Source organism: Streptomyces sp. NPDC051909, from assembly GCF_040681095.1.
Lineage (GTDB): Bacteria > Actinomycetota > Actinomycetes > Streptomycetales > Streptomycetaceae > Streptomyces.
Map to the genome: position 1 here is coordinate 115070 of NZ_JBFAYA010000017.1, position 57671 is coordinate 172740.

46 protein-coding genes (2 of these 46 running past the window's edge) are annotated in these 57671 nt (G+C 74.0%); 4 read left to right on the top strand and 42 right to left on the bottom strand.

Annotated features, from left to right (window positions below; all coding sequences use genetic code 11):
- The 3 genes in view from AB0M18_RS25870 to AB0M18_RS25880 are tightly spaced (at most 44 nt apart) and all read right to left on the bottom strand, a layout consistent with a single transcriptional unit that may run on beyond the window.
- Positions 1-167: the 5' end (the start) of an alpha/beta hydrolase gene (locus tag AB0M18_RS25870; RefSeq protein ID WP_365761938.1), read on the bottom strand. The gene continues 679 nt to the left of window position 1, outside the view; 167 of the gene's 846 nt are visible here — the first part of the coding sequence; the start codon lies at positions 165-167; its stop codon lies beyond the left edge, outside the window.
- A 44-nt stretch (positions 168-211) separates the two neighbouring features.
- Complete coding sequence (locus tag AB0M18_RS25875; RefSeq protein WP_365761940.1) at positions 212-610, bottom strand: RidA family protein; 399 nt, start codon at positions 608-610, stop codon at positions 212-214.
- Positions 607-1818, bottom strand: coding sequence for an acyl-CoA dehydrogenase family protein (locus AB0M18_RS25880; RefSeq protein WP_365761942.1), 1212 nt, complete (start codon positions 1816-1818; stop codon positions 607-609). Before AB0M18_RS25880 ends, AB0M18_RS25875 begins: the two co-directional genes overlap by 4 nt.
- Before the next feature lie 150 nt (positions 1819-1968).
- Here AB0M18_RS25880 and AB0M18_RS25885 point away from each other — a divergent pair, with 150 nt between their 5' ends.
- Both AB0M18_RS25885 and AB0M18_RS25890 read left to right on the top strand, forming a co-directional pair.
- Positions 1969-3675, top strand: coding sequence for an AMP-binding protein (locus AB0M18_RS25885; RefSeq protein WP_365761944.1), 1707 nt, complete (start codon positions 1969-1971; stop codon positions 3673-3675).
- A gap of 4 nt (positions 3676-3679) precedes the next feature.
- Entirely contained in the window at positions 3680-4510 is an 831-nt protein-coding gene (locus AB0M18_RS25890) for a PaaX family transcriptional regulator C-terminal domain-containing protein (RefSeq protein WP_365761946.1), read from the top strand.
- Between the two features lie 13 nt (positions 4511-4523).
- Here the strand turns inward: AB0M18_RS25890 and AB0M18_RS25895 are convergent, their stop codons facing one another.
- From AB0M18_RS25895 to AB0M18_RS25915, 5 genes are all read right to left on the bottom strand, one after another.
- On the bottom strand, positions 4524-4922 hold the full coding sequence (locus tag AB0M18_RS25895; protein WP_365761948.1) for a hypothetical protein: 399 nt from the start codon (positions 4920-4922) through the stop codon (positions 4524-4526).
- A gap of 10 nt (positions 4923-4932) precedes the next feature.
- Positions 4933-5322: a VOC family protein gene (locus AB0M18_RS25900; protein WP_365761950.1), complete on the bottom strand. Its 390-nt coding sequence runs from the start codon at positions 5320-5322 to the stop codon at positions 4933-4935.
- Positions 5319-5621 carry a metalloregulator ArsR/SmtB family transcription factor gene (locus AB0M18_RS25905; protein WP_365761952.1) on the bottom strand — a complete coding sequence of 101 codons (303 nt, stop codon included), beginning with the start codon at positions 5619-5621 and terminating at the stop codon, positions 5319-5321. The genes AB0M18_RS25900 and AB0M18_RS25905 overlap by 4 nt, the downstream gene beginning before the upstream one ends.
- A 63-nt stretch (positions 5622-5684) precedes the next feature.
- Entirely contained in the window at positions 5685-7946 is a 2262-nt protein-coding gene (locus AB0M18_RS25910) for a bifunctional salicylyl-CoA 5-hydroxylase/oxidoreductase (protein ID WP_365761954.1), read from the bottom strand.
- The gene (locus AB0M18_RS25915) at positions 7943-8770 is read right to left on the bottom strand and encodes an enoyl-CoA hydratase family protein (protein ID WP_365761956.1); all 828 of its coding nucleotides are present in this window, start codon (positions 8768-8770) and stop codon (positions 7943-7945) included. Before AB0M18_RS25915 ends, AB0M18_RS25910 begins: the two co-directional genes overlap by 4 nt.
- A gap of 283 nt (positions 8771-9053) precedes the next feature.
- Between AB0M18_RS25915 and AB0M18_RS25920 the strand changes: the two genes are divergently transcribed.
- On the top strand, positions 9054-9509 hold the full coding sequence (locus AB0M18_RS25920) for an ATP-binding protein (RefSeq protein ID WP_365761958.1): 456 nt from the start codon (positions 9054-9056) through the stop codon (positions 9507-9509).
- Positions 9510-9595: 86 nt separating this feature from the next.
- On the opposite strand, the gene argF is transcribed toward AB0M18_RS25920, so the two are convergent.
- From argF to mmuM, 15 genes are all read right to left on the bottom strand, one after another.
- Positions 9596-10606: an ornithine carbamoyltransferase gene (gene argF, locus AB0M18_RS25925; protein ID WP_365761960.1), complete on the bottom strand. Its 1011-nt coding sequence runs from the start codon at positions 10604-10606 to the stop codon at positions 9596-9598.
- A 140-nt stretch (positions 10607-10746) separates the two neighbouring features.
- Positions 10747-11979 (bottom strand): arginine deiminase, encoded by a 1233-nt coding sequence (locus AB0M18_RS25930; protein ID WP_365761962.1) that lies wholly within the window; start codon positions 11977-11979, stop codon positions 10747-10749.
- A 48-nt stretch (positions 11980-12027) separates the two neighbouring features.
- Entirely contained in the window at positions 12028-13782 is a 1755-nt protein-coding gene (locus tag AB0M18_RS25935) for a hypothetical protein (RefSeq protein WP_365761964.1), read from the bottom strand.
- A gap of 3 nt (positions 13783-13785) precedes the next feature.
- Positions 13786-16011: a hypothetical protein gene (locus AB0M18_RS25940; protein WP_365761966.1), complete on the bottom strand. Its 2226-nt coding sequence runs from the start codon at positions 16009-16011 to the stop codon at positions 13786-13788.
- Positions 16008-18620, bottom strand: a complete 2613-nt coding sequence (locus AB0M18_RS25945) for a hypothetical protein (RefSeq protein WP_365761968.1) — start codon at positions 18618-18620, stop codon at positions 16008-16010. The genes AB0M18_RS25940 and AB0M18_RS25945 overlap by 4 nt, the downstream gene beginning before the upstream one ends.
- On the bottom strand, positions 18617-21916 hold the full coding sequence (locus tag AB0M18_RS25950) for a tubulin-like doman-containing protein (protein ID WP_365761970.1): 3300 nt from the start codon (positions 21914-21916) through the stop codon (positions 18617-18619). Before AB0M18_RS25950 ends, AB0M18_RS25945 begins: the two co-directional genes overlap by 4 nt.
- A gap of 102 nt (positions 21917-22018) precedes the next feature.
- Positions 22019-24592 (bottom strand): vWA domain-containing protein, encoded by a 2574-nt coding sequence (locus tag AB0M18_RS25955; RefSeq protein ID WP_365761972.1) that lies wholly within the window; start codon positions 24590-24592, stop codon positions 22019-22021.
- A gap of 7 nt (positions 24593-24599) precedes the next feature.
- Positions 24600-25175 carry a Pycsar system effector family protein gene (locus AB0M18_RS25960; RefSeq protein ID WP_365761974.1) on the bottom strand — a complete coding sequence of 192 codons (576 nt, stop codon included), beginning with the start codon at positions 25173-25175 and terminating at the stop codon, positions 24600-24602.
- Positions 25172-26584 (bottom strand): hypothetical protein, encoded by a 1413-nt coding sequence (locus AB0M18_RS25965; RefSeq protein WP_365761976.1) that lies wholly within the window; start codon positions 26582-26584, stop codon positions 25172-25174. Before AB0M18_RS25965 ends, AB0M18_RS25960 begins: the two co-directional genes overlap by 4 nt.
- Positions 26581-28902: a hypothetical protein gene (locus AB0M18_RS25970; protein ID WP_365761978.1), complete on the bottom strand. Its 2322-nt coding sequence runs from the start codon at positions 28900-28902 to the stop codon at positions 26581-26583. Before AB0M18_RS25970 ends, AB0M18_RS25965 begins: the two co-directional genes overlap by 4 nt.
- Positions 28899-29996: a hypothetical protein gene (locus tag AB0M18_RS25975; RefSeq protein WP_365761980.1), complete on the bottom strand. Its 1098-nt coding sequence runs from the start codon at positions 29994-29996 to the stop codon at positions 28899-28901. Before AB0M18_RS25975 ends, AB0M18_RS25970 begins: the two co-directional genes overlap by 4 nt.
- A gap of 131 nt (positions 29997-30127) precedes the next feature.
- Positions 30128-30853, bottom strand: coding sequence for a Crp/Fnr family transcriptional regulator (locus AB0M18_RS25980; RefSeq protein WP_365761982.1), 726 nt, complete (start codon positions 30851-30853; stop codon positions 30128-30130).
- A gap of 267 nt (positions 30854-31120) precedes the next feature.
- Entirely contained in the window at positions 31121-33685 is a 2565-nt protein-coding gene (locus tag AB0M18_RS25985) for a polynucleotide kinase-phosphatase (protein ID WP_365761984.1), read from the bottom strand.
- Positions 33682-35166, bottom strand: a complete 1485-nt coding sequence (locus AB0M18_RS25990; RefSeq protein ID WP_365761986.1) for a 3' terminal RNA ribose 2'-O-methyltransferase Hen1 — start codon at positions 35164-35166, stop codon at positions 33682-33684. The genes AB0M18_RS25985 and AB0M18_RS25990 overlap by 4 nt, the downstream gene beginning before the upstream one ends.
- Before the next feature lie 63 nt (positions 35167-35229).
- Positions 35230-36138 (bottom strand): homocysteine S-methyltransferase, encoded by a 909-nt coding sequence (gene mmuM, locus AB0M18_RS25995; protein ID WP_365761988.1) that lies wholly within the window; start codon positions 36136-36138, stop codon positions 35230-35232.
- Positions 36139-36497: 359 nt separating this feature from the next.
- Here mmuM and AB0M18_RS26000 point away from each other — a divergent pair, with 359 nt between their 5' ends.
- The gene (locus AB0M18_RS26000; protein ID WP_365761990.1) at positions 36498-36692 is read left to right on the top strand and encodes a hypothetical protein; all 195 of its coding nucleotides are present in this window, start codon (positions 36498-36500) and stop codon (positions 36690-36692) included.
- A 30-nt stretch (positions 36693-36722) separates the two neighbouring features.
- On the opposite strand, the gene AB0M18_RS26005 is transcribed toward AB0M18_RS26000, so the two are convergent.
- The 19 genes from AB0M18_RS26005 to AB0M18_RS26095 form a co-directional block, all read right to left on the bottom strand.
- Positions 36723-37232, bottom strand: coding sequence for a DUF6099 family protein (locus AB0M18_RS26005; protein ID WP_365761992.1), 510 nt, complete (start codon positions 37230-37232; stop codon positions 36723-36725).
- A 126-nt stretch (positions 37233-37358) separates the two neighbouring features.
- Positions 37359-37730 carry a nucleotide pyrophosphohydrolase gene (locus tag AB0M18_RS26010; RefSeq protein WP_365761994.1) on the bottom strand — a complete coding sequence of 124 codons (372 nt, stop codon included), beginning with the start codon at positions 37728-37730 and terminating at the stop codon, positions 37359-37361.
- Complete coding sequence (locus tag AB0M18_RS26015; RefSeq protein WP_365761996.1) at positions 37717-39048, bottom strand: ATP-binding protein; 1332 nt, start codon at positions 39046-39048, stop codon at positions 37717-37719. Before AB0M18_RS26015 ends, AB0M18_RS26010 begins: the two co-directional genes overlap by 14 nt.
- A gap of 55 nt (positions 39049-39103) precedes the next feature.
- Positions 39104-39526, bottom strand: a complete 423-nt coding sequence (locus AB0M18_RS26020) for a cell division protein SepF (protein ID WP_365761998.1) — start codon at positions 39524-39526, stop codon at positions 39104-39106.
- 156 nt (positions 39527-39682) lie between these two features.
- Positions 39683-41731 (bottom strand): calcium-binding protein, encoded by a 2049-nt coding sequence (locus AB0M18_RS26025; protein WP_365762000.1) that lies wholly within the window; start codon positions 41729-41731, stop codon positions 39683-39685.
- Between the two features lie 215 nt (positions 41732-41946).
- Complete coding sequence (locus AB0M18_RS26030) at positions 41947-42309, bottom strand: hypothetical protein (RefSeq protein ID WP_365762002.1); 363 nt, start codon at positions 42307-42309, stop codon at positions 41947-41949.
- 2 nt (positions 42310-42311) lie between these two features.
- Complete coding sequence (locus AB0M18_RS26035; RefSeq protein WP_365762004.1) at positions 42312-42989, bottom strand: DUF5825 family protein; 678 nt, start codon at positions 42987-42989, stop codon at positions 42312-42314.
- A 17-nt stretch (positions 42990-43006) separates the two neighbouring features.
- Positions 43007-44944, bottom strand: a complete 1938-nt coding sequence (locus tag AB0M18_RS26040) for a RiPP maturation radical SAM C-methyltransferase (protein WP_365762006.1) — start codon at positions 44942-44944, stop codon at positions 43007-43009.
- A gap of 20 nt (positions 44945-44964) precedes the next feature.
- Positions 44965-46041, bottom strand: coding sequence for a hypothetical protein (locus tag AB0M18_RS26045; protein WP_365762008.1), 1077 nt, complete (start codon positions 46039-46041; stop codon positions 44965-44967).
- A gap of 120 nt (positions 46042-46161) precedes the next feature.
- A complete protein-coding gene (locus AB0M18_RS26050; protein WP_073444393.1) occupies positions 46162-46317 on the bottom strand; it encodes a thiocillin/thiostrepton family thiazolyl peptide in 156 nt (51 codons plus the stop codon).
- A gap of 44 nt (positions 46318-46361) precedes the next feature.
- On the bottom strand, positions 46362-46517 hold the full coding sequence (locus tag AB0M18_RS26055) for a thiocillin/thiostrepton family thiazolyl peptide (protein WP_073444393.1): 156 nt from the start codon (positions 46515-46517) through the stop codon (positions 46362-46364).
- Between the two features lie 83 nt (positions 46518-46600).
- Positions 46601-47575: a thiopeptide-type bacteriocin biosynthesis protein gene (locus AB0M18_RS26060; protein ID WP_365762010.1), complete on the bottom strand. Its 975-nt coding sequence runs from the start codon at positions 47573-47575 to the stop codon at positions 46601-46603.
- Complete coding sequence (locus AB0M18_RS26065) at positions 47535-50243, bottom strand: lantibiotic dehydratase (RefSeq protein WP_365762012.1); 2709 nt, start codon at positions 50241-50243, stop codon at positions 47535-47537. Before AB0M18_RS26065 ends, AB0M18_RS26060 begins: the two co-directional genes overlap by 41 nt.
- A gap of 47 nt (positions 50244-50290) precedes the next feature.
- Positions 50291-52174: a YcaO-like family protein gene (locus AB0M18_RS26070; protein ID WP_365762014.1), complete on the bottom strand. Its 1884-nt coding sequence runs from the start codon at positions 52172-52174 to the stop codon at positions 50291-50293.
- Positions 52171-53901, bottom strand: a complete 1731-nt coding sequence (locus AB0M18_RS26075; protein ID WP_365762016.1) for a hypothetical protein — start codon at positions 53899-53901, stop codon at positions 52171-52173. The genes AB0M18_RS26070 and AB0M18_RS26075 overlap by 4 nt, the downstream gene beginning before the upstream one ends.
- Positions 53898-54656 carry a tpaF gene (locus tag AB0M18_RS26080; RefSeq protein ID WP_365762018.1) on the bottom strand — a complete coding sequence of 253 codons (759 nt, stop codon included), beginning with the start codon at positions 54654-54656 and terminating at the stop codon, positions 53898-53900. The genes AB0M18_RS26075 and AB0M18_RS26080 overlap by 4 nt, the downstream gene beginning before the upstream one ends.
- 3 nt (positions 54657-54659) lie before the next feature.
- Complete coding sequence (locus AB0M18_RS26085; protein ID WP_365762020.1) at positions 54660-56321, bottom strand: tpaE; 1662 nt, start codon at positions 56319-56321, stop codon at positions 54660-54662.
- 55 nt (positions 56322-56376) lie between these two features.
- Positions 56377-56976: a TOMM precursor leader peptide-binding protein gene (locus tag AB0M18_RS26090; RefSeq protein WP_365762022.1), complete on the bottom strand. Its 600-nt coding sequence runs from the start codon at positions 56974-56976 to the stop codon at positions 56377-56379.
- A gap of 86 nt (positions 56977-57062) precedes the next feature.
- Positions 57063-57671 carry the 3' end of a YcaO-like family protein gene (locus AB0M18_RS26095; protein WP_365762024.1) on the bottom strand. The gene runs 732 nt beyond the window's last position, so the window shows 609 of its 1341 coding nt (coding positions 733-1341); its start codon lies beyond the right edge, outside the window; its stop codon occupies positions 57063-57065.

The window sequence follows — 57671 nt, forward strand, 5'->3', positions numbered from 1 at the left end:
TACGGGAGCGTGGGCGCCACCACCCGGTGGTCCGGGGCGAGTTGCGCGATCACCGCGCGCCAGACGGTGGCGTCGTGGACCAGTCCGTGGAGCAGGACGACCACGGGCCCGGGGCCGCCGGTGTCCTCGTACTCCACGATTCCCGCGGCCAGTTCGATCTGCGGCATGACCGATCTCCCCCTGCTCGCCTGCTCGCCGTCGACACACGGTGTCAGTCCACGACCGCGAAGCCGTCCACTTCCACCAGGGCCTGATCGTCCCACAGGCGTACGACACCGATCACGGCCATCGCCGGATAGTCCCGGCCCGCCAACCGGTGCCAGATGCGGCCGAGTTCGGACGCGTGGTGGCGGTAGTCGGCGACGTCCGTGGCGTACACCGTGACCCGGGCCAGGTCGGCGGGCGAGCCGCCGGCGTGGCGCAGTGCCGTGAGGAGGTTGGTGAGCGCGATCTCGAACTGCTCGGGCAGCGTCTCCCCCGTCACCTTGCCGTCCCGGTCGAGGCTGGTCTGGCCGGCCAGGAAGACGAGGCGGGTGCCGGTGGCGGTGACCGCGTGGCTGAAGCCGGTGGGCGGGGAGAGATCGGCGGGGTTGTGGCGGTGCAGACTCATGAGGTGCCTCCTCCGGTCGGGACGGAGACCGGAACGAAGCCCGGAACGGAGCCCGGAACACGGGCCGCGGGGCTCTCCTCCGCGCTCGCCGCCCGGTACAGCTCCTTCGCGATGATGGTGCGCTGCACCTCCGTGGCGCCCTCGTAGATGCGGGGGGCGCGGACCTCGCGGTAGAGGTGTTCGAGCAGGTGGCCGCGTTGCAGGGCGCGGGCGCCGTGCAGTTGGACGGCGGCGTCGACGACGTACTGCGCGGTCTCGGTCGCGAGCAGCTTCGCCATGGCGGCGCGGCGCGGGACGTCCGGGTCGCCGTTGTCGTACGCCTCGGCCGCCGCGTACACCAGGAGCCGCGCGGCCTCGGTGCGGGTGGCCATCTCGGCGACCTGGTGGGCGACGCTCTGGAGGTCGGCGAGGACGCCGCCGAAGGCGCGGCGGGCGGCGGTGTGGGCGAGGGTCGCGTCGAGGGCGGCCTGGGCCATGCCGACGGCGAAGGCGCCGACGCTCGGCCGGAACAGGTTGAGGGTGTGCATCGCGACCCGGAAGCCCTGCCCCGGCTCCCCGAGGACGTCCTCGGGCCCGACCCGTACCCCGTCGAAGACCAGGCTGCCGAGCGCGTGCGGGGCGAGCATGTCGAGCGCCTCGCCGCCGAGGCCGGGCCGGTCGCCGGGGACGAGGAAGGCGGTGACGCCGCGGGCGCCGCGCGGTTCGTCGCCCGTTCGGGCGAACACCGTCACGACGTCCGCCTCCGGCGCGTTCGAGATCCAGCGCTTCTCGCCGTAGAGGCGCCAGCCGCCCGCCTCCGGGTCCGGTACGGCCTCCAGGGCGAGCGCGGCGGCGTCGGAGCCCGCGCCGGGCTCGGAGAGGGCGAAGGCCGCGACGGCGCGCCCGGCGACGACCTCGGGCAGCCGGCGGGCGCGCTGCGCGTCCGTGCCGAAGGCGGCGATCGGGTGGGCTCCGAGGCCCTGGAGGGCGAGCGCGGTCTCGGCCTCCGTGCACTCACGGGCAAGCGACTCGCGCATCAGGCACAGGTCGAGCGCGCCCGAGTCGAAGAGCCGGGCGATCAGTCCGTGGGCGCCGAGCGCGGCGACGAGGGGGCGGTTGACACGGCCCGGCTCGCCCTTCTCGGCGACCGGACGCAGCTGCTCGGCGGCGAGCGCGCGCAGCTCGGCACACCAGGTGGACTGTTCGGGATCGAGCGAGAATGCGGCCATGGGGGCCTCTCCATATCGCGAACCGTTGACTGTCGTCACCATCACGATACGCTCGTGGAGCGGCGGTCGACCCCGGTCGGCTGTCCGCCGCACCGCCCGGCACCACGAAACGGCACCCTCCGACGATCCCACCGACAGGGGGACGGACGCATGGAGCTGACGCCCTCGGCGCACCTGGACACCTTCGCCCGCGATCATCTGCCGCCCCCGGAGCAGTGGCCGCGCCTCCTCTTCGAGCTGCCCTCCCTCGCGTACCCCGACCGCCTCAACTGCGGGACCGAGCTCCTCGACCGCACGGTGGAACGGTTCGGCGCCGAGCGCGAGGTGTTCCGGGACGGCGAGGGCGGGGTGTGGACGTACGGGCAGCTGCGCGAGCGGGTGGACCGGATCGCCCATGTCCTCACCGACGACCTCGGGGTCCGCCCCGGCAACCGGGTGCTCCTGCGCGGCCCCACCACCCCCTGGCTCGCCGCCTGCTGGCTCGCGGTGATGAAGGCGGGCGCGATAGCCGTCACGGTGCTCGCCCAGCAGCGCGCCCGCGAGCTGGCCGTGATGTGCGAGATGGCCCGCTGCAGCCACGCGCTGTGCGACGTCCGGGCGATCGACGAGCTGGTGAAGGCCGAGGTGCCGGGGCTTCGGGTCACCCCGTTCGGCGGGGACGACCCCGACGACCTGCTGAGCCTCGCCATCGGCAAGCCCGACCGGTACGAGGCGGTGGACACCGCCGCCGACGACGTGGCGCTGATCGCCTTCACCTCCGGCACCACCGGGCGCCCCAAGGGCTGCATGCACTTCCACCGGGACGTGCTCGCCACCGCCGACACCTTCTCCGCGCACGTCCTGCGCCCGGAGCCGGACGACGTCTTCGCCGGCTCCCCGCCGCTCGGCTTCACCTTCGGCCTGGGCGGGCTCGTCGTCTTCCCCCTGCGGGCCGGGGCGTGCGCGGTCCTCCTCGAACAGGCCGGGCCGCAACAGCTCCTCGCCGCGATCGGCCGGCACCGGGTCTCGGTCCTCTTCACCGCGCCCACCGCCTACCGCGTGATGCTGGACGAGCTCGGCACACCCGGCCACGGGCCCGCCGACGCGACGGGCGCGGGAACGGGCGCGGGAACGGGCGCGGGAACGGGCGAGGGCCCCGACCTGAGCTCGCTGCGCCGCTGCGTGTCCGCCGGCGAGAACCTGCCGGCCGGGACCTGGGAGGCCTGGCGGGAGCGGACCGGTCTGAAGCTGATCAACGGCATCGGCGCGACCGAACTCCTCCACATCTTCATCTCCGCCGCCGACGGCGCGATCCGCCCCGGCACCACCGGCCGGCCCGTCCCCGGCTGGCAGGCCCGGGTCGTCGGCCAGGACGGGCGCGAGCTGCCGGACGGCGAGGAGGGGCTGCTCGCGGTGCGCGGCCCGGTCGGCTGCCGCTATCTGGCCGATCCGCGCCAGACCGAGTACGTGCGCGACGGCTGGAACGTCACGGGCGACACGTACGTCCGCGAACCCGACGGCTACTTCCGCTACGTCTCGCGCGCCGACGACATGATCATCTCGGCCGGCTACAACATCGCGGGACCCCAGGTCGAGGAGGCGCTGCTCGCCCATCCCGACGTGGTCGAGACGGCGGTGGTCGGCCGGCCCGACGAGGTGCGCGGGCAGGTGGTCGTGGCCTACACGGTGGTACGGGACGGGGTGCCGCGCGACAGCTCGACGGCGGCGGCGCTGCGCGCCTTCGTCCGGGCCCGGCTCGCCCCGTACAAGTCGCCCCGCGAGATCGTCTTCCTGGACGCCCTGCCGCGCACCGCGACGGGCAAACTGCAGCGCTTCCGGCTCCGGGACGACGAGGCCGGATCCGGACCCCTAAAGTGATCACGTGGCCGAGCAGCACACCCCCCGATCCCTGATCGTCTCGCTCTACGGCGCGTACGGCCGGGCGCCGGACGGCGCGCCGCTCGCGGTGGCGGAGCTGATCAGGCTGCTCGGCGCGCTCGGCGTCGACGCGCCGAGCGTGCGCTCCTCGGTGTCCCGGCTCAAGCGGCGCGGGCTGCTGCTGCCGCGCCGGACGGCGGAGGGCGCCGCCGGCTACGCCCTCTCGGACGACGCCCGGATGCTGCTGGACGACGGCGACCGCCGGATCTACGCCCGCGACGAGCCGCGTCTGTCCGACGGCTGGGTCCTGGCCGTGTTCTCGGTCCCCGAGGCCGAGCGGCACAAGCGGCATCTGCTGCGCTCGCGCCTGGCGCGCCTCGGCTTCGGGACGGCCGCGCCGGGCGTGTGGATCGCGCCGGCCCGGCTGCACGAGGAGACCCGGCACACCCTGGAGCGGCTCGACCTCGCCCCGTACGTGGAGCTGTTCCGCGGCGACCACCTGGGCTTCGCCGCGACGGCGGAGGCGGTGTCCCGCTGGTGGGACCTGCCGTCCATCGCCAAACTGCACGAGGAGTTCCTGGACGTCCACGAGCCGGTGCTCCGGGCCGGGCCGCCGGCCACGCCGGAGGACGCCTACCGGGCGTATCTGCTCGCCCTCGACTCCTGGCGCCGGCTGCCGTACGCCGACCCGGTCCTTCCGCTGGAACTCCTCCCCGAGAACTGGCCGGGCACCCGCTCGGCGCAGGTCTTCCTCGCCCTGCACGAACTGCTCCACGCGCGGGGCGCGGAGTTCGTGCGACCTTCCGGGCCGGGCGCCCGTCCCCAGGGGGCATGAGCGCCCACACGCCCTAGCCGGCCCCGGCAAGGCGGCTGAAGCCCGCCTCGTGTGTGTGGAGGGTGAGCGTGGCCTCGGGCCCGCCCAGCATCTCCGCCTTCGCGCGGAGCCCGGCCACGGCCGCCGGGCTCGGCCGGCCGTACAGGTCGATGGTGCGCAGCCGGAGGTGCGCGCCGAGCGCGCGGAACTTCGGCCCGCCGAGTTCCAGGTGGAGTTCCAGGGACGCCGAGTCGGGATGGACGGCCACCACGGTCATCGTGGCGGCCGGCTCGTCGAGGTAGAAGTGGTACGCGAGCAGCCTCGGCTCGCGCTCCTCGACGAAGGCCGCCAGGTCGCGCATCCCGGCGCGCAGCTCGTCGAGGCCGCCCGGGCGGACGTCCGAGCGGTCGACGTAGTAGAGCGGCTCGGTCATGCCGTCCGCCTCAGCCCTTGTACTCGGCGATCTGGAGCAGGTTGCCGCAGGTGTCGTCGAGGATCGCGGTCGTGACCGGGCCCATGTCGACCGGTTCCTGGGTGAAGCGGACGCCCAGCGCGCTCAGCCGCGCGAACTCGGCGTGCACGTCGTCGACGGCGAAGGAGTTCACCGGGATGCCGTCGGCGGCGAGCGCGTCCTGGTAGGCCTTGGCGGCGGGGTGCTGGTTGGGCTCCAGGACCAGTTCGACGCCGTCGGGGTCCTCGGGCGAGACGACGGTGAGCCAGCTGTGCTCGCCGAGCGGGACCTCGGTCTTCTTCACGAAGCCGAGCACCTCGGTGTAGAAGCGCAGGGCCTTGTCCTGCTCGTCGACGAAGACGCTGGTGAGGTTGATCCTCATGGGGTGCTCTCCGGGGTGTGGGGTGCGAGCCACCGCGTGACGATGCTCTTGAGCGGCTCGGTGTTCAGGTCGTGGAACTTGTAGCGGCCCTCGCGCCGGGTGGTGACCAGTCCGGCGGCCTCAAGCACGGCGAGGTGCTGGCTGATCCCCTGCCGGGAGATGCCCAGGCCGTGCCGGGTCGCGAGGCGCGCGCAGATCTCGAAGAGGGACTGTCCGTCCCGCTCCGCCAGCTCGTCGAGGACGATCCGGCGGGTGGGGTCGGCCAGCGCCTTGAAGAGTTCGTCGTCATCGTCCGCCACGACTCCACGATAGGCAAGCACCGACTTGCCTATCAAGTCGATCACCACCCCGCCGAGCGAACCTCAGAGGTCCTTCCGGCCCGTCGGCGGGCGGCGGCTGCCCGCCCGGTACGGCGCGGGCCACGGCGCCGCCGGGCCCTCGTAGCCCTGTTCGGCGGCGGCGTGCAGGGTCCAGTGCGGGTCGTAGAGGTGGGGGCGGGCGAGGGCGCAGAGGTCGGCGCGCCCGGCGAGGAGGAGGGAGTTCACGTCGTCCCAGGAGGAGATCGCGCCGACCGCGATGACCGGGACGCCGAGGGCGGTACGGATCCGGTCGGCGTACGGCGTCTGGTACGAGCGCCCGAACTCGGGGCGCTCCTCGGGGACCACCTGGCCGGTGGAGACGTCCAGGGCGGCGGCACCGTGCGCGGCGAAGGCGCGGGCGATCTCGACGGCGTCCTCGGCGGTGGTGCCGCCCTCGGCCCAGTCGGTGGCGGAGATCCGGACGGTGAGCGGGCGGTCGGCCGGCCAGGCGCCCCGTACCGCGTCGAAGACTTCGAGGGGGAAGCGCAGCCGGCCGGCCAGATCGCCGCCGTAGGCGTCGGTGCGGTGGTTGGTGAGCGGGGAGAGGAAGCCGGAGAGCAGGTAGCCGTGGGCGCAGTGCAGTTCGAGCAGGTCGAAGCCGGCCCGGGCGGCCCGGTGGGCGGCCGCGACGAACTGCTCCCGTACGGCGGCGAGTCCGGCCCGGTCGAGGGTCTGCGGGGTCTGGTTGACGCCGGGGCGGTACGGGAGCGGGGAGGCGGCGACCAGGGGCCAGTTGCCGTCCGGCAGCGGCTGGTCGATGCCCTCCCACATCCGGCGGGTGGAGCCCTTGCGGCCGGAGTGGCCGAGCTGGACGCCGATGGCGGTGCCGGGGGCCTGCGCGTGCACGAAGGAGGTGATCCGGGCCCAGGCCGCGGCCTGTTCGTCGGTCCACAGGCCGGTGCAGCCGGGGGTGATCCGGCCCCGCTCGCTCACGCAGACCATCTCGGTCATGACCAGGCCGGCGCCGCCGAGGGCGCGGGCGCCGAGGTGGACGAGGTGGAAGTCGCCGGGGACGCCGTCCTCGGCGACGTACAGGTCCATGGGCGAGACGACGACCCGGTTGCGCAGGGTCAGGCCGCCGAGCCGGAAGGGGGTGAACATGGGCGGGGTGCCGGGCGGGCAGCCGAACTCGGTCTCGACGGCGGCGGTGAAGGCGGGGTCGCGCAGCCGCAGGTTGTCGTGGGTGACCCGGCGGCTGCGGGTGAGCAGGTTGAACGCGAACTGGCGGGGCGGCCGGTCGAGTTGACCGGCGATCTCCTCGAACCAGCGCAGGCTCGCCGCGGCGGCCCGCTGGGTGGACTCGACGACCGGGCGGCGCTCGGCCTCGTACGCCTCCAGCGCGTCCGTGAGGACGGGCTGCCGGTCGACGGCGGCGGCGAGGGCGACGGCGTCCTCGACGGCGAGCTTGGTGCCGGAGCCGATGGAGAAGTGCGCGGTGTGGGCGGCGTCGCCGAGGAGGACCGTGTTGCCGTGCGACCAGCGGGCGTTGACGACGGTACGGAAGGCGGTCCAGGCGGACTTGTTGGAGCGCAGCGCGCGCCCGTGCAGGGCCTCGGCGAAGATCTTGGCGCAGATGGCGGCGGACTCGGTCTCGTCGACGGCGTCGAAGCCGGCGGCTCGCCAGACCTCCTCGCGCATCTCGACGATGACGGTGGAGGAGTCGGCGGAATAGGGGTAGGCGTGGAGCTGCATCACGCCGTGCTCGGTCTCGGCGATCTCGAAGCGGAAGGCGTCGAGGGCGAAGTCTGCGGCGAGCCAGATGTAGCGGCAGCGGTGGGTGGTGAGGGTGGGCCGGAAGACCTCCGCGTGCGCCTCGCGGGTGCGGCTGTGCACGCCGTCGGCGGCGACGACCAGGTCGTACGAGGCGGCGAGTTCGGCTGCGGGCGGGGCCTCGGTGCGGAAGCGGAGCCGTACGCCGAGCTCGGCGCAGCGGGCGTGCAGCAGCTCCAGGAGGCGGCGGCGGCCGAGGGCGGCGAAGCCGTGGCCGGTGGAGGTGAGCAGCCGGCCGCGGTGGACGACGTGGACGTCGTCCCAGTGGACGAGCTCGCGGCGCAGTTCGGCGTGCACGGCGGGGTCGGCGCCCTCGATGCCGCCGAGGGTCTCATCGGAGAGGACCACGCCGAAGCCGAAGGTGTCGTCGGGGGCGTTGCGCTCCCAGACGGTCACCTCGCGGGCGGGGTCGCCGCACTTGAGCAGCGCGGCGGCGTAGAGGCCGCCGGGGCCGCCGCCGATGACGGCGACCCGCAGGAACGGCCGCACGGTCACCGCCCCCGCCACTTCGCGGGGCGTTTCTCGGTGAAGGCGGCGTGGAACTCGGCGTAGTCCTCGCCGTGCATGAGCAGGGCCTGGGTGGCGGCGTCCATCTCGACGGAGGCGGCGAGCGGCATGTCGAGCTCGGCGGTGAGCAGGGCCTTGGTCTGGGCGTGGGCGAGGGCGGGCCCCTCGGCGAGGCGGCGCGCGAGCAGCGCTGCGCGCTGGTCGGCGGCGCTCTCCTCGGTGAGCTCGCTGACCAGGCCGATGCGCTCGGCCTCGGCGGCGCCGACGGGGTCGCCGAGCATGAGGAGGCGGGTGGCGTGGCCGAGGCCGACGACCCGGGGCAGGAGGTAGGCGGCGCCCATGTCGCCGCCGGAGAGCCCGACCCGGGTGAAGAGGAAGGCGAAGCGGGCGGTGGGGTCGGCCACCCGGAAGTCGGCGGCGAGGGCGAGCACGGCCCCGGCGCCGGCGGCGACGCCGTGGACGGCGGCGATCACCGGGAAGGGGCACTCGCGCAGCGCGCGGACGGTCTGCCCGGTCATCCGGTTGAAGTCGAGGAGCTGGGCGGTGTCCATGGAGAGGGTGGCGCCGATGATCTCGTCGACGTCGCCGCCGGAGCAGAAGCCGCGCCCCTCGCCGCCGAGGACGAGGGCGCGGACGGCGCGCTCCCGGGAGAGTTCGGCGAGCAGGTCGCGCAGGTCGGCGTAGGCGCCGAAGGTGAGCGCGTTCAGCTTCTCGGGGCGGGCGAGGGTGATCGTGGCGACCCCGTCGTCGACGGTCAGGCGCAGGTGCCGCCAGCGTTCGGTGCGGGTCGCGGAGCCGGTGAAGGGGCTCATTCGGGAGGACCTCCCTGTTGTGTGCACGTACCGGTACGGCATCACCTCCAGGAGGGTATCACTCAAGCGTGACTGTCGTCACGAGTACGCGATAAGGCGCCGAGTCGGCTTCGGCGAAGGCGACCCGGCTTCGGCGAAGGTCTCGGGACGTTGGTCCGCATCGAAGCGGGCAGACCGCCTCTGTCTCCAGATTTTCGACTCCGTAAGGTTGAAAGCAGGACGTCACCGCCCGCTTCCCCCACTCCCCACTCCCCCCACACAAGCCGTCCGAACGGAACCCCCCGTGCCCGAAGTGTCCGAGCTCTCCTGGCGGGTGCGGCTGCCGCACACCACGGCCGCCGTGCCCATCGCCCGCGCCCTTGTCCGCACCGCCCTCACCGCCATCGAGGGTCCCGAGCAGGCCGCCGCCGACAGCGACACGGCCGAGCTGCTGACCGCCGAGCTGGTCGCCAACGCCGTCGAGCACACCCCCGGCGACGAGCCGATCGAGCTGGTCGTCGAGCTGCTTCCGACCCCGGGCGGGTGTCAGATCGAGGTCCACGACGGCGGCCCGGCCGCGCCCGGCGACCTGATCTGCCCCGATCCGGCCGTGCCGGTCGACCCATGGCAGGAGCACGGCCGCGGGCTGCTGCTGATCCGCGCGCTGAGCAGCGACTGCGGACACCGCCCCACCGCGCACGGCAAGGCGGTCTGGTTCACACTCCCGGCGGTGCCGACGCAGCGCCGACCGTCGGACTAGCGGGTGAGGTCGCGGGGACCGGCACCCTGGAGGCGGGCGATCTCCCAGGGGTCGTGCGCCGCGGCCCCGGTGTGGCCGGGCGCGCCCTAGGCGACGGGGTCGCCCATCGTCGCGACCATGACGGCCTTGATGGTGTGCATCCGGTTCTCGGCCTCGTCGAAGACGACCGAGTGCGCCGACTCGAAGACCTCGTCGGAGACCTCCAGCTCGGTCAGTCCGTGGCGGGCGTGGATGTCCCGGCCGACGGCGGTGCCGAGGTCGTGGAAGGCCGGCAGGCAGTGCAGGAACCTGACGTCCGGGTTTCCGGTGGCGCGCAGCACGTCCATGGTCACGGCGTACGGGCCGAGGGCGGCGATCCGCTCGTCCCAGACCTCCTTGGGCTCGCCCATGGAGACCCACACGTCGGTGGCGACGAAGTCGGCTCCGCGCACGCCCTCCACGACGTCCTCGGTGAGCGTGATCCTGGCGCCGCTCGTCTCGGCGAGGCGGTGCGCCTCGGCGACGAAGGACTCGGCCGGCCAGTACGCCTTGGGCGCGACGAGCCGGACGTCCATGCCCAGCAGGGCGCCGGTGATCAGATAGGAGTTGCCCATGTTGAAGCGGGCGTCGCCGAGGTAGGCGAAGGTCATCCCGTCGAGCGGCTTGTCGCAGTGCTCGGTCATGGTGAGGACGTCGGCGAGCATCTGGGTGGGGTGCCAGTCGTCGGTGAGGCCGTTGAAGACGGGCACGCCGGCGTACGCGGCGAGGTCCTCGACGGCGGTCTGGCTGTCGCCCCGGTACTCGATGCCGTCGAACATCCGGCCGAGCACCCGGGCGGTGTCCTTGACGGACTCCTTGTGCCCGATCTGCGAGCCGGCCGGGTCGAGGTAGGTGGTGGCGGCGCCCTGGTCGGCGGCGGCGACCTCGAAGGCGCAGCGGGTGCGGGTGGAGGTCTTCTCGAAGATCAGGGCGATGTTCCGGCCGCGCAGCCGCTGCACCTCGGTGCCCGCCTTCTTGGCCGCCTTGAGCTCGGCGGCGAGCGCCACCAGGCCGCGGAACTCCTCGGCGGTGAAGTCCAGCTCCTTGAGGAAGTGGCGGCCGATGAGGTCGGTGGCCATGGGGCGCTCCTGGGTTACGGTCGGGGACGTGACGAGGACCCTGGAAGTGTATACGTAATTCAGCATTCTTATACAGAGCGCGTATGCGGACCTTTCGCAGACCTCTTATGCGGACCCGCGGTCCTGCCCTCCCCGCCGCCTCAGACCGCGTCCCGTTCCACCGGACAGCTCATGCAGCGCGGTCCGCCCCTCCCCCGGCCCAGCTCACTGCCCGGGATCTCGATCACCTCGATGCCCTGCTTGCGCAGATGGGTGTTGGTGGTGACGTTGCGCTCGTACGCCACGACCACGCCCGGCTCCACGGCGAGCACGTTGCACCCGTCGTCCCACTGCTCGCGCTCCGCCGCGTGCACGTCCTGGGTCGCGGTGAGCACCCGGATGTCCTGGAGGCCGAGCGCCGCCGCGATGGCGCTGTGCATCTGCTCCGGCGGGTGGTCGGTCACCCGCAGGGACTGGCCCTCGTCGCCCGGCTCGATGGTGTACGAGCGGAGCATGCCGAGGCCCGCGTACTGCGTGAAGGTGTCGGCGTCCACCATCGTCATCACCGTGTCCAGGTGCATGAAGGCGCGGCGCTTCGGCATGTCGAGGGCGACGATGGTGCGCGCCGAGCCCGCCGCGAACATGCCGCGGGCCAGCATCTCCACGGCCTGCGGGGTGGTGCGCTCGCTCATGCCGATGAGCACGGCGCCGTTGCCGATGACCAGGACGTCGCCTCCCTCGATCGTCGACGGATAGTCGGCCTGCCCCTCCGACCAGTGGTGGAACGGCCCCGCCTCCGGGCCCGTGAACAGCGGATGGTGCTTGTAGATCGCCTCGAAGTGCACGGTCTCGCGCCGGCGGGCCGGCATGCGCATCGCGTTGATCGACACCCCGTCGTAGATCCAGGCCGAGGTGTCGCGGGTGAAGATGTGGTTCGGCAGCGGGCCGAGCACGAAGTCGTCGAGGTCGAGGGCGTGGAAGCGCACCGAGGTGGGCTCGCGGTGCGCCGCCAGGAACTCCCGCTTGGTCATCCCGCCCACCAGCGCCTCCACGAGCCCGGCGGCGTCGAGCGCGTCGAAGGCTGCGCGCAGGTGGTCGGCGGCGAGCGGGCCGTACTCCTTCTCGTCGAAGACCCGGTCGAGGACGAGCTTGCGGGCCGCGGGCACGTCGAGGACCTCGCGCAGGAGGTCCCCGAACAGGTGCACCTCCACCCCGCGGTCGCGCAGCACGTCCGCGAAGCCGTCGTGCTCCTGGCGGGCCCGGCGCACCCACAGCACGTCGTCGAAGAGGAGGGCGTCCTTGTTGGTCGGGGTGAGCCGCTTCAGCTCCAGATCGGGGCGGTGCAGGATGACGCGGCGCAGCCGCCCGGTCTCGGAATCGACATGGAATCCCATGCGCCCATCCTGGCGGAGCGGGGCGGCTCGCGCGTGGTACTCCGCGTGTCACGAGGCCGCGATGACGACCACCACCAGGGTCACGAGCAGCACCAGGGCCGCGCCGAGGAACGCGAAGGCGAGCCACCCGTCCTTCGCGTGCGGGGCGGCGGTCCGCACGGGCGCGGTGGTGCGGGTCGGGGGTGCGGCTGGCTTGGGGTGCGCTTGCGGCTCGGGGTGTGGCTGAGGCTTGGGGTGTGACTGCTGCCGGGGTGATGTCTGCGGCTTGGGCTGCGGTTGCGGCTTGGGTGGTGTCTGCGGCCGCACCGGTCCCGGGGTCGCGTAGACGGCGGGAGGGATCGCCGCCCGGACGAGATCGCGCCACACCCGCTCGGGCAGCCCCGGGTGTTCGAGCGCCACGATCTCGCGGAGCACGGCCCGGCCCTCCGGCTCCGTACGGGCAGCGAAGCGGAGCAGCAGGGCGCCGAGCCGGTCGGCGGCGTCGGTGTCGCTCCGGTGGTCGAGCAGTGGACCCACCGCCCAGTCGTGCAGCGCGGCGGCGTCGGCGCCGCGCTGGGCGGCCGGGATCCGCTCCTCGGCGAAGGGCCGGGGCACGAAGTACTCCTCGTCGATCACCAGATCCCGGAGCGCGCACTGTTGCGCGGGGGTCCAACCGGGAAAGCGCCGCGCCGCCTTGTGTACGAGGACCTTGGTGTCGGCGTACGAGAGCCCGGGGTCCCGCAGCGCGTCCAGCAGTTCCGCGTCCCCCAGCCGTACGGGCGGGTCCGCCGGCGCGGGCCCGGGCCGATCGCCGGGGCGGTCCCCGGGCAGATCCGCGGAGCGGTCCCCGGGGCGGGGTCCCCGCCTCCTCTCCCGGTCGAGGGCGGTCAGGGCCGCGCGGGCGCAGGCCAGGAGGGAGGCGTCGGGGCGGTGGCGGCGGGCGCCGGCGAGGTGGGCGCAGACGGCGTAGTCGCCGTCGCCCGCCGCGACCCCGCGGAGGTGGTGGGCGACGAGCCGGGTGGCGACCGAGTCGGCCTCGTCCCCGAGGCGTTCGCGCGGGTCGCTCCGGTGCCGGTCGGTGTTGGGGCCGGCCGCGCCCGCCCAGCGGCCGACGAAGACGAAGTTGAGATGGGTGCTCTCGGCCGTGTCATGGGTGGCGAAGGACCAGCGGCGCGCGAAGGAGTCGCCGAGCAGGCCGTACAGACCCCACAGCACGGGCAGCGCCGTGTCGGCCCGCTCGTCGAGGAACATGAAGCGGCTGCCCGGATGACGCAGCAACTCCGCCACCGCGCCGCCGAGTTCGATCTCGACCCGGGCGAGATCCGCGTCGAGGGCGCGGAGCCCGTCGTCGCTCGACTCGACGAGCACGCTCTCGGGTATCCGGTCGAGCGCCTCGCCGCGCACCCGGCCGAGGTCGAGCCGGGAGCCGCGCCACCGCCAGGCGTGCAGGCCGAGACAGGTCATCGGGTTCAGCAGGCCCGCCGGGCCGACCAGGGCGTGGCAGACGGTGGAGGCGCCGCCGCCGGGGTCGGTCCAGGGGATCCGGCGGATCAGCATGGCCTCGGTCTCGCTCTGCAGCCGGATCAGCGCGGGCCTGACCTCCTCGCCGCTGGCCCGCAGCATGGGGCCGGCGACATGGAAGAGTTCGTCCACGTCGATCCCGCCGCCGGACCACGCGACCGGTCCGAAGCCGGTGTTGCCCCCGGCGTTCATGGCGTCCCAGCGGAAGACGATCTGGTCGAGCAGCTCGTCCGCACCGCCGCCGCCCGGCGACGCGCCCCTCCCCCTCAAGGCGGTCGATGCCCTCGATTCCGTCGGTGCCATCGGTCAGTCCCTTCCTCGGATCAGCCCGCACGCGGCGAAGACGGACAGCAGGGGCGCGAGCACCCGCCGGGGCCGGGCCCCGTGCGGGAAGCGGTCGCCGCGCGCCTGCCCGCCGGTCGCGGCGACGAAGTGCAGGGTGCAGCGCGCGCAGTCGTCGAACGGGCGCAGCCAGGCCGGGCTGGCGTGGTGGTCCAGGAAGGCGTAGGCGTCGCGGCTCTCCGCCGCCTCCGCGCCCGGGTCGTGACGGCCCGGCAGCGCCCGGCCCAGCCAGCGGTCCACGGCCGGTTCGAAGCGCATCAGGTCGCTCTTGTTGACGGCGAGCGCGGCGGGCGCCGCGATCCGGCCGTCGGCGGACCGGGGCAGCCGGTTGAGGACGGTGGTGAAGGCCTCGTCGCCCAGGTCGCGGCGGGACAGTCCGTACCGCTGACGCAGCGGGTCGAGCGAGGGCATCCGCAGGGCGCGCAGCGGGTCGACGACGAACACGAAGGCGTCCACGCCCATCAGGAAGCTGGTCACCGGCCCGTCCTGGGCCAGGTCCTCGCCCGCGAGGTCGAAGAAGACGACGGGGCGAGGGGTGCGACCGGGTGCGGAGACCAGCAGGCCGTCGGCGAAGCGGGCGAAGGTCTGCTGCCCGGTGCGCCCGAGCTGGCGCCCCTGCTGGAGGCTCTGCACCCGCTCCCGCAGGAAGGTGCGGTGCGCCTCGGGGTTGAGCGGCAGGCACTTCAGCCCGTACGGCTCCAGGCCGCCGAGTTCGACCTCGCCGAGCATCGCGGCCATCAGATGCGTCTTGCCGACGGCGGAGCTGCCGACGAAGGCGATCGACAGCGGCCGCCCGTTGGTGAGGTAGGGGACGGGCAGTTCGTGTGCCTCGTCGCCCTCGCCGCCGTGCGGGCACAGGTGATAGGCCGTGCGCAGCAGGTCGTTGCGGCGGCCGGGGCGGTGCTCCCTGGACAGGTCGAGCGGGATGCGGTTGCCCTTGGCGTCGATGGTGACGAGCAGGCTCTCGTCGTAGACCACGGGCAGCAGGCAGTGCGGGCAGGTCCGGGCCGGCGGCGCGCCGGGATCGGCGCCCGGATCGTCCAGGCCGGCGACCGGGCCGGGGCCGGAGGCGAGGCCGGGGCCGGGGCTGTCGGTGAGGGCGACGGACGGGCGGGCCGGCTGCTCGCCGAAGAGGAGCGCGCGCAGGCCGCGCCGGGGCGGCGCGCCCTGACCGGACGGCCGCGCCGGATCGTCCGGGCGGTCCGGGTCGTACGGCTCGTCCGGGTCGGTGTCCCGGCGCCACGGCTCCCGGCGGCGGGCGATCTCCGCGTCGTAGCGGGCCCGGCCGGCGGCGAGCGGGTCGGCGGCGGCGACGGCGTGGGCGAGCGGGTCGGTCAGCCGGAGCAGTCGGAGGAACTCGACGGGCGCGGGCCGCCCGGCGGCCGCCGGCGCGAACAGGCCGCTCTGCGCGAGCGCCGCGAGCCGCCGGTAGTCGCCCAGGTCCTCCGGCGGCCCGTCCGCCCGGTCGGCGCGGCCGGGCGGGCTCGGGTGGCCGGAGAGCAGGAGGTAGGCGATCCGGGCGAGCGACCACAGGTCGTCGCGGGGGTCGGCGGTGCCGTGCCCGGCACGCTGCTCGGGCGAGGCCCAGGGGGCGGTGCCGAAGGGCTCGCGGGGCTCCCCGGCGCGCAGCGCCGCGTGCGGCTCGGCGAGCCGCACATGGCTGCCGTCCCACCGTACGGAGTCGGGGGCGAGCGCCCGGTGGACGAGCCCGGCGTCGTCCAGGAGCCGTACGGCCAGGGCGAGCTGGCCCACGATCCGCTGCTGCTCGTCGGCGCCGAGCCGGGGCAGGCACTCGGCGAGCGGTGCCCCGGCGGCGCGGCGGTAGAGCACGAACGGCTCGGCGCAGTCGAGGTCGTAGCCGACGATCCGGGTGAACAGCTCGGCGAACTTCTCCCCACCGTAACGCCGTTCGAGGACGACGGCGGCCGACACCTCCCGTTCGAGGAGGGTGTACGCACGGGGGTCGGCCTGCGCGGACGCGGGCAGCCGGAACTGGACGACGGGCCAGCCCGCGCCGAGCGTGACGGCCCGGGTCCGCAGCTGCGGGCGGCCGGGCGGGCGGGCGTCCTCGCCGTACCGTACGGAGAAGCGGACCGGTTCCTCGCGAGGGGTGAGGAACTCCAGCTCCTCGTCCGGTCCTTCGGGCGGTGGTTCGGGTGGGAACCCGGGGGTGGGCGGGTCGGCGGTCATGGTGCTCCGTCCTCCTCTGCCAGGACCGTGTGCACGACGTCCGCGCGCAGCGGCACGAGGCGCAGCACGCCCGCGTGCCGGCCGGCGTCCGTCCACACCACGTCCTCGGCGGTGCCGCGCCAGATGTCGTCGCCGGTCGTGCCGCGGCGCATGGTCTCGGGCACGAACCGCACCCGGCGGACGGCGCCGGGTTCGTGGGAGAGCAGCCGCAGGTGCTCGGGCCCGCACAGCGGCACGGTCAGGCCCGGTTCGTCGTCGGCGGCGAGCAGCTCGGCCACGCCGTCCGGGGCGACTCCGGTGAGCCTGGCCGCGTCGGGCCGGTCGCCGCGCTCCCGCCCGGGCGGCGGGGACGCGGCGGCGTCCCGCTCCAGTCGGGAGCGGGTCTCGTCGAGGAGGGCGGTCATGGGCTTGTCGAGGAGCAGCCGGCCGGCGTTGCCGGGGTCGCGCTCGATGCCGGCCCAGCAGCCGCCGAGCAGCCCGGCGACGCCCTCGGACAGGTCGCCGTGGAGGGTGTCGACGAGGGCCGGTCCGCCGTCTCCGTACCGCCGTTCCAGCCAGCGCGGCGCGACGGCGGGCTCGGGGACGGGGTCGGGAACGGCATCACGGCCGGGTTCCGGCACCGGAGGCGGGGCGGGCGGTTCGGGAGGTCCGGACGCGGGGTGCGGGTCCGGGGCGGCGTCGGACCAGGCGGCGTCGGCGTCGGCGGGCGCGCGGTCCGTCCAGGCGTCGCTGACGGCGTCGGACCACGCCCGGTCGGACCAGCCGGCCGGGTCGGACCGCCCGGCGTCGCCGCCCGGACCGTGGCCGGGACCGGAGCCCTGAGCGGACCCGGGGGCCGGGCCGAGGCCCTGGCCGCCGTCCGTCCAGTCGTCCCAGTCCCAGTCGCCGCGCCCGTACGCCTCATGTTCGGGCCCCGTGCCCCTGCCGTCGTACGCGCCGGGGACGCCGGGCCCCTCGTAGGCCTCGGCGGTCGCGGCGAGGCCGCGAAGCAGCCGGGCCACCGCCCCGGCGCCGTCCGAGCAGTGGTGCCGTACGTCGGCGAAGAGCCAGTCGTGCACGGCGGCGGTGACGAGCAGGTGGTGGATGTCCCGAAGGGCGCGCTCGGCGTCCTCGGGGTCGGCGCGCTGCCACCAGTCGTCGACGCCGTGGGTCCAGTCGCGCAGGGCCAGCAGCACGACGGCGGCGACGGCCACGGCGAGGGCGGTCGCGGCGGCCCAGACGGGTGGGCCGAGGGCCTGGCCGAGGGCGGCTCCGGCGACTCCGCCGACGAGGCCGCCGAACAGCCGGGGCCCCGAGCCGGTGCTGCCGCCGCCGTCGAGGCGTCCGTCGGGCGAGCGGTTGGGGCGGCGGCGCAGCATGAGCAGGGCGAGCACGGCGGCGAGCAGGCCGACGGCGGGGCCGAGGCCCCAGCCGACGCCCGGCCACACTCCGGCGAGCAGGGCGAGGACGCCGGTGACGGCCGCGGCGAGGGACCTCGGACCGCCGGCCCGGAACGGCTCCTGTGCGGTGAGCCGGTCGAGCCGTTCGGGTCCGCAGAGGGTGTCGAGCGCGGCGAGGCGGGCGGCGCTGCCGGCCGGCGCGGTGCGGGCGGAGAGCGCGGCGAGCCGGGCCGCGACCGAACGCAGCGGCAGTCCGCTGTCGATCAGCCCGTGGGTGTGGTCGCGCAGTGCGGGCACGATGCCGGTGCGGGTGATCTCCCGTGGCATCTCGGGGAGTTGGACACCGCGCTCGGCGAGGAGTCCGCGCTCCTCGACGGTGGGCCGGCTGCCGCCCGCGAGGGCGAAGGCGTCGGCGACGGTGGCGCGGAAGCGGCGCAGCCCGCCCGCGACCCGTTCGAGGTCCCCGGGCAGGTCGAGGTCGCGGCCCGCCCGGGTGAGCAGACCGGCGGGGCCGCGCACCCGCTCGTAGCCGTCGAGGGCCTCGTCGAGGGCCTCCTGGCAGGCGCGCAGCTCGGCCCCGGCCCGGCCGTGGGCGGACAGCCACTCGTGGGCGGAGAGCGAGCGGGGCACCGACTCGTCGAGGAGCAGGGTGAGTTCGCCGGGTACGTCGCCGACCGTGCCGGCCACGGGGACGTCGGGGCCGGTGAGGGTCTCGACGGCCTGCCGCCAGGCACGGGCGCGGGCCTCGTCGCTGAGGTCGTGTTCCACGACCCGCGCGGCGGGCACGGCGACGCCGCCCGCCACGCGCGCGAGGGCGCGCAGCACCGCGTCGAACACCTCGGGGGTGGCGAGCACGTCCACCAGCGGGCGCAGGGCGGTGGCGTCCGGTCCGCGGAAGCCGTCGAGCAGCCACAGCACGCCGGCACCGGGCGGGCGCAGGGTGAGGGTGCGGCGCAGGGTCCGCTCGCCGGGCGCGCCGACGGCCAGGCAGACCACGTGGGCCGGGCCGTAGGAGGAGAGGCGTTCGTACAGGAGCTGGTGGCCGACGAGCCGGTCGGCGTCGTCGACGACCAGGAAGCGGCGCTCGTCGGCGGGCTGCGGGACGGCGAGGGCGCGGCGTACCGCCTCCTCCTGGGCGTGCCGGTCCGCCGGCTCGTACGCCTCGGCGCGCAGGTCGAGGCAGACGGCGTGGCCGGGTGCCGGCTGAGCGGGGACGACGCTCGTGGTCACTCGTCCTCACCGTCCTCCTGGTCCCACGGGTAGCCGCCGTCCCCGGGTTCCTCGGGCGCGGCCTCCGGTCCCGGGGCGGGTGCCGGGTCAGGTCCCGGGGCCGGGGGCCTGGGCTTGTCGTCGGCAGCGGGCGGCGGAGACGGGGCGGCCGGGGGTACGGCCGGGGCTGCGGCCGGGGCGTGGCGCTCGTACAGCGCGCGGAGGGTCGGCCGGGTGGGCCGCCCCGCGCCCGCGAAGCGCATCTCCAGGGCGGCCGGGTAGGTGACCTCCCAGAAGTCCCGCAGCGGCGCCAGCCATTCGGCGTCCTCCGGCCCGTACTCCCGCGCCATCTCCTCGAGCAGCCGCCGCTGGCGCGGCGCGATCTCCTCGACGAAGCGGACGAAGAGCGGCGAGGGTCCGACCGGGGTGTGCGCGAGGCCCTTCGGCAGGGCCTGCATCAGGCGGCCGCAGAACTCCTCGATGATCTGCCCCTCGTCGAGCAGCGCCCATCGCTCGTAGGCCCGCAGCAGTCCCGCCCAGCTGGACAGCGCGCCGTCGAAGTCCTCCAAGCGCAGCGACATGGTCGCGGACTCGCCCTCCTGGAGCCGGATCCGCACCAGGTGCGGGGACTCGGCCGGGCCCTCGGTGTGGATGTGCCCGTTCCACATCGCGCAGAGCAGGCGGTGCAGTATCCGGCGGCGGTCCTCCTCGGTGGAGACCAGCCAGTCGTCCTGGTGGCCGAGCCGCTGGCGCCAGTGCAGGAAGTCCTCCTGGCCGCCGGTGTCGCGGGCCTCCGCCCAGAGGGTGAGGACCGAGCGCACCTCGGAGATGTCGGTGAGGTTCATGCCGCTGCGGAACAGCACCACGGTGATGGACTCGGTGTCGACGGCCCGGTACTCCTGGGCGGCGCGCGGGGGCAGGTTGAGCTCCTGGCGCAGGTAGTCGGAGGCCCGGCCGTCGGACTCGCTCGCCGGGTGCACGATGAGGATCTTCAGCGGGCCGCCGCCGTCCGGGGTGAAGCCGACCGGCAGAAGACCGGCGAGCGCGGCCCGGAACTGCTCCAGCCAGCGCCCGTCGACCTTCGACTCGGCGGACTCGTCCCCGGCCGCCGCGCGCAGCAGCAGGCCCATGGAGGGCAGCAGCGGGCGGGCGAACCGGTCGTCGTTGGCCTCCCCGAACAGCTTCTTCACCCGTCGCTCGACGACCTGCTTGATCTCCTTGACGGCCGCGCCCGGCGAACGCCGCACGGCGTCCAGCGCGCTGCGCCACTCCTCCGGCCGTACGAGCCGTTCGAGCAGTCCGGCCGCGTCGGTGTTCTCGGGCAGGCCCTCGCTCTGCACGAGCCGGTCGAGGACGTCGTCGTAGAAGGCGCGCAGGCTGTTCTGCGGCGGCAGGAGGTAGGAGACGCCGGTGCGGTCGTCGCGGTAGAGCTCCCGGCGCCGGTCGGCGAACAGCTTGCCCTCGTCCTGCTCGTGGGCGCGCAGCCCCTTGGCGAGCTCGCCGAGCTCGTGCAGCACCTTGGTGAGCGCGGGCCGCCACTGGGCCTCACCGGCCTGCCAGGCCCGGTGCCACAGCGACCGGGCCCGCCACTGGAACCAGGCGTCCTGGCGGGCGAGAGCGTCCTGCACGTCGGGATCGCTCCAGCGTGCCGGTACGAGGCCGCCGGCGCCGCGCCGCACGTGCGGGATGGCGGGGGCGAGGGCCTGCACGTCCGGGGGCCGTTCGGCCTCGTTGCGCCGGTTGTCGAGCATGCCGGTGAAGCCGGCGGCGGCGACCCGGTCCGGGTGGCCCGGGTGCCCGTTGAGGATCGCCTCGACATGGAACGGGCTGACGACGCCGAGGAGTTCGCGCACCGCCGTGCCCGGCTTGAACTCCTCGGTGAGCCGGGGGACCTCGCGGGAGAGGTCAGACTCCAGACGGCGCAGGGCGTCCTCCATGTCGCCGAGCCGGTTGCGCAGCTCCTGGGTGATCGCGCCCCGGCCCTTGGGGAGCTGCTCGGGCAGCGGCACGTCGGGGGCCTCGCGGCTCCACAGCCGGCCGACACCGGAGCGGGTGAACATCTCCTGGACCTGGATCTTGTCCTCGGGCGTGGTGCGGCGGGCCTTCTCGCCGAGGCCGCGGACGGCCTGGGCGAGCAGCCGGCCGGCGACGATCTCGGCGAGGTCGTCGACCGGCACGGTCAGGGAGGCGGCCAGGCTGGTGGACATGCCGCGGTAGCCGATGCCGGTGCGGGCCGGGGTGGAGCGCTCGACGGCCTTGTTGATGAAGCTGGCCGCGAAGGACTGGTAGTCGTCCTCGGCACGGGCGGCGGCGCCGGTCTCCTCGCTGAGCTCGGTGCCGATCAGCGACATCACCATGGCGGTGATGGAGCGGCGCAGGTCCTCGGTGCCGATGACGGCGGGCTTGGAGAACAGGAACGCGGTCTGCACGGTGGACGGGCGCAGCGCGACCACCCCGTCGACCGGGTAGTGGACGCTGATCCGGCCGCGCTGCTCGACGTCGCCGACCTCGTCGAGGGCGTCCGGCACGTTCTGGTCGTCGACCAGGCGGGACAGGTCCACGAGGGCGCGGGCGGCGTTGAGTTCGGCCTCCCGGCCGCCGCCGCCCTCGGGCGGGAACGCGGAGGGCATGACGACCAGCGGGTAGATCTTGACGCCGGGCACCTTGCCCTTGCGGAACTCGTGGCCGATGAGGTGCAGGAAGTCGTAGTAGATACCGGCGCCGGTGCCGCCGGCGACGGAGAAGGCGACGAAGACGTCGCAGCCGCGGATCCGGCTGCCGCCGACCCGCTGGAGGTCGCCGGCCGAGTTGCCGATGGCGCCGATCGCCTCGCGCAGCTGTCGCAGTACCGGTTCGAGGCCGGAGCGCATGGTCGCGAACAGCGCCGCCCGGCCCACGGTGGGCAGCTGGCCCGCGCCACTGTGCAGCGGCGCGACGCGTGGCTGCCGGGCCTGCGGCGGAAGCCACAGCTTCGTCTCCTCGTGGAGGGCGACCCGCAGCATGCGGGTGACCTCGGGCGAGGAGTCGTAGTCGGTGGGCAGCAGGTCGCGGACCATCCGGGAGGTGCGGGAGTACGCGGCGCCCTCGGCGCCCTTGGCCCGGAACTGGGGCTGGCGGGTCAGCTCGGCCTCGCTGAAGTCCGCGTACACGAACTGCAGGCAGTCGGGCAGCTGGAACGGCAGCCGCCGCCCGCCGTCGACGAGTTCGGTGCCGTCGGGGCCGCACAGCTCGCGGCGCAGACTGCGTTCGAGCTCGCTGCCGATGCGGCCTCCGGTGCCGCCGAGGCCCACGAACAGCATGGGCTGGTAGATCTTCATGTCGTCTCCCCTGGGGCCCCTGAGGACCTTTCGTTCGTACGTGCGTGGGGCGTCGGTCGTGTGTGTCGGGCGTGGTCCGGTGCACCGAGCCGGTCCGGTGGGTCAGAAGTCCGGGTCCCAGGCGGGCGTCGTGGTGGGCGCGTTCGGGGCGTCGGGACCGTGCGGACCGCCCGTGGCGGGCGGCAGTGCGTCACCGACCGGGGCGGTTCCGCCGGTACGGCCCGGCCGCCCGGTGCGTCCGGTACGGGCCGGCCCGCCCGTACCGCCGCGGCGGGCCCCGGGCAGGAGCCGGCCGGCGGCCGGGATACGGCCGCGGGCAGCCGGGCGGCGGTCCCGTACGACGAGCTCGCACTCGTCCACGGCGACCGGCTGACCGGCGCGTATCGGCGTCTCGCGGCCCCGGTGCGGGCGGAACAGGAGCTCGCCCGCACCGGTCCGGCGCAGCCGGTGCGCGCCGCCGCCCCGGGAGCCCCGCCGCAGGGTGGGCGCGGCGCCGCGCGGCTGGTCGATGCCGAACGCGTACTCCCCGCCCGGGCTCTGCCCGGCGTGCACGACCAGCGTGTGCAGGACGAGACCGTCCCTGAGGAGTTCGATCCGCACCCCGGTCAGGTCCTTCGTCCTCCGGCCGACGGCGATGCGCACGGCGGCGACGGCGGCGAGCAGGACGAGCGCGACGGCCCCGCCGACGACGTACGGCCACCAGCGGTCCCACCAGGTCGGCGGCGCCTCGACGCGGACGTCGAGGAAGACGGCGTCGAGCTTGCTGTCGCCCCGCCCGGTGTCCAGGACGACGAGCCGGCCGGCGAGCGCGCCGAGCGGGGCGTCCCGGCCGACGGTGAGGGTGAACTCGGCGCGGGTGGCCGGACCGGGCTGGGCGACGACGGTCGCCGGGGCGACCGTGAGGCCGGACCCGGGCCCTGATCCGGCCCCCGGGCCTGTCCCGCCCGGTTCGTCTTCCAGGGCGAGGCGGAGGGTGTGCGGGGTGCTGTCGTGGTTGGTGAGGTCGACCCAGCCGTGCACGGTGTCGCCGGGGTGGACGGTGACCCGGTCGACGGAGACCTGCGCCTCCAGGAGCGGGGTGCCCTGGGGGACGGTGGTGTGGAAGGGGCGCCGGTCGGAGGTGACGCCGGGTGCGGACATGTCCGCGACGATGTCCAGATCGCCGGTGGCGGTGGCCGGCACGGTGAGCCGGCCGGTGAAGCGGACGTCCCCGGCCGCCCGGTCGGGCGCCTTGCCGTCGTCGGCGAGGCGGACGGTCACCGGGGCGAAGCCGCCGTCGCCGGTGAGCCGGGCGCTCACGGTGACGCCCTTCAGCTGGCGCGGGTCGGTGATGACGACCCCGCGCCGGGTCTGCATCCGCACCTCGACCACGGCCTCCTGGCCGGGACGCGGCGCGACCGGGTCGAGGACCACGGCGGACCGCAACCTGCCCTGCCAGATGGCCCGTACGGCGACCTCGCGGTCCCGGTGCCCCTCGGGGGCCTCGATGTGCACCCGCCAGCGGCCGGGCAGCGGGTTGCGGACGCGCAGCGCCTCGACCGGCCCGTCCGCGCCGCTGACCTCGAAGGACGAGCCGTCGGCGTCACCGCGCGTGGGCACCGGCCGGTTCGCCGGGTCGAAGTAGGTGACCCGCACCTTCGGGTCGTGCTTGGCCACGGTGAGGGAGCCGTCGGTGGCGATCGGCGGGATGGTCACGAACAGGTCGGCGGGCGGCTTGCCGACGGTGCCCTCCGCGACGCTGGCGCAGCGGGCGGCGGCGAAGGCGTCATGGAGCGCCTTGTCGATCTCGCCGGAACCGGCCACCACCCGCATCCGCGGTACGGCGCCGGGCACGTCGGAGCAGGCGCCCCGGTAGCCGCCCTCGGCCATCGCGGTGAGCGCGGCCCGGTCGATCTCGCCGCCGAAGCCCAGCGGCCAGATCTGCACCCCGGCGGCCCGGGCCCGGGCCAGCTCCTCGGTGAGCCGCTTCTCGCCGTTGGACTGGCGGCTGGGCGCGTCGGTGCCGTACTCGGGGCTGTCGCTGACGTCGAGCCGGCCGTCGGTCAGCAGGAAGACCACCTTGGGGGTCTTCGGCGCACCGGGGGTCTTCGCGGTGCCGGTGCCGCCCGGTGCGGCGGCCTCGGTGAGCCGGGTGACGGCCTGCCGGACGGCCGCCGGGAAGTCGGTGCCGGGGCCGAGCCGGGTCCGGTCGCGGTGGTTGAGCTGCTTGACGCAGTCGCTGAGCCGCTGGCGTCCGGCGGCGTCGACGACGGCGAGCGGGCACACCTCGTTGACCGGTGACTGGCCGGCCTTCTCGGAGCTGCCGAAGCCGATGACGGCGGCCCTGGAGCGCTCGGAGATCTCGCCCTGGCCGATCAGCGCGGCGGCCTCGGTCTCCCGGGCCAGGTCCTGGTCGGCCAGGCTCTCCGACTGGTCGACGAGGACGACGAAGTCGATCGGGTCGGCGCCCTCGGCGGGCTCGGCCGCGGTCACCCGCGCGGGCGCGGCGGACAGGGCGCCGGCCGGGCCGCCGAGCGGCCCGGTGACCACGAGCAGCGCGGCGGCGAGCAGCGGCCCGCCGGTCCTCAGGCCCAGGCCGAGGCGTCGCCGGAGGCCCGGGCGGGCGCTCGGGCGGGCGCTCTGGCGGTGGTTCTGTGACGGGGTGCGCCACGGCTTCGACAGCACGGTCACCTTCATGGTCGTGTCACCACAGTTCGCTGAGGAGGGCCAGGAGGGCGCCGAGCACGAGGGCGGCGACGCCCAGCCGCAGCCATCGGTACTTGGCGGCGAGGACGAGCCCGTGGACGCTCGCCTGGTCCAGGAGCCAGCCGGTGGCGTCCGGTCCGGCGGCCTCCAGGCGGGTGCGCAGCGCGTCCGCCGAGGTGCCGGAGACGAGCGTGCGCAGCAGGGTCCGTTCGGCGCCGGGCCGGGTGCGGGGCAGCACGACGGAGACGAGCATCAGCACCCCGGAGGTCCACAGCACCCCGGCGGTGACGAGCAGGACGCGGCCGGCGCCGCCGGGCAGCGGGCCGTGGTCGCGGGAGAAGACGATCGCGAGGAAGGCGAGCGCGCCGGAGAGCAGGATCGCCGCCTTGGTGTCGGCGCGTCCGATGTCCTCGCGGACGGTGGTCAGCAACTGCTCGGCCATCCGCCGCAGTTCGCCGGGCTGCGGCGGCTCGGCGAGACGGGCGGGTGCGGCGCTCACCGGGGGCGCGGGTACAGGTGTGGGGTCGGGTGTGGGGTCGGGTGCGGGGGCGGTGCCGCCGGTCGGGGTGCTCATTCGTCGTCCCAGTCGTCGAACGCGGCGCTCGGCCGGGAGCGGGGAGCGTCGTGCGGATCGGGGTCGTCGTACGGGTCGGGCCCGGACGCGGGCCGGACATCGGTCGGTTCGTAGACGCGCGGGTCCGGCGGCGCGTCCGGCACGGGCTCGTCGTCCCAGTTGGGCGCGGCGGGCTCGGGCCGGCCGCGCTCCAGGGCGCGCCGTCCCGTGTCCCGGTCGGCGTCCAGGACCTGTGAGGCGACGCCGCCGAGGATGGCGCCGGTGGCGCCGCGCAGGTGCTGGAGGACCTGGAACGCCTGCTCGTCGATCTCGTGGCGTTCCAGCACGCCGGCGTCCAGGAGCTTGGTGAAGACGGCGAGCAGGTCGGCCTGGCCCTCGCGCTTCTCGCGCTGGAGCTGGGTGCGGATCTCCCACTCCCGCTCGGGATCGCTCGCCATGTGGTGGGCGATCTGGGCCAGGTCGCCGCTGCGGAACACGGCCATCAGCGCCTCGGCGCGGGCCGCGATCCGCTTGCGCTCCCGCTCCTCCCGGCGCAGTTCGCGCTCGGCGACCCGGTCGTCCGACCCGATGGCCACCCTGGCCTGGTCGCCCCGGGCCAGTTCCTCCCGGGTCTGCTCGGCCAGGTCGAAGAAGACGTAGACCTGGGTGCGCAGTCCGATGTCACGGCCGATGACGAGCCGGCCCGAGGCCAGTTCGTCGCGGACGGCCTCGTCGGCGCGCTGGGCCTCGGTGAGCCGGAAGCGGCGGGACAGCGAGCGAAGCCCGTCGAGCAGGTCGTCGTGCAGCAGCTCGGCCACGTTCCACGCCTGTTCGCGGACGACCAGGTAGGGGTCCTCGACCTTCCACTGGACCCGGACCCGGACGTCGAACCAGGAACCGTCGCCGGCGGCGGGCAGCCGCAGCGCGAACTCGGTGATGTTGCGGCCCAGTTGCACCTCGAAGACGGTGTACGGGGGGCGCAGCAGAGGCTTGTCGACGTCCTCGGTCCGGTCCGGCCACATGACCCGGTGCCCACCGTTGCGGTAGAGCAGGACCGCCGCGATCTGTCCGCTGGTGCGGCGGTACGGCGGCGCGCTCTCGCGCAACAGCGGTCCGAGCGGTCCGGTGCCCGTGCTCTCCCCGGACAGGGCGCCGGGCCCGTCCGGAGCGGCACCCCCCGAGGCCCCGGGCTCCGGTCCGCCGCCCGCGGCCCGGGCGCGGGGCCGCCCCTGCCCGTACCGCTGTCCCTGGCCGGCGTTCTGGCGCCGCTCCGGTAAGGGCGCCTCACGTGGTCCGGCCCGGTCCTCGGCCGGGGTTCCGGCCTGGGGTCCTGCCTGGGGTCCCTGGATGCGGCGGACCCGCCGCTCGCGGCGCTCGCGCAGGCCGTCCGGCTCGCGGCGGCCCTGTCCCTCCGGGTACGGCCCGTTCATCGCTTCGCTCCTTCCGCGACGGCGTCCCACATACGGCGCGCCGCGCTCTTGTCCAGGGGCCGGTCCCGGTCCCGCACCAGGTCGTTGAGGAGCCCGCGGAGCCGGTCACGGTCGCGGCGCTCGACGGAGATCAGGGGCAGCAGCCCGCAGACGAGGTCGAGGGCGGTGGGGTCCTTGGCGGCGCGGCGCAGCAGACTGCCCAGTCCGTCGAGCGCGGCCTCCCCGGCCCTCGCGGTGGCGAGGCTGTGCCGCAGCAGTGCGCCGAGCACCGGCGCGAGGTCGGGCCGGGTCGCGAGGAGGGCGACCAGCAGGGGCCGGGCGGCGTGCTCGTCGAGCTCGGGAACGTCCCGCAGGCCCCACAGATAGGTGGTGCGGTTGGTGAGGCTCCTGATCACGACCAGGTGCACGAGGTTGGCCAGGCTCTGCCGCCCGTCGGTCAGCCAGCGCCGCATCCGGCGCAGCACCGGCTCGGGGTCGCCCGAGGCGAGCAGCCGGGTGACGCTGAAGGAGGCGGGCACGAGGACGTCGAAGTCGCTCGCCTCCCGCTCCCGGACGACCCGGGCGACGGCGTCGAGCGAGCCGCGCAGACCGCCGGCCGCGTACTCGTAGCCGTGGGTGAGCAACGCGGTGTCGCGGAGCTGCGGATCGTCGGATGCGGCCCAGTCCTTGACGGTGGCGGCGACGGCGGGCCGCACCTCGGGGTCGCGGGCCGCCTCGGCGAGGGCGGTCGCCGCCGCCATCCGGGCCACCGGGTCGTCCGTGCCGGCGAGCGGCGCGACCAGCTCGTGGTAGCCGTGGATCCAGTCCCAGGAGCAGAGCACCCCGGCCGCGATGGAGGCCCGCACCCACACCTCGGGGCGGGGGTCGTCGCACAGGCCGCGCAGCCAGCGGGCCACCGGTCCGCGCACGTTGTGATAGCCGTGCCAGACCTCGGCGAGCACGGCGGTGGCGAGCGCCGCGCCCTGGAAGCGGACGGCGCGCACCGGCACCTTGGCCCGGCCGAGGTCCAGCTCGCCGTCCTCCAGGACGGACCGGGCGAGCACCGGCCGGTGCTCGGCGTGGGTGCCGAACAGGCGGCGCCCCGCGGGGTGTTCGGGGTCGAGGGTGACGGCGAGCTCCCAGGTGAGGAGTTCGGCGGCCTCGGTGGCGATGCTGTACGCGGAGCCGTCGAAGACGGCCACGGCGATGCGGAAGGCGGCGGCGTTCAGCAGGGGCAGCGCCTCGGGCAGGGTGCCGGGCCGGTCGGCGCCCGCGAACCACTCGCGGGCCTGTCCCCGTACGAAGGAGGCGCACTCCGCGAGGAGCTGCTCGTCGGTGAGCGTGCCGCGGCTGTGTCCGGCGAGGTGGTCGGCGAGCCGGGCGGCCTCGCGCGGCCGCAGTTCCTCCAGGCCGAGGGCGGCGACCACGTCGGGGCGGACCGCGAGGGCCCGGGCCTCGGCCGTGGCCTCCTCGGGCGCCCCCTGCAACAGCAGGCGCAGATGGCGGTGGAGGACGTCGGCGGCGGGCGGCGGCGCGCAGTACATCCCGTACCGGCCGCGCAGCAGCCGGTCGGCGAGGTCGCCGTTCCCGACGACGATCACCGCGTAGCCGTCGACGCCGCGGAGGAGCTCGGCGAAACGGTCGAGGTGCAGTTCGGACAGGCGCGCCGGAGGGCGCCGGGCGGGTTCGCCGCGCTCGTCGCGGGCGCGGCGCCGCACGTCCTCGGCCCGCACGTCGTCCGGGCGGTGTTCGAGGAGGTGGCCGGCCTTCTCGTGGAGCGCGTCGGCGGTGATCTCGTCGACCCCGTGCCGGGGGTCGAGCCGGTAGACCCGCCGCTCGGTCTCCTCGGCGAGCAGCGCGAGCGCGGTGGCGGTGCGGCCGCTGCCCGGCTCACCGCACAGCACCAGGACGCGGTGGCTGCGCAGCCGTTCCTTCATGCGCTGGTAGCCGGCCGTCTCACAGTACACGTCGTCGAGGTGGTCCAGGGTCTCGGCGGGGACCGCGCCCTGCACGAAGTGCGGCCGGTCGCCGAGCAGGAGCTGGTAGCGGTCCCCGTAGTGGACGTGGGCGTCGCGGCCCGCGGCCGTGCGGTGGTCGCCGGGCGAGCCCTGCCCGAGGGATCGGCGCGCGGCGCGCGCGGTTCCGGCGCCGCCGGTGCTGCCCGCGCCGCCGAGCGGGATGCGGTCGGCCCCCTCGAAGGGGTTCGACTCCCGGGTCGTGTCGCCGGGCCCGCCGTCGCCCGTCGTCGGCGCCGTACCGGAGGCCGCCTGGGCCGGTTCGGCCTTGGGCTCCGCGTCGGGCGCCGCGCCGCCGCCGTGGTCGAGGTCGTCGTCGCTCATGCCCGCTCCTCCCGCCCGCCGTCCCGGTCGCCGTGACCGTCGCCGTCGCCGTACATGTGCTGCTCGTCCAGGTCGTCGGCGTCCGGGGCGTCGTCCCAGTCCGGCTCCCAGTCCTCCTCCGGGACGCCCTCCTCCGGGAGGTGGTCACCCGTGCGCCCGCGCGTGCCCCCGTCGCGCGCCCCGGGGGGCGCCGCCCCGTCCCGCCCGCCGCCCCGCGTCTCGTTGCGGATGCCGGTGAACGGGCCCTGGATCGTGGTGGCCTCGATCACCTGGATGTCGCGGCCCGCGGTGAAACTCCTGTTGCCCGAGGGGGCCTTGGGGGTCCTGCGTCCGTGCCCGGCCGAGCCGGGCGGTGAGCCGTCCCCCCGCGACGGCCCACCGCCGGTCTGTGGTGACCCGCCCGGCCGCCGCGGTCCGGCGGCGCGCGGGGCGCCGGCCAGGGCGGGCGGCTCGGGCAGGCCGGGCACGTGGAACCAGGCGTCCTCGTGGGTCTCCTTGGCGATCACCGCGGCCCGCCGGTAGCGGTCCGGCTCGACGAAACGGCCGCCCTCGACGACCACGTTCCGGTAGAGCGAGTCCGAGACGACGATCAGCAGATCGACCTCGGGGGCGTCCGTCATCACCTGGCGGGCGGGCGCGCTGTCGCAGAGCCGGCAGGCCAGGTCCACGGCCCGCCCGACGAGCCCGCGCCCGTCGTCGAGGACCAGACCGGCGTTCATGCCGACCCGCAGCCGCAGCCTTCCGCCCCCGCCGCCGCTCCCCGCTCCGCCTCCGCCGCCGTGGAGGGCGTTGTACGCGCGCAGGACGGCGTGCAGGGTGGCGATCCAGCGCCCGACCATGAGCGCCGGGGGCACGTCCGGGCGGAGCGCGGCGAGGATGCCGTCGCCGCGGTCCTCCTGGTGCACGGTGCCGGGCTCGACGCCGACCGAGGCGTACGCCTCTCCGAAGGCCTCGTACATGGCGGCCCGGACGAGCCGTTTCTCGTCCATGCCGAGGCGCCCGGAGCCGACGACGTCCCCGAAGACGACGAGCCGGTGGAGGGCACCCGCGCTCGCCCCCACATCCGCTCCCGTGCTGGCTCCCGTACTGGTCACTCGGACTCCTCTGATGTCGTTCAGGCGGTTCCGTGGTGCGGAGGTCAAGGGCCCTTGCCGCCCCGCGCCCTGGCCGTGGTGGTGGTCACGGATCCAGCGTGGCGGCTTTCACGCAAGGGCGATGTAGCCGTTTACACAGCCGGGGGTTGCTTGTCCGATGAATGCGCTCCGGGGTGTGCGCGCCCCTGCGCGAGCAGCGCGAGCAGGGGCATGTCGACGACGACCACGGTGCGTTGGGCGGTGCGGACGACCCCCTGCTCGCGCAGCAGCCGCAGCGCCTTGGCCACGGCTTCGCGGGTCGCTCCGATGGCCGCCGCCAGGTCGTGCTGGGGCAGTGGAAGTTCGAGCACGGTGCCGGACTCGGCGCGCCGACCGGCCCGTTCGGCGAGTTCGACGAGCCGGGCGGCGAGCCGCTGGAGGACGGTTTCAGAGGCCAGCGAGCGCCGCTCGACGTCGGCGCTGCGCAGTCGGGTGGCGAGCTGGCGCATGATCAGGGATGTGGCGTGCGGCCGGGCGGCGAGGAAGCGCCGGAACCGGTCGCCGGAGATGGCGACGGCCTCGACCCGGCCGAGCGCGGTGACGGTGGCGCTGCGCGGCCGGCGGTCGACGGCCGCGAGGTCGCCGACCACCTCGCCGGCCCCGCGCAGCGCCAGGATGAGCCGGGCGCCGCGTTCGGTGCCGACCGAGACGACCGACCAGCCGGAGAGCAGGGCGAGGACGTACGCGGTGGTGTCCCGCTCCCGGATCATGACGTCACCGGGTTCGTAGGTGCGCGCGGCGCCCTCCGCGAGCAGCGCGCGGCGGTCGGTCGCGGGGAGGGCATGGAGGAAGGACCGGTCCTGGCCGAAAAGACTCAACGGTCGCTCACACCCCCGCACGACTTCGCGCATTCGCGTGCTTGTTCCCACAGCAACGAGCAACCAGAGTCACATTGTTGACGCTGCGTCACTCCGTGGGGTGAAGAACGCTAGGCCCACCCGAAGAATCACGTCAACGCGGGTGGGGGCGGACACGAGGGGCGCAAGGGAGCGCTGATTTCCGCCCCCTTGCGCCCCCTGTGCCCTGCCTGTGACCGGCCGCTCGGAACCGTCGGCCGACCGGCTCGGAACCGTCGGCCGACCGGCTCAGAGCCGCGGGTCGACCGGCTCCGACTCCAGGGCGAGAACCGCGAACACGGCCTCGTGGACCCGCCAGAGCGGCTCCCCTGCGGCCAGCCGGTCGAGCGCCTCCAGGCCGAGCGCGTACTCGCGCAGGGCGAGCGAGCGCTTGTGGCCGAGGAACCGGTTCCGCAGCCGCTCCAGGTTGTCCGGACGGGTGTACTCCGGGCCGTAGATGATCCGCAGGTACTCCCGGCCGCGGACCTTGACGCCCGGCTGCACCGGCCGCCCGTCCTTGCCGGTGGCCACCGCCGCGAGCGGCTTGACGACCATGCCCTCTCCGCCGGCCGCGGTCAGCTCCAGCCACCAGTCGACACCGGCCCGTACGGAGGCCTCGTCGGCAGGGTCGACCACGAGCCGCCGGGTGACCTGGAGCAGTCCGGTCGGATCGTGCTCGACCAGCCGGTCGAGCCAGGCCAGCTGCCCGTCGTGCGGTACGGCGGCCAGCGAGCGCCCCCGCGCCGCGAGCACCTGGAACGGCGCGAACCGCACGCCCTCCAGGCCCTCGGTCGGCCAGCAGTAGCGCCGGTACGCGTCGGTGAACGCCGCCGCGTCCGCCGCCCGCTCCCGCTGCCGGCCGAGCAGCGCGTCCACGCCCGGCACCCCGCGTGCGGCCGCCTGTTCGAGCGCCCCCAGCGCGCCGGGGAAGACCGCCCGGGAGGCGGCGCCGACCGCCGCGTACTGCGAGCGGAGCAGACCGGCCGACTTCAGCGACCACGGCATCAGCTCGCCGTCGAGCAGCAGCCAGTCCGTGTCGAGCTCCTCCCACAGCCCGGCGGCGCCGATGGCCGCCCGCAGCCGCGCCAGGACCAGCTCGGTGGTCGCCCGGTCGTCGAAGAACGGGCGCCCGGTGCGGGTGTGCACGACGCCGGTCACCCCGTCGCCGGCGGCCACGCCGAATCGTTCCGTCGCCACCGCCGCGTCCTTGCAGACGAGCACGACGGCCCGCGACCCCATGTGCTTCTCCTCGCACACGACCCGCCCGACCCCGTCGGCCGCGTACTGCGCGAACGCCTCCGCCGGGTGCTCCAAGTAGCCTTCCGTCTTCGACGTCGCGGTCGGCGCCATGGTCGGCGGGAGGTAGGTGAGCAGCCGCGGGTCGACCGCGAAACGGCTCATGACCTCCAGGGCCGCCGCCGCGTTCTCCTCCCGCACGGCGACGTTGCCCATCAGCCGCGTCTCCACGATCCGGCGGCCGTGCACGTCGGCGAGGTCCAGCGGCCGGCCCTGGTGCCCGCCGGGCGCCTCCGGCGCGAGCGGCTTGGCCGGCTCGTACCAGACCCGCTCCGCCGGTACGTCGACGAGCTCGCGCTCCGGCCAGCGCAGCGCGGTCATCTTCCCGCCGAACACGGCACCCGTGTCGAGGCAGAGGGTGTTGTTGATCCAGGAGGTGTTCGGCACCGGGGTGTGGCCGTAGACCACAGTCGCCCGGCCCCGGTAGTCCTCGGCCCACGGGTAGCGCACCGGCAGCCCGAACTCGTCGGTCTCGCCGGTGGTGTCCCCGTACAGCGCGTGCGAACGCACCCGCCCCGAGGTCCGGCCGTGGTACTTCTCCGGCAGACCGGCGTGACAGACCACCAGCCGGCCCCCGTCGAGGACGTAGTGGCTGACCAGGCCGTCGACGAAGGCCGCGACCTCGGCCTTGAACTCCGCCGGCTCGCGCTCCAGCTGCTCGATCGTCTCGGCGAGTCCGTGCGTCTGCTGCACCGTGCGGCCGTGCAGCCAGCGTCCGAGCTTGTTCTCGTGGTTTCCCGGCACGCACAGCGCGTCCCCGGCCGCCACCATGCCCATCACGCGGCGCAGCACGCCCGGGCTGTCGGGGCCGCGGTCGACCAGGTCACCGACGAAGACGGCGGTCCGGCCCTCCGGGTGGTGCCCGTCCACGTAACCCAGCTTCGCGAGCAGCGTCTCCAGCTCGGAGCGGCAGCCGTGCACGTCGCCGATGATGTCGAACGGCCCGGTGAGGTGCCGCAGATCGTTGAACCGCTTCTCCAGGACGACCTCGGCCGTGTCCACCTCCGCCACGCTGCGCAGTACGTGCACCTTACGGAAGCCCTCGCGCTCCAGGCCCTTCAGCGAACGGCGCAGCTCGCGGCGGTGCCGCTGGATGACGTGGCCGGGCATGTCCGCGCGGTCGGGGCGGGCCGCGTTGCGCGCGGCGCACACGTTCTCGGGCAGGTCGAGCACGATGGCGATCGGCAGCACGTCGTGCTCGCGGGCGAGCCGCACGAGCTGCCGGCGCGCCTCGCGCTGCACGTTGGTGGCGTCCACGACGGTCAGGCGTCCGGCGGCGAGCCGCTTCCCGGCGATGTAGTGGAGGACGTCGAAGGCGTCCTTGCTGGCGCTCTGGTCGTTCTCGTCGTCGGCGACGAGCCCGCGGCAGAAGTCGGAGGAGACGATCTCGGTCGGCTTGAAGTGGCGCCGGGCGAAGGTCGACTTGCCGGAGCCGGTCGCTCCGACCAGGACCACGAGGGAGAGATCGGTGACGGGCAGGACGCGCCCGGTCTTCGGGGTGGTGGTGTCGTCGGTCATGCCGCGTCCTCCTTCGGGGTGTCGGTGGCGGTGGTTGCGGAGTCGATACGGGTGAAGGCGGCCATCTGCGTGGGCGGGCCGACCTCGGGGTCGTCCGGGCCGACCGGCAGGAGCGCGCACGTGTAGCCGTACCGCTCCCCCACGGCCGCCGCCCACTCCCGGAACTCGGCCCGGTTCCACTCGAAGCGGTGGTCGCTGTGCCGGGCGTGCCCAGCGGGCAGCGACTCCCAGCGCACGTTGTACTCGACGTTCGGGGTGGTCACGACCACCGTGCGGGGCCGGGCGGAGCCGAACACCGCGTATTCGAGTGCGGGCAGCCGCGGCAGGTCGAGGTGCTCGATCACCTCGCTCAGCACGGCCGCGTCGTAGCCGTTCAGCCGCTTGTCGGTGTACGTGAGGGAGCCCTGGAGCAGCTTCACGCGGGCTGCCTGCCGCTCGCCCATCCGCTCCAGGCGCAGCCGGCGCGCGGCGACCGAGAGAGCGCGGGCGGACACGTCCACGCCGACGACCTCGGTGAACCGCACGTCCTTGAGCAGCGCCTGCACCAGCTGGCCCTGGCCGCAGCCGAGGTCGAGCACGCGGGCGGCGTCGGCGGCGCGCAGCGCGGCGAGGATCGCCTCGCGGCGCTGCTCGGCGAGCGGCACCGGGCGTTCGTCGGTGTCGGTGGTCTCGTCGACGGCGTTGTCGACGTCCTCGACGTCCAGGCCGTCCGCCTCGGCGAGCCGGACCAGCTCCAGGCGTTCCGTCGCCTGCCGGGTCAGGCCCCAACGGCGGGACAGATAGCGGCTGGTGATGAGGGCGCGGTCCGGGTGGTCCGCGAGCCAGCCGTCACCGGCGCGCAGCAGCTTGTCCACCTCGTCCGGCGCGACCCAGTAGTGCTTGGCGTCGTCGAGCACCGGGAGCAGCACGTACAGCTGGTTGAGGGCGTCGGCGAGCCGCAGTTCGCCCTCCAGGACGAGCCGTACGTAGCGGGAGTCGCCCCAGGCCGGGAACTCCGGGTCGAGCACGACCGGTTCCGCGGTCACGCTCGTCCAGCCGAGCGGCCCGAACAGCCGGGTCACCAGCTCCGCGCCGCCCCTCGCGGGCAGCGCCGGCACCTCGATCCGCAGCGGCAGCGGCTCGGCGGCCCGCTCCGGCCGCGCGGCGCAGCTGCCGTGCAGGGCGCTCTTGAACACCTTGGCGAGCGCGACGGCGAGCAGCGAGGAGGCCGCGTACGGGCGGTCGTTCACGTACTGCGCGAGTGCCGCGTCCGGGGCGCCGCCCCGGCCCTTCCCCTTGCCGCGGCGCACCAGCGCCACGGGGTCCACATCGAGCAGCAGCACGGCGGTGCACCGCTCCGCGCCGGCCTCGGGGTAGAGGACGTGCGCGGTGCCGTGCGAGGTCGCGAAGGACTGCGCCTTGCCGGGATGCTTGTGCAGCAGAAAGCCCAGGTCGGTGGCGGGTTTCTCGACAGTGCCGGTGGTGCTGATCGTCAGGAACATGCGTTCAAGGATGACCTTTCGCGCCGCCCCGTCACAACGTATTTCGTGCCCGTCGGGGTCCTGCTACCGCTCCGTCGCGAGCTCGGCGGCCAGGGCGGCGACGGCGCCGGGACCGACGCGGCAGCAACCGCCGATGAGGCGGGCGCCGGCGGCGCGCCAGGCGGAGGTCGTGGCGGCGTCGAAGGTGGCGCCACCGTGCCAGCGGCGGGTGCCGGCGTCCCAGCGCTCGCCGCTGTTGGGGTAGACGACCACGGGCTTGCCGGTCACGGCGGCGGCGATCTCCACGGCGGGTCCGACGTCGTCCGGGTCGCAGCAGTTCACGCCGACCGCGACCACCTGGTCGAGCCCCTCGGCGAGCCCGAAGGCGGTCTCCAGGCGCTGCCCGGCCCGGGTGTGGACCCCGCTCACCGTGTACGAGAGCCACACCGGCACCCCGCACCGGCCGACGGCCCGCAGCAGCGCCTCGGCCTCGTCGGCGTCCGGCACCGTCTCCAGGGCCAGCAGGTCCGCGCCGGCCTCGGCGAGGACCTCGACGCGGGGCCGGTGGAAGCGCTCGAGCTCGGCCACCGAGAGCCCGTACCGCCCGCGGTACTCGCTGCCGTCGGCGAGCATCGCCCCGTACGGCCCGACGGAGGCGGCCACCCAGACCTCCCGCTCCGTCCGCCCGCCCGCCTCCCGGGCCAGCGCGACGCTGCGGTCGAGGAGCCGCGCCGTCTCCGCGTGCCCGAGGCCGCGCCGGGCGAAGCCCTCGAAGGTGGCCTGGTAGCTGGAGGTGATGAGCACCTGCGCCCCGGCCCGTACATAGGCGGCGTGCGCGGCCTCGATCTGCTGCGGCGCGTCTGCGAGCAGCCGCGCCGACCACAGGGCGTCGGACAGGTCGCAGCCCTGCGCCTCCAGCTGGTTGGAGAGCCCGCCGTCGAGGACGACCGTGCCCTCGGCGAGGGCGGCGGCCAGCGTGCGTTCGGGTCTCATCGGCTCACCCCAGCGACCTCGTCCCCTGCGCGGAAGCCGCCCGGACCACGGCTCCCACCTGCACCGTACCCCCGCCCGCCCGCCGTCCACCCTCCTGTCAGTCCGCGGCCCGACCCGCGGCCCGGCCGGCCGGCCGCCCGTCAACCGATTCGTCAGCGAATGATCTCCACCGGCACGGTCGGGTGAATATCCGCCCACGGGACGGGCGGCGTCCGGCCGGGCCAGTGACCGGGGCCCGGCGGGCGTCGTTGGCTCGGGCGGAGCCGGACCGCCCGGCCCGCGTGCCGGCGGCCGTTGCCGGTGCGTCGCTCTCTTGTGGCCCTCTCCGTAGCGAGGGGCCCCGGGCCGAGGAGGCCGCCATGTCCCAGGAAGCCGCGCCGGAGCAGCCCCTGCCGTCGCAGGGGCCGTCGGGTGGCGCCCCGAAGGGGCTGCTGCAGCAGATGGAGGAGCTGATGGCGGCCCTGACCGCCGATCTCTCCCAGCTCGACGCCGACCTCCAGTCCTCGGCCGCCGCCCACCCCGCGCCGCCACGGACCGAGGACACCCCGGCCTGAATGGCCCCGGGCCCGACGGCCGGCCTTCGCTCAGCGCGGGCCCGGAGCCGGGCCCGCACGGCCGCGGGCGGGGTCGGGCGGGCGGTCCCGCTCGCGCTCGGCCTCCCGCGCGGCGAGGCGGCGGAGCATGGCACGCACCCGGTCGCCCGCCTCGTCGGCGGCGTCGATGGCCTCGATGCACTGCCAGTAGAGCCCCTCCTCGTCGGTGGCGCAGGCCACGCCGACCAGGGCGATGCCGACCTCGCCCAGGAGCGCGGCAAGCGCGGTCAGGGCCGCGCGGGTGTCCCCGACACCGGTGAGCTGCGCGGCGCGCGGCCCGCCGGTGCGGAGGGCGGGGTGCTCCACCGCTCCACGTCCGCCCACCGTCTCGCTCAGTCCCCGTGCCTCGCTGCGCAGCTCCATCGGCCCGCAGAGCGCGAGCCGGCTCCCTATCGCCTGGGCGAGGACCTGGGCCTGCCAGGCCTCCGCCACGATGTCGAGCGCCACCTGGCTTTCGGCCAGCGCGTGCCGCCCCGTCGCGATCAACCTCTCCGCATCCATCAACGCCGCCCCCGTTCCCCTGACTTACCGCTCACTCATTCCATTACCCAGCGTGAGGCGACCTGAGCCCGAACACCAGGGGAATTCGGAAATCTGTGGACAGGAATCTCGTTGGGGAGAACTCGATCACTCCGAAGAGTGACGATCGGTGTCGTCGGCGGGCCCTGACCGCCCCCGACGGGCCGGAAAACGCAGCTCGTTGCGGTCGATCTTGGCCGAGAGCGCCTCCAGCGGATCGATCCCGGACACCTCGCAGAACTGCAGCAGATAGGCGAGGACGTCGGCGACCTCGTCGCGGACCCGGTGCGCGCGCTCCGGGTCCGCCATCACGCGCCCGGCCTCCTCGGGCGTCAACCACTGGAAGATCTCCAGGAGTTCGGCGGCCTCGACGCTCAGCGCCGCGGCCAGGTTCTTCGGCGTGTGGTACGGCTGCCAGTCGCGGGCGGCGGCGAACTCCGCGAGGCGGCGCTGCAGGCCGGGCACATCATGTTCGGTCACGCCCCAGGTCTACCACCGTCAGACCCGGCACCTCCGGCACACCCGTCCCACCCCGCTCACCCACGACCCGCTCACCCACGACCCGCTCCCCTTCAACCCGCTCCCCCACGGTCGCCACGAGCCGCATGTGGCCGGACCCGCAGATCTCCCCGGCCAGGGCGAGCAGGGCGCGCACCTGCCGGCTGTCGAGTCCGCGGTCGAGTCCGTCGGCGAGGACGGTGAGGGTCTGCATGGCCTGCGGGACCTCGTCGACCGGGTCCACGGTGAGCACCGCGGGCCCGGTGAGCAGGACGAGCCCGAGGGCGAGGTAGCGCAGTTCGCCCTCGCCGAGGCGGCCGAACGGGGTGGCCGGGGACGCCCCGTGGGCGGCGCGCTCCAGGACGGCCCGGACCAGGGAGCCGTCCACCGACTCCCGTAAACCGAGACCGGTGACCGGACCCGCGCAGCCCGCGGCGGCGAACGCGGCGAGCCGGGCGTGCCGGCGGGGGCATTCGTTGGCGGTGCGGTGCAGCACTTCGGCGAGGTTGCGGCAGTCGCGGCGCAGCCGGCCGGCGCTCGCTCCGATCGGCACGGGTTCGCGCATCGTGTGCGGCCGCGGGTCGCAGGGGAAGACCGACCGCAGTCCGACGACGACCTGTTCGGCGGCGGCGAGGACGTCGCGCTGGCCCTTGGTCTTCCCCGCGACGCGCAGCGGGAGGAGTGCGGTGGCCAGGAGGTCGTCGGGGAGCGGGGCGCGGGTGACCGGTGTGCTGCCCGCGGTGTGCCACTCGGCGTGGACGGTGCCGCGCCCGGGATCGCGCAGCGCGGTGGCGAGGAGGGTGCGGCCCCGGCCGGTGAGGCGTTCGCCGGCGATCCGCAGGGCGGGTTCGACCTGTACGGCGAGGTCGAGTGCGACGGGTCCGGCCGGCCCGTCGACGGTGCAGCCGATGCGGAATCCGCGCCGCCCCTGCCCGTCGGGCCGGGACCGTTCGGGGACGTGGTCGGCGGCGTCGGGCAGGGCCTCGGCGAGACCGGCGCCGGAGGCGAGACACGCGAGTGCCTCGTACGCGCGCAGGGCGGTGCTCTTGCCGCTGCCGCTCGGCCCCCGCAGCAGGGTGACCGGGCCGAGCGGCAGCACGGTGCCGCGGTGCGGTCCGAAGGCGGAGAGCCGCAGTTCGGTGAGGGAGGGCCGGGCGGGGGCGGAGGCGGGGAGCGGGACGGTGGCCCTCGTGGCCCGGTCCGGGCCGCGGGTCCGCCCCTGCGAGGGGACGAACCCGGACACCCGGACCTCGGGGTGGTACGCGCGGTCGGGGGCGGTGCCGCCCGTGGTGGTCGTCATGCCCGGACCGTACGCAGCCGCCCGTACGCCGAACCGTTACGGCTGAACGGTCTTCCTACGAACGGGGGACCGCCCCCGCCTCCATGTCCTCGGCGTTCTCGTCCGCGGAGCCCTCGACCTCGGTGCCGGCCGGGGCGAGCAGGAAGACGTTGCGGTCGACCCGGTGCATGCCGCTGCCGAGTCCGAAGACGACACCGCTGCTGAAGTCGAGGATGCGCTTGGCGACCTCGGTGTCCGCGCTCGTGAGGTCGAGCAGGACGGGGATCTGGGCGATGAGGTACTCGGCGACCTCGCGGGCGTCGGCGAACACCTGGACCCGCAGCACGACCATGCGGCGCTGTTCGGCGGCCCCGTACTGGTCGGGGATCGTGCGGTGGTCGACCCTGGACGGCCATTCGTCCCGGCCGCGCAGGGGCACCACCTGTGCCAGGCCCTCCCACTGCTCGTCGGTGACGTCGTACCTCTCGTACCTACTCATGCGCCCATCCTCCCGTTACTCACCCGTTCGGCCCAACACCGACACGAACCGTCTCACCCGTTCGCACGCGGCCGCTTCATGATCTCCCGCCGGTCCGGACGCGCGGCGGCCCCCGGTCCGCGAGCACGGACCGGGGGCCGCCGTCGGGCACGGGGGTCAGGGGCAGCTGACGCGGGTGTCGCCGGGGTCGGTGGTGCAGGTGTCGGTGCCGTAGCCGCCGTTGGCGGTGTCGTTGCCGGAGACGCCGTCGGTGGTGGTGAGGCGGTCGTTGCCGTAGTAACCGGTCAGGGTGTCGTTGCCCTGGTTGCCGTTCAGGGTGTCGTCGCCGAAGCCGCCGTCGATGTTGTCGTTGCCGAAGCCGCCGTGCACGGTGTCCGTGCCGTATGTGGCGCGGACGGTGTCGTTGCCGCTGAGCGCGCAGATCACGTCGTTGCCGTACGTACCGGTGAGGGTGTCCGTGCCGCTGGTGCCGACGATGGTGCAGCCGCGGGCGTTGTTCACCGAAGTCGTCGCGGCGGCCGTGTTGTCGCCGCCGGCCGGGTCCTGCTCGGTGGCGCTCGCGGTGGCCGTCTGGGTGAGGGTGCCGGTGGTGCGGGGCTCGGCGGTCACGGTGACGGTGGCGCTCGCGCCGGCGGCGAGCGAGCCGAGGGCGCAGGTGGCGCCGGTCGCGGCGGTGGTGCAGCCGCCCTGCGAGGGGGTGGCGGAGATCAGGGTCGCGCCGGCGCCGGAGAGGGCGTCGGTGAGGGTGACCCCGGTGGCCGTGGCGGTGGAGCTCGCCGCGTTGGTGACGGTCACGGTGTACGTGGCGCGGTCGCCGATGCTGACGGCGGCGGGGCCGGTCTTGGTGACCGCCAGGTCGGCCTGCGGGGTCGGCGGCGGGGGCGGCGGGGTGCCGTCGCCGCCCTGGTAGCGGGCGAGGGCGAGGGCGTAGCCGGCACCGTAACCGGCGGCGACGATCTTGCCGTCGGGCTGGACGAGCACGCCGCGCGCCTCGTCGAAGTCGCCGAAGCCGGTGACCGCGAAGCCGTCGCCCGCGAAGCCGGTGTCGACGGTGCCGTCGGCGTTGAAGCGGGCCACGCCGAAGTCGTTGGCCTCGGCGCTGTTCGGGTCGTCGGCCAGGCCCGCGACCACGATCCTGCCGTTGGACTGGAGGGCCAGGGCGTTCGCCTGGCCGCCGTCGCCGGGGAAGGCCGCCGAGGTGCGGCCGCCGGTGCCGAAGCCCGCGTCGGCGGTGCCGTCGGCGTTGTAGCGGAGCAGGGCGACTCCGGCGCCGCCGGAGCCGGCGGCGACGATCTTGCCGTCGGACTGGACGGCGACGGCGTTGCCGAACTCGGTGCCGCCGAAGTCGGCGGTCACCATGCCGTCGCCGCTGAAGGCGGTGTCGAGGCTGCCGTCGGTGTTGTAGCGGGCGAGGCCGATGTCGAAGGCGGTGTTGCCGACGTAGCCGACGGACACGACCTTGCCGTCGGGCTGTACGGCCATCCGGCGGGCGATGCCGCCGGCGTCCTGCGGTGAGGCCGGGGTGAAGCCGGCGACGATCGCGCCGTCGCCGCCGAGGCTCGGGTCGAGGCTGCCGTCGGCGTTGAGGCGGACCAGCGCGAAGCCGCCGCCACCGCCCTTGCCCGCGGCGACGATCCGGCCGTCGGGCAGCAGGGCGACGTCGGCGCCGTCGGCGGAGCCGCCGAACTCGTCGACCCGTACGAGCCCGGCGTCGCCGAATCCGGCGTCGAGCGAGCCGTCGGCGTTGTAGCGGGCCACCGAGAAGAAGCAGCAGCCGCCCTCCTCGCCGGGCACCTCGGTGGTGCCGGCCACCACGATCTTGCCGTCCGGCTGGACGGCGACGCCGTTGGCGGAGTGGGTGCCACCGCCGAAGTCGCTGGTGGCGATGCCGTCGCCGGCGAAGGTGGGGTCGAGGGCGCCGTCGCCGTCGTAGCGGGCGAGGACGAAGCCGGCCTCGCCGGCGCCGGCGACGACCAGTTTGCCGTCGGGCTGCTGCGCGAGGTCGTGGCCCTCCGCGTAGCCGGTGACGGGCGTCGTGACCCGGCCGTCGGCGCCGAAGGAGGGGTCCAGGTCACCGGGTGCCGCGAGCGCGGCGCCGGGCAGGAGGAGGGCGGTCGCCAGGCCGAGGGCGACCAGGGCCGCGGCCCTGGTGGTGCCCGGTCGGCGACGCCGGTGCGCCGGCCTCGGGTGTGGGTGGGGGGTCATGCGCGTACGAACCTCCGTCTCGCGGCGGACTGGGAAGCACCCACACCTTCCTGACTCGCCCTCCGCCGCCCCGCCGGCCGTGCCGCGCTGCGTCCCACTGGCCCCGCCCGTTCCACTCCCGGGAGGGAGCGCGCGAAACCCCCGTCCGCGCCAGCCAGGCAGGCGACGCAGACGGGGGCGGGGCGCGGCGGGGGCCGTGCGGCGGGCCGTGGTCCCTAGGTGACGGTCTCCGGGTCCGTCGCGGGCGCGTCCTCGAAGGCGCGGCCGACGCCCGCGAACGACTCGATCACGCTGATGCCCTCCGCGATCGCCTCGACGGCGAAGACGCTCGTGGTCGTCGGCGGGTAGCCGATGAGTTCGATGGCCCGGCTGACCGACAGCGGGTTCTGCATGTCGACGCCGTCCCAGAGGTACACCGCCCCCCAGTAGCCCTTCTCGGCGTCCGCGAACCAGGTCTTCAGCCGCATTCCCCTGAGCGTGGAGAACGCGTCCACCGCGTAGTCGCGCAGGTACTCGCGCAGGCTCTCGACCGTCGCGGTCGAGTTCTTCAGGTTCCAGAGCACGATGCTGACGTACATGCTCACACCTCCCAGGACGGCGAGGCCCAGCGCCGCAGTCGGTACGGCGCCCACCAGACGCCGTCGCCGATCCGGACGACCAGGCGGTGCTTCTCGAACACCGCCATCGCCGTGGCCGGCACGGAGTCCGCTCCGCGGTCGGCCGCCAGCGCCTCGACGGCGGAGACGTGGACGTCGTCCGAGACCGTGAGCCGGCGCAGACCGGAGTGGCGCCGGTCCCGGATCTGCAGGAATCCCGGGCCCCGGCGGAAGAAGCACCTTCCCACGTGGTACCTGGCCCGCCAGATGCGCAGCGCCTCGGCACCGCGCGGCCCCTCCAGGACCGACGGGGGGAAGAGATGGCTGTAGACCCACCACTCGGGACCTTCCGGCGCCGTCATCTCCGCCCGCCAGTCCACCTCCACGCCGTAGCTGGTGAGATCGCGGATGAAGGAGAGCACCGGGATGACGTGCTCCGTCCCCGGTCGTCCCCCGAGATCGACGAGCGGCTCGATCGACACGAACCGCACGCCGGACTCGTAGATCCGGCGCGCCTCGTCCGCGATGTCCCCGCCGAGCACACGGTCGCCGAGGTGCATGTCCGGCAACGCGCGTACGGACGCGGCACCGTGGCGCCACATGCTGAACCGCACGTCGAACCCGTTGCCGGGAAGGGTCGCGGCATCGTTCGTCGTCTGCATGGCAGCCTCGCTCCCTCTCACGCCGCTACGGACTCGGACGACGGACGCGCCGCGAGGCCCTGGCCCACCCGGATCTGCATCAGCCGCTGGTTGCGGTCCCTCGTGACGACGTGGATCATCCGCCCGTCGTCCGTGAAGAGCAGGCCGAGCTCGTTCATCCAGCGGTCGATCACCGAGGCGACGTCGGACGGCCCGAAGCGCTTCGCGCACTCGCGCTCCAGGTATTCGAGCGTCCTCGGCTGGTCGAGCAGCCGGAAGAGCGCGATCTCGACGTCGGTGGTGAGCTGGACGACGTCCCAGTCGAAGCCGGGCCGGGTGTTGGTGAGCGTGATGCCCTCGTCGGTCTCGAAGAACGACAGCTGGCTGCGCCAGTGCGCGTCGCGCCACGCGTCCATGCCGGCGCGCAGCTTCCACGCCATGTCGTTCCCGATGCCCTGGTGCGTCGCCTTGAAGATGTACGCGATGTCGAACAGTTCCTTCTCGGGAAGGTCGTAGGTGAGTCCGTACTGAGGGGCCGCCCACCGCTCGTGGAAGCCGAGCGAGGGGTTCTCGAAGTACGGGGCGAAGCGCTGGACCGCGAGCCGGTCGTCGCCGCCGGCCGGCTCCAGGTGGTGCAGCTTCGGGAACTGCTCGATGATCTGCGCGTAGTCCTCGTCGGTCTCCCCGGGGAAGCCGTAGAGATAGGCCCACGCCACGGTGAGGCCCAGCGACTCGGCGTCCCGGAGCACGCGCACGTTCAGGCAGCCGGAGACGCCCTTGTCCATGAGCTTCAGCACCTTGCTGTTCAGGCTCTCGATGCCGGGCTGGACGCAGACCACGCCTCCCTTCGCGATGACCTCCAGCTGCTCGTACCGCATGTTCGCCTTCATCTCGTACATCAGGCGCAGGTCGAGGTCCGCCTCGGCGAGCCGTGGGAGGAGCGAGTCCAGATAGGACATGTCCAGGATGTTGTCGACGATCATCACGTCGAGAATCCGGTGGCGCTTGGTGAGCGTCACGAGGTCGTCGAAGAACTGCTCCGGCCGCTTGCTGCGGAACATCATGCTGGCGCCGTTCAGGCCGCAGAAGGTGCAGTGGTGCTTCTCGCCCCACCAGCAGCCGCGGGAGCTCTCCAGGACCAGCCTGGGCTCCAGCCAGAAGCGGGCGTGCGACCTCGTGAACTGCTCGACGTACTCGTCGTAGTGGGGCATCACCATCGCGGCGGGCGGCAGCGGCCTGGTGCTCACGGCGTTGTGCACCGAGGCTCCGCTCCCGTCCCGCCAGCACAGCCCCGGCACGGTCTCGAAGGCCGGCTCGTCCGCGGTGAGCGAGCGCAGCAGCCCCGGCCAGGCCAGCTCGCCCTCGCCGCGGACCACGTAGTCGACGAAGTCGAAGTTGCGGTGCAGCGCCTCGCCCATCGACCCTTCGCAGTTGGCGCCGCCGAACACGGTCACCGTCCCGGGCGCGAGTTCCTTGACCCGCCGGGCGACCGCCATCGACGCGGTGAGCGTCTGGAAGGTGGTCGTGAAGCCGACGACATCGGGTTCGCCGGCGACGATCCGGCGGGCGAGTTCGTCGGTGAACTCCTCGACGTGCTCGTGCAGCCAGAGCGTGGTCCGGATCCGGCTCTCCTCGGTGTTGCCGTGCGCCAGTTCCTGGCCGTGCACGGTCTCCGAGCGGGGGCCGAACTGCTCCAGGAACTCCGGAACCTTCCACTTCGGGTCGTGGTAGAGAGCCGAGGAGAACACCCAGTCGCCGGTGCCGATGTAGCAGCTCTCGAGGTCGTAGTAGCGGTAGTCCTCGTAGTTGAAGTCGGGGCGGCGCGAGGTGATCCAGTCCACGAAGTCGAGGTTTCCGTACACCACGTCGACCTGGTAGTCGGGGAACTCCTTGAGCGTGAGGCTCTTGAGCAGGCCGAGAGCCACCGACGGAAACCCGATCGGACTCCACGGCACATTGACGAGCGCAATGCGCATGATTCTTCTCCGTTAGTTTCCTAGGTCGCCGGTTTCGCGAGTTCCCGGGCGACGGAATCGAGCCCGTCCGCCAGCTCCTGGGTGGATTTCCCCGAGACCTCCTCGTTGGCGCGCGCGAGGAGATAGCAGAACAGGAACCGCTCGGCCAGGCTGAATCCCATCGTGTGGAGACAGCTGTACAGCAGGCTCGCCTGAATGCGGTACGCCAGGAAGTCCGGGCTCCGGTGCAGCAGGTCCGACATCTCCGGGGACAGCTTCTTCGCGTGGAATTCGCTGGGCGGCCGTCGATCGTCGCGGTGCTCGCCGAAGTCGTCGAGCGTCGGGCCGGCGTGCGCGATGCGACCGGCGCGGCACTCTTCGCGCAGTGCTCCGAAGTGCTGTCGTACGGCGTCCGCCCAGGCGCGCGCCGGCTCGTCGCCGAGCCGGAGCGCGGGGACCGGTGACGCCGCGCAGGCGCGGACGGCCTCCCGGACGTGTCCGCCGAGTCGGGCGTAGTACGCCGCGCAGCGACGCTCGAAGGAGTCGGGGTCCTTGGCCATCGCGTTCTTGGCGCCCTCGTAGTGGGAGCGATAGCTGAGCATGCGCAGACCGAGCAGTTCACCGAAGCCGCGCGAGGACAGCCGGCGCTGCTCGGACTCCAGCACGGTGGCCGCCGCGTTCGCGACCATCAGGTCGAGGGCCAGCAGATACGCCCTGGTCCTGTCGTCGCCGATCGCCGAGACGGCCCGGGCGAGGATCGGTGCGACGGCGCGGTAGAGGCGCTTGGCCGCGGCGTCGAACCCGTCTCCGCCGATCCCGGAGTTCCACAGCGGTGAGGGGATCTCCTCGAAGGGGAGCTCCGCCGCGGTCGGCCGCAGGTCGTGGGCGTCCGCCGCGCGCCGGACCCGGCCCCGCGCCTCGTCGGGCGTGGCCGTGTCGGACCGGAGGCTGATCTGAAGGCAGTCGCGCCCGCTCTCCCGGTCCCAGGTGCGCACGAAGTAGTAGTCGCCGGGCCAGGCCGGCTGCTCCGGCCCGAACAGGCCGGTGATGAATCCGCGGATGCTCCGGGTCACCGTCGCGTCCCCCTCGTCGAGGGGGATCGTCACAAACACGTGCACACGAACCTCCGCGGTAACGACATGCCTTGCCGAGGGGGCGTCAGGCCCCCGGTGTGCCGCTGCCGGCGGGCGCGCGTTCGGTGAACGGCGCCCGGCGGCAGCGGCCTTCCAGCCGTCTGGTCAGGACGACGAGGACGAACACGAGCTGGTCGTGCAGCCGGTGGTGGTGGTCGACGCCGCCATCGCCTGCGAGAGGGTCTCGTCGCTGTAGTTCGAGTCCTCGATCAGATCCGAGATCTCCAGCGCGTTCAGGTCGAGTTCCTGCGTGGAATCCATGGGAAATCACCCCCCTTCATGAATCCGGGAAGTCCGCCGCCTGGTCAGGACGACGAAGAAGAACACGAGCTGGTCGTGCAGCCGGTCGTCGTGGTCGACGCCGCCATCGCCTGCGAGAGAGTCTCGTCGCTGTAGTTCGAGTCCTCGATCAGATCCGAGATCTCCAGCGCGTTCAGGTCGAGCTCCTGCGTGGAATCCATTGGGAATCACCTCCCTCCGCGACTCGCTTTTCACCGTACCAGGATCGGTCGGCAGTTTGGGAAGAACTCCCGGGAAATTTCCGTCAGTTGGCCGACGACGTGATTTCCCTCAGGGCGCGACGAATGACATGGGCGAGAAACGCCTCGGCGACCGGAAGAATTCCGAGGCGATTGTTGGTGGTGTGAATGTAGTTGGCCAGGCAGTGGGCGTACGGAGTCTCTTCGAGGACGAGTTCCGCGACGCCGCCGCCCGGCGGTCCGGCCTGCGCGGCCTGGGCGGATTGCGCGGCCTGGGCGGCCTGGGCGGACTTCAGGGCTCTGGCGTACGTGTCGTGGAAGACGTCGGTGGCCCCGTCCCGCCAGACCGCGCCGCACAGGCGCATCACCCTGCCGCGCGTTCTCTCGTACATCCCGGCCCACTGCTCGTCGTAGCCGGGCGGCACCCATCTTCGCCAGTCCTCCTCGTAGTGGCGGAGGAAGTCCTGGCTCTGCTCCATGTCCAGGCCCGAGCCCTTGAGGGACATGGCCATGACGCGCATCGCCGGCCCGGCCGGCGACGCTCTCAACTGGCGGTCCGTCAGGCCCGCGAGGAGGTCGAGGACCGCGGTCGAGGTCGAGCGGAAGAGCTCCTCGGCGATGCGGAGTCCGGTGGTGCCGCCGTACTTCGCGTACTCGGGCGAGTAGACGGCCGCTTCGATGGTGCCCGCCGCCCTGACCTCCTCCGGCTTCGCCCCTTCGAGCGCGGCCAGACCGGGCTGGTGGGAGGACTGCTGCGCGTACTCGGCGGCCTGCTCGGCGTCGAGGGCCGGCATCGCCGCGGCCAGCCTGCCGCGTACCGACTCGACGGTCGCCTCCGAGGCCTCGTGGAGCCGCAGTCGGATGTGCGGACCGCCCTGCCAGTACCGCAGGTACCAGAAGCGGTCGCGGACCCCGGCCTCGCGCACGACGGGGTGGAGCACATCGCGCAGGAATCCGGGCTGCAGCGACATCGGCAGATGGATGTGGAGCGGCGACCACTCACTCCGTACGGCCGTCCGCTCGGTCTCGGTAGAGCTCAACGAAAAACTCCTCTGCTGCCGCCGGTCCCGAGCCGCCGTACTCGTCGGGGGCCGGCACGCACTCTCGGATGGACGCGTAGACGTCGTCCCGGGTCAGCGCGGACTTCGCGAAGCTGCGCACCAGGAACGGGTTGCGGAAGTCGACGTACATGGGCTTGTGGACGCTGGCCCGGGTCAGATGCCGGAAGTCGGACCAGTCCCTCGGGATCTCCTCGACGAGCCCGGACAGCAGGTTGTACTCGTCCAGGCGCTGGGTCAGGACGAACGCGTGCTGGGGCAGGCCCTGTTCGCGCCGCCACCGGTCGAAGCCGAGCAGCGCCGGGTAGGAGTCCTTGCTCAGCTCGGACAGTTCGGGGATGTCGCGGGCCGGCACCGTCCAGGTGCGCCGGCTCGCGACGACGTCGCCGACCATCAGCCGCGGCGAGGATCCGGGGTACCCGCGATGGCCCATCGCCCGGCCGATGTCGTCCAGCGGCGCATAGTTGTACCGGATCGTCGGGCTCAGGACCTCCAGCAGGTTGTAGAGGACCGGGACCACGATGGGGAGCATGAAGTTCATCGGAGCCAGGTGGACCCGCTCGTCGAGCTCGGGGTCCCAGAGGACCACCTGGCGGTGGGCGTGGTCGATCCGGATCGCGAGCCGGTCGAGGCTGTAGGCCCTCATCTCCGGCGCGGTGGGCCAGGTGCCGGGGTAGTTCAGCACCCGGTCGGTGAGCGGCGGGTGCAGGTTGAAGTTGAGGCCGGCGACCATGTTCAGGTCCACCTGCCCCGGGAAGGCCTTCCGGAGGTGTTCCCGGACGGCGGTCCGAAGGGTCCAGTCGTCGGCGGCGGATCCCTGGACGAACGAGCTGAAGCGCGAGAAGTAGACGCCGTATCCGGTCAGGACGCCGTTCACCACGATGTCGGGCGACGGCGTGCCGCCCGCGAACTGGACGCGGAAGGTGATCGACTCCGGGTCGACGCAGTCCGCCACGCCCGCGCAGGCGGCCGTGAGCGCCTCGGGAGTCATCCGGGCGACGCCGTCCTCGGGCACGAGCCGCGCGCCGATGTCGCGCAGGGCCTCGACCCGCTGGGCGACGAAGGTCTTGGCCGCGGCGGACTCGTGTCCCCAGAACACCGCGTCCTGCTCGCTCTCGGACAGCGAGACGAGCCGGTCGAAGAAGGTCAGGAACGGCACGGTCTCGCGGTCGCCGTAAGTCGTGGCCGCGAAGTGGTACATCCCCAGCCGCTTGGTGTGGCCGTAGTCGAGCAGCGACGAAAGGCGCCACAGGCTCTCCAGGGCGGGGACGCTCGCGGCCACGGCGTCCTGGCTCCAGGTGGCGGGCCGGTCGGGCGTCCAGAGGTCCTCGTACACCGGGGCCCGGGAGATCTCCGCGGGGGGCGGGTCCATCTCGCAGACCTCGGCGACATCGGTGAGGGCCTGCCCCGCGGCGCCCAGCAGCAGCCCGCGCTTCTCCGCGGGCGCGTCGGAGAGCGTGGTCTCCAGCTCCCGGAGGGTGTCGAGATGACCGCTCAGGACGGACACGGGCCGGGTCGTCCCGGCCCGCAGGACGCCGGCGACCCTCTCGGAGTACTCCGGGCCCTGCTCGTCGAAGCCCGGGCTGACGTACAGCAGCTCGATCCGCATCATGGCCCGCAGGGCCTTTCTGCTGGTCGCGTCGCTGCCGGTCAGCGCGGTCAGGGCCTGGAGCACCTCCGGCACCGTCGCCGTGCCTCCGGCCAGGACGGTCAGCAGGCAGTCGACGACCTTGTCGCGCTTCAGCCGGACGATCGACTCCTTCAGGCCGTACGCGGAGGAGTCGGGGACGAGGCCGATGAACTCGATCTTCCTGTCGTCCGCCCGCAGCGAGGAGTTCAGCAGCACCTTGCAGAGGTCGATGCCGCCGTCGACCCGTCGCAGTCCGGCGGCCAGCCAGTTCACCAGGACCCGGTTCAGCGTCGCCGTCGAGTACGTACGGGACTCCGGCACGGCCGCGGCCGCGGCTGCCTCCGCCTCCGCCTCCGGCAGGTCCGGCGGGAAGGCGCCGACCTCGGTGAACCGGCCGAAGGGGGACGGCTTCAGGGCGGCCCGGTAGGCGAAGTTCACCAGCGAGGACTCGAGCACCCGCGACCGGCTCGGCTTGACCGTGCCCATCTCGCCCGCGGTGTACCGGCGCAGGCTCTCGTAGAGCTGGTCGCCGGAGAGCTGGATGCTCCGCGCCATCGAGTCGTGCTCCAGGATGCGGGCGAAACCGGCGCGCGCCGAGCGCATCCGGTCCTCGAACCGCTCCCGCGCCGCGTCCTCGCTCCGTCGCGTCCGCTCCACGAGGTCGAACCACTCCCGCACCCCGGCGAGCACGTCCGCGCCGAGGTGCGGCTCCACGGCGCCGACCCGCCGGGCCGCCGGCTCGGCCCGCTGGTTGTAGACGTCACGGCGCAGCCGGACGAGCTCGGCGCGCACGGACGCGTCCACGTGCGGTACGAGTCCGGCCAGGCGGTCGGCCAGCTCGCCCGCCCGCCGCGCGCAGTCCTCCCGGAGGCGGCGGCTCTCCTCGATCCAGGCCCAGGGCTCGTCGAAGCGCAGCTCCGCGAGTCCGGCCACGGGCAGCCGGCTGCGCCGGAACACGACGTAGGGGCTGACCCTCGCGGTGGACTCGGCCGGGGGCCGAGCAGGCTCATCCGATCGCACGAAACGTACTCCTCGTCTATCCGGCGGGCTGGGGCGCAGGGCACGCCCTACGCGAAGGGGTGGGGCGGGACGTCCGCCGGGGTCATGTCGTCGGGCAGCAGGGAGGCATGAGGGAGCGAGCCGCTGTGCAGCCGCGGCAGCCCTTCGAGACGGCGGGTGGCCTGCCCGAACGTCATGGGCAGGCATCCGGGTACGAAGCTGCGCGTGCACACCAGTCCGCGCCAGCGCAGCTCGGGCGTGGTGACATCGGCCGCGTACACGTGCGTGCCGACGGCCTCGATCCGGGCCCGCACGTGGTCGAGATCCTTGTCGAGGGTGGCGAACTCCGGGGCGGCCGCGGCCACTTCGGAGAGACGGAGCTCGGGCCGGTCCGGTGTGGTCAGGAAGTCGAACCACTCCCGGGAGGTGGGCAGGGCACCGAGCAGACTGTGGTCGTCCATCTCGACCAGCGAGTCGAAGTCCTCCGCGAGCCGCTGCCGGTGCACCGGGTCGTCGTCGAAGGAGTGACGCAAGGAGGCCACGCGCGCGGACACCTCCATGACGGCCGACTCGGCCGCCGCCCGCGGGTACAGGCCGGCCGCGGTCGACACCAGGGTGCAGGGGCCCGAGTCCGCATCGCGCCGGGCGAGCGCGAGGACGACCGGGATGTCGATGTCCGAGGTCGCCCAGTAGAGGCGGACGCGGAATCCCGTCGTGACCTCGACGCGTTCCATCAGCTCCCTGAGGTCGCCGTCGGCCGGCCCCAGCGTGAGTTCGGGCAGGAGCAGCCTGCGGTACCAGGTGAGCAGGAAGGCGTCCCGTTCCACGATCTCGAACAGTCCGTGCAGGGTCGCCTCCTCGTGGCTCTGGCCCAGCGCGAAGCCGTTCGACGTGTCGTAGAAGAACGGCTTCCGCGCTCCGGCGCGGCGCACCCACGACAGCGCGACCTCCGGCAGATACCGGGCGGGGCCGTCGCCGAGCGGCGTGATCGGGACCCATTCCACCGTTTCGGCCGGGTCCAGAGGCGCCCAGAGGAAGCCGTCCCGCGCGTACTGCTCGGCGGAGTGGTGTCCGAGGGTGCGAGGATCGAGGCCCTGGGTCCCCAGCTCCGCGAGCGACGCCGCCACGAGGCCGTCGGCCGGCTGGTGGCAGAAGCCGGTGTGGCGCTCCAGGGCCTCCAGGACCGCGGTCGTCCTGCTCCTGGCGAAGCTCCGGGTGCGCCCGACGCCGGGTTCGAGCATCCCGTTGCCCAAGGGCAGGCCCACCTGCGCCTGGGGCAGCGGGCCGTCCAGATCGACGAGTGGTTCCCGGAACAGCGAGTGCGGTCCCAGATAGTCGGCCGTGAGCGTCGGCGGCAGCGGGCGCCGGGCGCGGAGCGCGCCCTCGGACTTCTCCAGGAGTTCGGGCGTCGCGCCGAAGGGGATCGTGGTCGTGGCGGTCCCGGGCCGGGCCGCCGGGCAGCCCGTTCTCGGCGGTACGTGTCCCCGGCGCACCGCGCCGCTCGCCCGGTCGACCGTCGCGAGCGCGCCGCCGGCGGTGGGCGCCCGGAGCAGCAGGGCCGCGAGCCGGGTGACGGTCGCGCGCAGGGCCGGGCCGAGCCGCTGCCAGAGCGCGTGGCCGCGCGCGGCTCCCGCGGCATCGCTCCCGTACGGCTCCTTCAGCGGCATCTCGGCGAACTCCACGTTCCTGCCGAGGAACCAGGCCAGGCATCGCGGGCATCCGCCGTCGCCGTCGTGCGCCAGGTCGTACGCCAGGACGTGGACGCCGCCGCACCAGAACAGCACCGCCAGGCCGCGCCCCGAGCCCCCTCCGTCGCCCCGTATCCGGGTGGGGTCGGTCAGCGGGCCCAGGAGCAGCTCGGCCGGTTCCGGTGCGCCCGACAGTTCGGAGATCAGGTCGGCGGCCGGCATCGGGCCGTCGGCCGGCGGGGCGGCCTGCTTCTGGACGCTCATACGACCTCCACCAGTCGGACCCTGCCTCGCGCGAAGGGAACGGCTCGTGCCGTCACCTCGGCGCACTCCGGTCGTGCGATGTGCCGCCACACCTCGGTCCAGGTGAGGAAGTGCGGGTTGAGCGGGACCAGGGCTCCGGCGTCGTTGACAAGGCCGAGGAGCGCCATGGAGACCGCTTCCGCGTAGCAGGCGCCCGCGCCCCGCGCGACCGCCGCGCCCGCGATGCGGCCGGTGACCCGGTGGATGCCGTTCGGCAGCCGGGTGCCGGTCCACCGCGGTGCCTCCCCGCCACGGCCGCGGAGGACGGCCCGCTGGATGTACCGGCTGAACCGGGCGCACTCGCCGTGCCCCAGGTCGTCGTCGGACAGGTCCACCCACGCGTAACCGTCCGGGGGCTGTGCCAGCGACCGCTTCAGGAGGGCGCGGTAGACCGCCTCGTCCAGCGTCCATCCGGCGCCCGCCGCGGGTGACGCGAACATCTCCAGCGCGTTGAGCGCCGCCTGATAGATCGCCTCCCGGGGCGACAGGGTGGCGGTGGTGAGCTCATGGACCCGGCACGCGCCGGCGAGCCCGACGAGGACGGTGGCGCCGGCCCGTCCGAAGGGCACCTGCGTCAGATCGCCGCCGTCGAGCCGGCGGAAGGGGCCGACGCATTCGTCGGTCCAGCCGCGCAGGGTGTCGACGATCCGCGCGTGGACGTCGTCCAGTCGACCGTCGTCCTCGGGGCTGACGATGTTCCTGCGGACCAGCGTCTCGGCCGCGTCGTGGCCCGCGTCGGCGGTGACGGTCGCGGGGACGGGGGGCGGCACCACCGCCCGGTGGCAACGGCAACCCGCCGCCGACCACGCCGGGTGCGTGGTCACCGTCGGCGGGTTCGGTCGGTCCGACGCGAGGGACAGGGACACGGCCGCTGCCGCGTGCTCGCCGAGTCCGGCACCGCGCAGGTGGACGGCATGGATCAGCGCCGCCGTGATGACGTCGTCGTCCGATGCCGTGGACATCGGCCCGCTGGTGTCGACGCCGGCCGGAGCGCCCGACGGTGCCGTGTCACCGTACCGGCACAGGCATGCCCAGCAGCCGGTCACCGTGTCGTCGGACCAGAGGATCCAGCGGCGCCCGCTCACCTCGCCCACGATGCCGTGCGGAACGCCGCGTTCGAGCAAGGCGTCCTGCACGCGCACGATGCGCTCGTACGAGAGGCCGTCGGCGTCGACGACGACGAGGCCGCCGCTCTCCCAGCGCGGCACCGGTTCCCCCGCCGTCACCGCGTGGAACTCGGTCTTCAGGCCGGACAGCGGTGCCGCTCCGAGGAGTCGGCGCAGCCGGTCGAGCCGGTCGGGACGCCCGTAGAGGTGGAGGGTGGTGGCGAGGACGCGGTCCAGTGCGCGCACCGGTTCGTCCGTCAGTTGCGAGAGGTACGGGATGAGCCACTCCGCGGCAGGCCCTCTGGCCGCGATCTGCTGGGCCATCGGCGCGTCCAGGACGGCCACGCACCCACGCGTCACCAGCGCGTCGAGCACGCGCGACACCGCCGGGCGCGAACCGGCCGGGAAGGCGTCGACCAGTTCACGGCCGGTACGGCTGCCGTCCGACCGGCTCAGCAGCGTCGAGACGACCTGGAAGGCGGACGCGCCCTTCACGGTGAACGAGGAGGAGCCGACGCCGATCCACACACCCTGCCTGGTCCGCAGCGTCGAGACGTCGGGCCGGGCGAGCAGGACGCTCATGACGCGGGGTGGGCGTAGGTCGCGGAGAGCAGCGGGTGTCTCGTCACGCCGTCGCTCTGGATCAGGTTCCGGGCGGCCGCGGCGATGAAGCCGCCGAAGACGGTGCCGGCGAGCCCGTGCGACTGGCAGCGCAGATGGAGGTCGTAGAGCGCCATGGAGGCGCGTACCGAGGCGAGCCGGAATCCGTGCGCTCCCGCCCACGAGTCCGCGGCGTCGAGATTCGCGCAGACGGTGACGATCCCGGCCGCGTCGGCGAACTCGCGCTGGACGCCCAGGAGTTCGGGATCGCCGATGGCCGAGGCGGGGGCGATGAACGACGTCTCCCCCGCGGTGACCCGGTACACCCCGGCGGGCCTGCCCTCGCTGCGCAGCGCGAAGACGAAGGCTTCGAGCGGGCCCATGGCGTCGTCGAGGGCCCAGTCGGCGGCGTCACGGGACAGCGCCTCGCGCGCCGCGCCCAGGATCAGGTCCGTGCGCACGGGCGCGTCGCCGTACCGCAGGGACGAGCGGCGCGCCTGCAGGGTGTCGTGCAGATCGAGGGGGCGGCCGGAGCCTGCCGCCTGCTCGTCGACGGCGAGGTCGATGTCCGTGCCGGTGGCGACGTCGATGTCCGTGTCGGTCGCGACGTCGACGTCGACGGGCAGGGCGTCCGGGAACGGCATCGGCGACCGGTGCGCCGCCAGGCCGTCGCTCGTACGGGTCCGCCCCGCGAAGCCTTCGAGCAGCGGCTCCATCATGGAGGAGTCGGTCCGCATGGTTCAGCCCACCTCCATGACGGCTGTGATGGGTTCTTCGGCCGGGGAAAGGCCCAGGTACGCGCTCAGGGCGCGGTCGTCCCAGTCCGTGACCAGTGAGTGGGCCAGGTTCAGCCGGTCGGCGACCTTCCGGGCCGCGGACAGGGCGACGCCGCCGTCGCAGAAGGAGATCCTCAGCCCGAACGTGCCGTATTTGGCGCCCATCTTCTTGAGGTTGGCGGTGACGACGAGCAGCAGCGGACTCTCGCCCGGCAGTGCCTCGCCGGTGAGCTGGGCCAGGTCGTGGTCGCGTTCTCGGTACGCGTACCCGCCCACGGGCAGCACGGACGCGTCGCGGCTCACCAGGTAGGCCGTCGCCGAGCCGATGTTGCCGCCGGCCGCGGTCCACCGCTGCACCCAGCCGTCGGACCGCGTACGGACACCGAAGCCGACCGCGAGCATGAGGGCGGCCTCGGGCCGGCCGACCTCGGCGCGGGCCGCGGCCGTCGGCGGCGGTGTTCCGGCCAGCCTCGACAGGTCCGCCGCGGGCAGCGTCACCCGCGGGCAGCTGGGCCAGTCGCGGAACTGCCACTGCAGGTTCATGTTCTTGGAATGGAAGTGGGCCAGATGCCCGTTGGTGTCGAGGAACCTGCGCACCGGCAGGGCGATCGACGCCTCGTAGACGGCGGCGGCGGGGGGTGCGGACGCCGTGGTGCCCGTGCCGAACGAGCACGTGGGACACCCGGGGCGGGTGGCGCTCGGCCGGTAGCGGGTCGACAGGGTGGTCAGGTCGATGACGCCGGCGTCGAGCGGCAGGTAGGTCCGGATCGAACGGGAGAAGAGCGCGAGGAGGTGGTGGGCGACGAGGCCCGAGACGAGGTCGTACGCCTGCTGCGGCGGATCGTCCGGCAGGTCGCCTCGCTCGTCTCCCGCGCCTCGCTGGTCGCCCCCGTCCCCCACGTCTCCCTCGGCGGCGACGCCGCACTCCAGGCACGGGGTGAACGCGGGGTCCACGTACGGACCCAGGGTCATCGAGGAGCCGTCGACGCGCACGCGCAGCAGGGACCGTCGCTCCAGCCAACATCGGTTCCGCAGTGCGGCGAGCTCGGGCCGGGACCGCCGGGTCTCGAAGAAGACGACGAGGGCGTCGTCGCCGATCGGCAGTTCGTCGAGGTCGCCGACGACCTCGCACACGCCGTCCAGGCAGCGCGCCGTGGCCTCCACCAGGTCCTTGTCCCCCGCCATGTGCACGGTGGCGCGATCGAGCCGCGCCGCGGCGTCGGTCCAGGACGGGTTCACCCCGGTGGAGTTGCCGAGCCGTGAGAGCAGGCACGCGAGCTCGGGCGACACCGCCGGGGTCTCACCTGGAGGCGCGCCCTCCTCCAGGGCGCCCGACGCCCAGAGGAGCGCCAGGGACTTGAGGACGACCGCCTCGTCGAGGTGCACCGCGGCGGCGATGCCGGCGTGGTCGGTACGGCCGTCACAGGCGGCGACCAGCCGGCCGAGGTGCTCGCGCGCGAACGTCCCGGTGAAGGCCTGCCGTTTGTCCGCGCCGTCGAGCATCATGGCGTCGCCGGCCCGGCGGAGCCGTACGCCCCTGCGGAGAGCGGGGCGTCGGGGTACGGCGATCTGTTTGTCCCGGCCGGCGGCCCGCCCCAGGGCTTCGGCCCTCAGCTCCACACCCATCGATTGCGTTCCTTCCCCCGTAACGAAGACGTCGTGAGTTCTCGGACAGGGCCCGTCAGACGAGGCCCGCCAGCGCGTCGACGCCCGTCCGCCGGTCGGCCCATCGGCCGCCGCACCGCGGACAGCGGTCCACGGCCACCGTCGAGGCCGTCGAGACCCCGCCCGTGACCAGGTCGAACTTCCGTACCGTGCCGCCCAGTCCGTCCGGTCCGACGCGCAGCTCGGTCATGGCTGACGTCAGCAGTCCGTGGGCGATCGCGAGGTGCATCCGGCCGAAGCCCTCCGGCAGGCCCCGGGTCGCCTCGGCGACCCGATCGGTCCGCGCGGGATCCTGGTGCTGCTCCGCGCGCCGCAGATGGCAGGCGTAGCAGGCCGTGGCTCCGGGAATCACGGCCGGACCGCAGACGATCCGGGTGGGGAGCAGTTCGACCCCCACCGTCGGGACGCCCCGCTCGAACCCGAACCGGTCGAGCGCGTCGCGCAGTTCCTCGTCGCGGCCGGCGTACACGGCCACGACCGTCGCGGCGGTCGACAGGCGGGCGTCGTCGGGGAGTTCACTGCCGGTCACCCGCGTCCATGCCGCCGGCCGGTACGCGTCGGCGTACTGCTCGCCGAAGGTGTCCCTCACCAGGTACAGGCAATCCACCGACTGCATCGACGGTATCGACCGTTCCGATTGCTCCGACAGTTCCGACTGCTCCGGCTGTTCGGGCTCCACGTGCTCTGTCTCCTGTCCACCGGCTACGCGGCCGGCTGCGGTTCCGGATTCAGCGACTCCTCGTCGTGGCTCGGGTGGCCCATCGCCGTCGGCGCGGTGTAGAGCCGGGGCGTGCCGAGGTAGCGCTCGCTGTGGATGAACGACAGCGGAACGGCCTCGGGGACCAGCACCTTGACGGCGTGCATGCCGACCTGTCGCGCCTCGTCCGTGGTGATGTCGACGACGAGCACCTCGGCACCCCGCGCGGCCACCTGCGACACCGCCGTCGCCAGTGGATCAGGCCCGGCGGACAGGTCGGGCAGGTCGTCGAGGCGTCGTACGCTCCGCTCGCCCTCCAGCAGGTGCCGGAAGACGTCCCGCCGTTCCGCCGAGGCGTTGTACGCGGCCGAGCCGGTCACGCTGACGGTCCCGTCCTCGGGTCGCCGTACCGGCCGATGCGCCATGCTGCCGCGCAGCGCCACCCGTACGGAGGCGAGCTCACGGTGGATCTTGCCCACGGCCCGCCGCGGATCGACGTCGCAGGTCGCGCCGACGATCTGGGCCAGCTGGTCCTCATGGGGCGAGAGCTGCACGGCGTACACCACCGGGATGCCGAAGTCGGTCGTCGCGTCGAAGAGCCGGACGTCCAGGTG

Bases quoted from the DNA above. Each gene is read 5' to 3' on its own strand.
- AB0M18_RS26035 (WP_365762004.1), bottom strand. From the start codon at position 42,989: ATGCAGACGACGAACGATGCCGCGACCCTTCCCGGCAACGGGTTCGAC.
- AB0M18_RS26000 (WP_365761990.1), top strand. From the start codon at position 36,498: ATGTCCCAGGAAGCCGCGCCGGAGCAGCCCCTGCCGTCGCAGGGGCCG.
- AB0M18_RS25950 (WP_365761970.1), bottom strand. From the start codon at position 21,916: ATGAAGATCTACCAGCCCATGCTGTTCGTGGGCCTCGGCGGCACCGGA.
- AB0M18_RS25930 (WP_365761962.1), bottom strand. From the start codon at position 11,979: ATGGGATTCCATGTCGATTCCGAGACCGGGCGGCTGCGCCGCGTCATC.
- AB0M18_RS26075 (WP_365762016.1), bottom strand. From the start codon at position 53,901: ATGAGCGTCCTGCTCGCCCGGCCCGACGTCTCGACGCTGCGGACCAGG.
- AB0M18_RS26020 (WP_365761998.1), bottom strand. From the start codon at position 39,526: ATGAGTAGGTACGAGAGGTACGACGTCACCGACGAGCAGTGGGAGGGC.
- AB0M18_RS26030 (WP_365762002.1), bottom strand. From the start codon at position 42,309: ATGTACGTCAGCATCGTGCTCTGGAACCTGAAGAACTCGACCGCGACG.
- AB0M18_RS25900 (WP_365761950.1), bottom strand. From the start codon at position 5,322: ATGAGGATCAACCTCACCAGCGTCTTCGTCGACGAGCAGGACAAGGCC.
- AB0M18_RS25885 (WP_365761944.1), top strand. From the start codon at position 1,969: ATGGAGCTGACGCCCTCGGCGCACCTGGACACCTTCGCCCGCGATCAT.
- argF (WP_365761960.1), bottom strand. From the start codon at position 10,606: ATGGCCACCGACCTCATCGGCCGCCACTTCCTCAAGGAGCTGGACTTC.
- AB0M18_RS25970 (WP_365761978.1), bottom strand. From the start codon at position 28,902: ATGAGCGACGACGACCTCGACCACGGCGGCGGCGCGGCGCCCGACGCG.
- mmuM (WP_365761988.1), bottom strand. From the start codon at position 36,138: ATGAGACCCGAACGCACGCTGGCCGCCGCCCTCGCCGAGGGCACGGTC.
- AB0M18_RS26070 (WP_365762014.1), bottom strand. From the start codon at position 52,174: ATGAGCGTCCAGAAGCAGGCCGCCCCGCCGGCCGACGGCCCGATGCCG.
- AB0M18_RS25960 (WP_365761974.1), bottom strand. From the start codon at position 25,175: ATGAGCACCCCGACCGGCGGCACCGCCCCCGCACCCGACCCCACACCC.
- AB0M18_RS26080 (WP_365762018.1), bottom strand. From the start codon at position 54,656: ATGCGGACCGACTCCTCCATGATGGAGCCGCTGCTCGAAGGCTTCGCG.
- AB0M18_RS25985 (WP_365761984.1), bottom strand. From the start codon at position 33,685: ATGACCGACGACACCACCACCCCGAAGACCGGGCGCGTCCTGCCCGTC.
- AB0M18_RS25895 (WP_365761948.1), bottom strand. From the start codon at position 4,922: ATGACCGAGCCGCTCTACTACGTCGACCGCTCGGACGTCCGCCCGGGC.
- AB0M18_RS26025 (WP_365762000.1), bottom strand. From the start codon at position 41,731: ATGACCCCCCACCCACACCCGAGGCCGGCGCACCGGCGTCGCCGACCG.
- AB0M18_RS26090 (WP_365762022.1), bottom strand. From the start codon at position 56,976: ATGCAGTCGGTGGATTGCCTGTACCTGGTGAGGGACACCTTCGGCGAG.
- AB0M18_RS26040 (WP_365762006.1), bottom strand. From the start codon at position 44,944: ATGCGCATTGCGCTCGTCAATGTGCCGTGGAGTCCGATCGGGTTTCCG.
- AB0M18_RS25935 (WP_365761964.1), bottom strand. From the start codon at position 13,782: ATGGCACCGACGGAATCGAGGGCATCGACCGCCTTGAGGGGGAGGGGC.
- AB0M18_RS25915 (WP_365761956.1), bottom strand. From the start codon at position 8,770: ATGAGCCCCTTCACCGGCTCCGCGACCCGCACCGAACGCTGGCGGCAC.
- AB0M18_RS26085 (WP_365762020.1), bottom strand. From the start codon at position 56,321: ATGGGTGTGGAGCTGAGGGCCGAAGCCCTGGGGCGGGCCGCCGGCCGG.
- AB0M18_RS25880 (WP_365761942.1), bottom strand. From the start codon at position 1,818: ATGGCCGCATTCTCGCTCGATCCCGAACAGTCCACCTGGTGTGCCGAG.
- AB0M18_RS25940 (WP_365761966.1), bottom strand. From the start codon at position 16,011: ATGACCGCCGACCCGCCCACCCCCGGGTTCCCACCCGAACCACCGCCC.
- AB0M18_RS26050 (WP_073444393.1), bottom strand. From the start codon at position 46,317: ATGGATTCCACGCAGGAACTCGACCTGAACGCGCTGGAGATCTCGGAT.
- AB0M18_RS25955 (WP_365761972.1), bottom strand. From the start codon at position 24,592: ATGAAGGTGACCGTGCTGTCGAAGCCGTGGCGCACCCCGTCACAGAAC.
- AB0M18_RS26005 (WP_365761992.1), bottom strand. From the start codon at position 37,232: ATGGATGCGGAGAGGTTGATCGCGACGGGGCGGCACGCGCTGGCCGAA.
- AB0M18_RS25990 (WP_365761986.1), bottom strand. From the start codon at position 35,166: ATGTTCCTGACGATCAGCACCACCGGCACTGTCGAGAAACCCGCCACC.
- AB0M18_RS26055 (WP_073444393.1), bottom strand. From the start codon at position 46,517: ATGGATTCCACGCAGGAGCTCGACCTGAACGCGCTGGAGATCTCGGAT.
- AB0M18_RS25965 (WP_365761976.1), bottom strand. From the start codon at position 26,584: ATGAACGGGCCGTACCCGGAGGGACAGGGCCGCCGCGAGCCGGACGGC.
- AB0M18_RS26015 (WP_365761996.1), bottom strand. From the start codon at position 39,048: ATGACGACCACCACGGGCGGCACCGCCCCCGACCGCGCGTACCACCCC.
- AB0M18_RS25875 (WP_365761940.1), bottom strand. From the start codon at position 610: ATGAGTCTGCACCGCCACAACCCCGCCGATCTCTCCCCGCCCACCGGC.